A 44,392-nucleotide genomic window follows, 5' to 3' on the forward strand; every position below is an offset into this window, starting at 1 on the left:
ACGCAGCATCAGCGCGAACCGGCCGGGCGCGATCGCGTCCAGCTCCTCCCGCCAGGTCCGGGCGGCCGCCGTGGCCGCACGCGGCTCGCCGTCCGGGCCGACCACCACGATCGCCGGCTCGCCACCGGCCCGGGGGTTCCCGCCCCGCGCCGCCACCCTCGTCGCGGCGGCCAGCGCGGGCGCGACGGAGGCGACGAAGTCGACCTCCCGGTCGGTGAACTCGCCGCGCCGCACCAGGCCCGCCGCGCCCCAGCACGTGCCGTCCACCCGGAACACCACGCGCAGCTCGTGGCTCAGGCCGAGCGGTCGCCACACCTCGTTGAGCCTGCCGCTGCGGGCGACGTCGCGGCGCGGCACGTCCGACAGCCGCGCCACCGGCTCCGGGCGGCGGGCCAGCTCGGCGAACGTGTGCGGCTCGTCGCCGCCGTACTCGCAGGCCGCCAGCAGCGGCTCGTACTCGGCGGGGATGGCGTTCGGGCCGCTGGTCATCGTGCTGATCACGGCGGTGTCCGGGTCGAGCGACGCCCAGCAGGTCAGGTCGGTCGGCACGACCCGCTCGACCACGTCGATCGCGGCCCGGTGCAGCTCGGCGACCCCGAGGCCCGCCGCGGCCAGCGCGGCGATCTCGCGCCGCGCGCCGACTGCCCGGCCTTCCCACATGCTCGGAGTATGCGCCGGTGACGGCCGCGCTTCCATCCCACATTTCCGGGATGGCGGCCGGTCGCGGACCGCTCCTACCGTCGGGCCATGGAGGCACGCCTGCGCACCGCCCGCCAGGGCTTCGAGGGGGAGTGGTCGTCGTGAACGCCGTCGCCCAGGTCGCCGCCGGGGTGGCGGCGGGGATCCACGTGCTGGTGTTCGTGTGGGAGACGCTGCTGTTCCGGCGGCCCGGCGTCCACTGGGGCGTGTTCAAGGTGCCCACCGAGGACGTCGAACCGGTCCGGCTGTGGTCGTTCAACGTCGGCCTGTACAACCTGTTCCTCGGCTCCGGGACGATCGCCGGCCTGATCGCGCTGAACACGGGCGACGAAGCGGTCGGCCGCGCGCTCGTGTTCTACACGTGCGGGTTCATGGTCCTGGCCGGCATCGGCCTCGGCGTGTCGGACCGGCTCGCGCTGAGCCGCCCCAAGGGCGCCGGGGTCGGCGGCACGATCGCGCAGATCACCCCGGCACTCGTCGCGATCGTCGCGCTCGCCCTCAGCTGACCACCCGTCGCCGGCCGATCACCGGTGGACGCAGGAGACCAGCTCGGTGAACGCCGCCCAGGCCTCCTCGGGACCGAACAGCCGCGGCGGCAGCACGTAGCGCACCGCCTCGTACGACAGGTCGCCCCACGGCTCACGCCGGTGCACGCGGCCCAGGACGCGATCGCAGCCGGTGCACGCGAGCCACGGGACCACGACGAGGCCGTCCTCCGCGACCGGCTCGCCGTCGACCACCCGGACCCGGCCGCCGTCGCGGGACCGGCAGCGGCGCAGGGTCGGTTCCACCGACTCGCGCACGCCCCAGACCTCGGCGATGACGGCGATGCCCGCCCGCTCGTCCCCGCTGATCGCCACGTCGCCGTCGACCAGGCCGGTGACGAGCAGGTCGATCCCGGCCTCCTGCTCGCCGATGTCCCGGCACTCGAGCACGTCCCTCGCCCGGTCGGGCGGCAGCAGCGCCGCCAGCCCGCGCCACGCGGCTGCCTCGTCCTCGTCCACGTCACCGAGGCTAACCGGACGATCGACTCACCCGATGTGTCGGTTAGCCTTACCTAAACTTCGGGGAGGTGCGGGTGTCGCGCGACGCGGTGCGAGGGGTCGGCCTGCTGGTGTCGATCGGCGTGCTGGGCCTGATCGTGCTGCTCAGCCTGTGGATCGGCACCAAGAGCATCCCGTTCGCCGACACCTTCGCCCTGCTGCTGGCCGACGACGGCACCGGCGACGCGGCCATCGTGCGCGGCGTCCGCGTGCCGCGGGCCGTGCTCGGCCTGCTGGTCGGCGCGGCGCTCGGCCTGTCCGGCGCGGTGATGCAGGCGTTGACCCGCAACCCGCTGGCCGACCCCGGCCTGCTCGGTGTGAACATGGGCGCGGCGGCGGCGATCGTGTCCGCCATCGCGTTCTTCGGGATCACCAGCCCCACCGGGTACGTGTGGTTCGCGCTGCTCGGCGCGGCGGGCACGGCGACCGTCGTCTACGTCCTGGGCGCGGCGGGCCGCGGCACGGCCACCCCCGACCGGCTGGTGCTCAGCGGCGCGGCGATGACCGCCGTGCTCTACGCCTACGTCTCGGCGATCCTGCTGCTGTTCACGCACACGTTCGACTCGTTCCGGTTCTGGAACGTCGGCTCGCTCGCCGGCCGCGACTTCGAGCTGATCGGCCAGGTCTCGCCGTTCGTGCTGCCCGGCATCCTGATCGCGTTCCTGCTCGCCCGGAACCTCAACGTGCTGGCGCTCGGCGACCACACCGGCAAGGCGCTCGGTGCGAACGTCCACCGCACGCGCGCGTTCAGCGTCCTCGCCGTCACGCTCATGGCGGGCGCCGCGACCGCCGCCGCCGGGCCGATCGCGTTCGTCGGGCTGACCGTGCCGCACGTGGCCCGCATGATCGGCGGCAGCGACCAGCGCTGGGTGCTCGCGTACTCCGCGGTGCTCTCGCCCGTCCTGCTGCTCGGCTCGGACATCGTCGGCCGCGTCGTCATCGCGCCGCAGGAGATGGAGGTCGGCATCATCACCGCGTTCATCGGCGCGCCGGTGTTCATCGCGCTGTGCCGGCGTCGGAAGTTGGCCACGCTGTGAAGACCATCCGCACCCCCGCCGTCTCGCTGCGGATCAGCGAACGCGCCCTGCTCGTCAGCACGGCCATCGTGCTGCTGACCGCGGCCGCCGCCGTCGCCACCATGGTCACCGGCGACTTCCCGCTCACCGTCGGCGAGGTGCTGGCCACGGTCGTCGGGCAGGGCGACGGCTACGCCGACTTCGTCGTCTTCACGCTGCGCCTGCCACGCCTGATCACCGGCCTGCTGGTCGGCGCGGCGCTCGCGCTCAGCGGCGCGATCCTGCAGAGCCTGTCCCGCAACCCGCTGGCCAGCCCCGACATCATCGGCTTCACCCAGGGCGCGGCCACCGGCGCGATCGCGGTCCTCGTGCTCGCGCAGGGCAGCATGGCGGCCACCGCGCTCGGCGCGACCGTCGCGGGCCTGCTCACGTCCACCGCCGTCTACCTGCTGGCGCTCAAGCAGGGCGTGCAGGGCTTCCGGCTGGTGCTCATCGGCATCGGCGTGAGCGCGATGCTGCTCGCGGCCAACTCCTACCTGCTCACGCGGGCCACGCTGGAGAGCGCGCTGGCCGCGCAGGCGTGGCTGGTCGGCGGCCTGAACAACCGGGGCTGGGACCAGGCCCAGGTGGTCGCCGCGGTGCTGGCCGTGCTGCTGCCGTGCGCGCTGGCGCTCGGCCGGCGGCTGGCGCTGCTGGAGATGGGCGACAGCGCCGCGACCGGCCTCGGGGTGAACGCCGAGCGGACCCGCCTGGCGCTGCTCGCGGTGAGCGTCGGCCTGGCCGCCGTCGCCACGGCCGCCGCCGGGCCGATCAGCTTCGTGGCCCTGGCCGCGCCGCAGGTCGCCCGACGGCTCACCGGCGCGTCCGGACCCGGTCTGGCCGCCTCGGCGCTCACCGGGGGTCTGCTGCTGGTCGTCAGCGACTTCGCGGTGCAACGGCTGTTCCCGACGACCCAGCTGCCGGTCGGCATCGCCACCGGCGCGATCGGCGGGCTCTACCTGGTGTGGCTGCTGGCCCACGAGTGGCGGAAGGGGAGCGCGACGTGACCGTGCCCGAGGCGGAGCCGACCGGACGACTGCGCGGTGCGCGACTGACGCTGTCCTACGACGAGCGCGTCGTCGTGTCCGGGTTGGACGTCGAGATCCCGGACGGCTCGTTCACCGTCATCGTGGGCCCCAACGCCTGCGGCAAGTCCACCGTGCTCAAGGCGTTGGCGCGGATGCTCAAGCCGCGCGCCGGCGCGGTGTACCTCGACGGCCAGGCGATCTCGACGTACCGCTCCAAGGAGGTCGCCCGCCGGTTGGGCCTGCTGCCGCAGACCTCCATCGCGCCCGGCGGCATCACCGTCGGCGAACTCGTGGCCCGGGGCCGCTACCCGCACCAGCGGCTGCTGCGGCAGTGGTCCGTCGAGGACGAGGAGGTCACCGCGGGCGCGATGCGGATGACCGGCGTGCACGACCTGGCCGACCGCCTGGTGGACGAGCTGTCGGGCGGGCAGCGGCAACGCGTGTGGCTGGCCATGGTGCTGGCGCAGCAGACGTCGATCCTGCTGCTGGACGAGCCGACCACGTTCCTCGACATCGCCCACCAGGTCGAGGTGCTCGACCTGTGCGCCGACCTGCACGAGGACGGCAACCACACCCTCGTCGCCGTGCTGCACGACCTGAACCAGGCGTGCCGCTACGCCACCCACCTGATCGCGATGAAGCCCGGCGTCGGCGTGGTGGCGCAGGGCAGGCCGGCCGACATCGTGACCGCCGAGCTGGTGGAGGACGTGTTCGGCCTGCCGTGCCGGGTGATCGCCGACCCGGAGACCGACACCCCGCTGATCGTGCCGTTGCGGCGGCAGCGCGTCGCCCAACCGTCCACCGCGTAGCGAGCCCTCGGCTCAGACCCGCCACCTCGCGCGGCCCGGGGGTTCGGGGGTCAGGTCGGAGTCGAAGGCGGCGGCGATGGCGTCCACGTCCCACGAGTCGCGGGTCAGCACGGGCTGCTTCACGGCGTACTGCGAGATCACGTGCAGCTTGTCCGGCAGGAAGCGGATCAGCTGGCTGGTCACGCCGCCGGCCAGGTCGCTGAGCAGGTACGTCACCAAAGGCGCCATCCTGTCCGGCGTCTGGTCCCGCGAGCTGATCTCCTCGGCGCGGGGGTCGAGGTCCATCATCGGGGTCCACGCGAGCGGCGCGACGGCGTTGACGCGGACGTCCCGCGCGGCCAGCGAACCGGCCCACGACAGGGTCAACGACGCCACCGCGCCCTTCGACGCCGAGTAGGCCGCGGCGCCGGCGCGGCCCAGCATCGCGCCCGACACGACGTTCACGATCGAGCCGCCGCGCATCACCTTCGCCGCCGCCGTGCCGCAGTACATCGTGCCGAGCACGTTCACCTCGACCACCGAGCGCAGCACGTCCGGCTCGTCCTCCCACGGCTCGGCGAAGTGCGTGACGCCCGCGTTGTTCACCAGCCCGTCGACCCGCCCGAACGACGACGCGCACAAGTCCACGAGCGCCTGCGCGACCGCCGGATCGGTCACCGACCCGGTGTGCGCCACGGCCTCGCCGCCCGCGTCCACGATCGAGGCGACGACCGACGGAGCACCCTCGACGTCGTTCACCACGACCCGCGCGCCCGCCGTCGCCGCGTGCCGCGCGTACGCCTCGCCCAACCCGCGACCCGCGCCGGTCACGATCACGGCCTTGCCGTCCAGGATCCCCATGCCTACCCCCGATAACCGGCCTTCGCGTCGTCCGCCCGCACCCGGTCGAGTTCGGCGCGGTCCAGCCGCGCCGTCACGACCCGCGGGCCCGTGCCCGCCTCGACCACCCGCCGCCCGTCCGGGTGCCACACCCCGCTGCCGCCGCACGAGCGCCAACCGGGGCCCGCGCCCGCCAGGTTCGCCACCAGCGCGTACATCCGGTGGTCCATCGCACGGGCGGCGGGGTGCACGTCGAGCCGCCGTTCCTGGCCCTCGGTGTACAGCGCCGACACCGCGTAGACGTCCGCGCCCCGCCGCGCCACCTCCAGCGCGTGCTCGGGCGCCGCCGCGTCGTAGCAGACCGCGAGCGCGACCCGCCACCCGCGGACGTCCAGCGGCGGCGCGGGCTCACCCGGCTCGAACAGCTCCCGCTCCGCCCGGCTCGGGTACTGCTTGCCGACCACCTCGACCGAACCGTCCGGGGCCAGCCCCACCGACGCCAGCAACCGGCGACCGTCCGGCCCGAGCCACGCCGCGCCGACCACCGCCGTCGCCCCGTGCGCCCGGCACGCCTCGCGGACCACGTCCAGCCTCGGGTCGTCGGCCGTCACCCAGCACGCCGGATCGGCGAGCCGGTCCAGGTCGTAGCCGGTCAGCGACAGCAGCGGGAACAGCACCAGGCCGGCGCCCTCCGCCTCGGCGACCGTGACGGCCGCACGGCGCGCGTTCTCCGCCACGTCACCGGGCACGGGCGCGTGCTGCGCGACGGCGACCACCAACTCGTCGGATTCCACATCACCGATCATTTCACGCGATCGGGCGACGCGGGACAGGTCCCCGCGAAACGCTCACGAAAACGTGGTAAACATAAAGGTTGACTTCGCCGGAAATGGCGGAATTGGAGATGGTTCGAGTATATCACAGGGGGCAAGCGTGACCACCGGTGAATTGTCGGCCGAACAGCGGCGGATCGCCTTCCTGCACGACCGGCTGGAGCTGGAGCGGGCCGCCGCGCGAGCGGAGCTGGACGCCGCGCTCAAGGACGGCCACGAGCAGCGCTGGCACCGCGAAGTGGCCGTCCGGACGCTGTCCGAGCAGGTCAGCCGCCTGGACGTGGCGGAGGAGAACCTGTGCTTCGGCCGCATCGACACCACCGAGGACCGCGTCTACGTCGGCCGGATCGGCTTGTTCGACACCGAGCGCGACTACGAGCCGTTGTTGACCGACTGGCGCGCGCCGGCCGCCCGCCCGTTCTACACCGCGACCGCGGCGAACCCGGAAGGAGTGACGCTGCGCCGCCATTTCCGCACCAAGGGCAAGCACCTGGAGAGCTTCTACGACGACGAGCTCCAGCTCACCTCGAAAGCGCTGCTCGACGCGCTGAACGCACCCCGCTCCGACACCATGCGCGACATCGTGGCGACCATCCAGGCCGAGCAGGACGAGGTGATCCGCCTCCCGCACCGGGGCGTGCTGGTGATCGAGGGCGGGCCGGGCACGGGCAAGACGGCGGTGGCGCTGCACCGCGTGGCCTACCTGCTCTACGCGCAGCGCGACCGGCTCTCCCGCCACGGCGTGCTGGTGGTCGGCCCGAACCCGGGCTTCCTGCGGTACATCGGCGACGTGCTGCCGTCCCTCGGCGAGACCGACGTCGTGTTCGCCACGCCGGGCGAGCTGTTCCCCGGCGTGCGGACCGAACGGGAGGACACCCCGGAGCTCCAAGCACTCAAGGGCGGCCTCACGGCCGTCGACCTGCTGGTGGCGGCCATCGCCGACCGGCAGGAGACGCCCGTCGAGCCGATCCCGGTCGAACTCGAGGACGTCACCGTTCCGCTCACCGCCGAGATCGCCGCCTGGGCGAGGGAACGGGCGCGCGCCGCCGGGCTCAAGCACAACGAGGCCCAGCCCTTGTTCCACGAGGCCCTCGTGGACGCGCTGGTCGCACCGGCGCTCGACCTCATCGGCGAGGACTGGCCCGAACTCGCGGCCGACGTGCGCCGCGAACTCGCCGGCCACCCGGACGTGCGGCGGGCCGCCACCGCGCTGTGGCCGATCCTCACCCCGCAGCAACTCCTCGCCGACCTCTACGCGGGCCGCTGCTCCGCCCTCGGCCACCCCGAACTGCACCGCGACGACCCGCACGCGTGGACGGTCTCCGACGTGCCGCTGCTGGACGAGGCCGCCGAACTGCTCGGCTCCGACGGCCGGGCCGAACGACGCGCGGCGCGGGAGCGCAGGCGGGCCGTCGAGTACGCGCAGGGCGTGCTGCACGTCATCGACACCGACCAGGCCATGCACGAGGACGAGCTGCGGGCCGTCGACCTGGTCGACGCCGAGTGGCTGGCCGACCGCCACACCGCCGTCGACCACCGCGTCCTCGCCGAGCGCGCCGCCGTCGACCGGGAGTGGACCTACGGCCACATCGTGGTCGACGAGGCGCAGGAACTGTCCGAAATGGACTGGCGGCTGCTGGCCAGGCGCGGGCCGAACCGGTCCATGACCGTCGTCGGCGACCTGGCCCAACGCCAATCCGCCGCGGGCGCCCGCGACTGGCGGACGGTGCTCGAACCCCTCGCCCACGACCGCTGGCAGTACCGCCGGCTCACGGTCAACTACCGCACTCCCGCCGAGATCATGGCCTACGCCGCGGGCACGCTGGCCGAAGTGGACCCGACCGCCGTCCCGCCGACGTCCGTGAGGCACGGCGAAGCGCCGCTCGAAGTCACCGGCGCCGACCCGGAGTCGTTCCGCCCGCCCACCGGCACGTTCGCCGTGATCGCACCGGCCGGCCCCCTCACGCCGCGCGCGGCCAAGGGCCTGGAGTTCGACACCGTCGTCGTGGTCGACCCCGACCGCATGACACCGGCCGAGCGGTACGTCGCCCTGACCCGCGCCACCCGACGCCTGGTCGTCGTGCGCACGTCTGCGGAGGAGCGGTGCGCACCGCTCCCCGGTGGGTCGGCGACGGAGACCGCGGTCGGGTGTCAAGCGGGCCGGGCGTGGTGATCAGGACACTCGTCAGGCACCTGCCGTGCGCGTACTGGATCACCAGCTCGTGTCGATCGGTGGTGGGCCCAACGCGCGGCAATGGCCGGGCCCGCTTCGCGCAACCTGCGGAAGTAGGTCACTTCCGTCCGGCGATATGTCAGGATTGCCCTATTCTCGGCGGTCGAGCGTCCCGGTGGATCGGTGTCGTGCGGCAAAGCGGTAGCCCTCGACAGTTCGGGCAGTTAATTGCGACAGTTGCAGTTGGTGAGGAAGTTTCCGCCAAGCGGCCGGGGTCGTCTGCTGACGTGCCCCCGCGGGGTGGGCGCCGGAGTCCCCGCCCCGCGGGTCGTTCTGGCTCACGGGCCGTGACCGAGGGGGTCATGGCGGCCAAGCGGTCGTTGTGGTCAGCGGTAACCGCAGGCGGCGGGGTCGCCGGAGGCCATGTTGCGGGCGCCCCACTCGTTCAGCGGCTCCAGTGCGGCGTTCAGCGAGTGCCCCAGTGGCGTCAGCGAGTACTCGACCCGGGCGGGTACCTCGTCGAACTCCTCGCGGCGGACCAGGTTGTCCGCCTCCATTTCCCGCAGGTGCTGGTAGAGCATTTTCTCGCTGATTCCCGGAATGAGTCGCCTCAATTGGCCGAACCGCTTGCTCTCGTCGGCGATGGCCCAGATTATGAGTACCTTCCACTTGCCCGCAATAAGGTCCACTGCGGCGTCCAATCCGCAGACGTAACTCTTGGTCTTCATGTTCATCCCCCTGACGACTTGGTAAGTGCTTACCTTCCCGTAAGTACTTGTCCGCACCTGAACACCGGATACTGTAACGAGCGTGCGGAGCATTGTGTAACGGTTGCTGCGGTGATGTCGAGGATGCCGGACGGAGGATCGATGAGCGGGACCAGCGCCAGATGCCGGCAGTCTTCGTCGCCGGGGCACCTCTGTCGTGGGGGTGACCCGGATCGGGCCCGCAGGGCGGACGAGGTCGCGAACCCCGTGGCGCGGACTTCCGCAGTGGCGACCCCTGTGCTGGTAGTGGCACCATCCCGCCGGTCCGCACGGCGGGCCGCGAGAGACCCTCGTCGCCGACACCACCCCGATTTCCGGCTTCGGGACCACACCTATCAGGTCTATCCCGACTGATGTTAGCAAGGTTGTCCGCAGGTCGGGATCGTGCATACGAGCGGCGGCTCGGCGCAGCCGAGGGGCGCCGCTTCGGGTTTCACCTGTTCGGATCAATGGGGCCGAAACAGGTGACTCAGCGTGTCCGGGTGTGTAGTGTCATTCGCGCCGGTCTTCACGTCCTAATCGCCGGTGCGGACTCCGTGGAATTGCGATATCCGACACCGAAGCGTCTCGTCGGAGCCTTGTGGCGTTAGCCGGGACGTGCACTTCCGGCGTGGTAAGCTGAATTTGCACTCCGGTGGAGGTCAATGGTCGTTGACATCAACGGATTTGTGCCGCAACCGTAATGGCCTTATTTGGGGCGTCGTCCACGCGCATATCGGATCGGTGGGGTCGGTCCGGCAGCCGGGCGACCACGAGGCCGCTTGGTGGTCGGACACGACTGCCTGAAGACGAATCGTAGGCTTGGGGGACACGATGCGGTTTCAGATGTTAGGCCCGCTGACGGCGTTAGACGACGATGGCCACCCGATCCCGCTGGGAGGCGCTCGGCAGCGCGCCACCCTCGGCCTGTTGCTGCTGCAGGCCAACCAGGTGCTGGCCACCAGCCAGTTGTTGCGGGCGCTGTGGCCCGGTGATGACGCGCCGACCTCGGCGCGGAAAATCCTGCAGAACGCGGTCTGGGGACTGCGGACCGTCCTCTCCGCCTACGGCGGTGGGGAGGGAGCGCCCAGCCTGGTGACGCAGCCGCCGGGCTACGTGCTCCGGCTCGACGTCGACCAGGTGGACCTGCACCGCTTCACGCGTCAGGCTTCCGAGGGCCAGGCGCTGCTCACGAGCGGTGAACCCGCCAGGGCGACGGAGGTGTTGCGCGAGGCGCTGTCGATGTGGCGCGGTTCGGTGCTGGCGGATCTGGTCGAGTCCGGCGTCAACTGGCCGGAACTCACCGCGGTGCAGCAGTCGCGGCTCGACGCCATGGAGAACCTGTTCGAAGCCGAGCTGGCCTGCGGGCGTCACCACGCGGTGCTGGGGCCGCTGCAGACCATGGTGGAGACCGAGCTGCTGCGCGAGCGCTCGTGCGGCCAGCTCATGCTCGCCCTCTACCGCTGCGGGCGGCACGCCGACGCGCTCACCGTCTTCACCAGGACGCGAGCCGCGCTGGCCGATCTCGGTCTGGAACCCGGCCACGGCTTGCGGGCGTTGCAGCAGGCCATTCTCACGCACGACCCGGCGCTCACCCCGGCTGAGCGGATCGCGGTGGTGTCGACCGAGGCGGAGTCGGTGGCGCCCGCCACCGAACCGGTTCCGCCCGCGCCGCCCGCGCTCGAACCGGGCCGCGTCCAGGTCGCGGACGAGCCCGCCGAGCCGGATCGCCCCGACGGGAGGCCGGCACGGCAGACCGTCAGCGTGCTGCTGGTCCGGGCGCGCCCGGCGGTGGCGGACGATGTCGTCCCCGCCCAGCGCATGGACGTCCACTTCGACATCATCGCCGTCGACGTGCGCCGGGCCGTGCAGGCGAAGGGCGGCCTCATCCTGGCGTCGATCGGCTCGGTCACCGCCGTGCTGTTCGACGCCCCGCACGGCGGCGGGCACGCCGAACGCGCGGTCCGCGCCGTGGACGGGTTGGCCGACATCCTGGGCAGCCGCGTCGCACCGGGGCTCCGGCCCGAGGTCACCGCCGCGATCGTGACGGGCGAGGCCACGGTCAGGTACTCGCGCTCCGGCGAGGCCGTGGTGGTCGCGGGCACGCTCGTCGAGCAGGCGCAGTGCCTGCTGGCCGACGTGCCGACGGGCGAGGTCCGGGTGTGCGGGCGGACGTTGTGGATGACCAGATCGCTGTTCACGTACCGGGTCGCTCGCAACGGCGAGTCGGCCACCCTCGGCGACCCGCCGGCGGGTAACGCCCTGCCGTTCGCGGACCGCGAGCGCGAGATGGACCTGCTGGCCGGGATGTTCGACCGGGTCCGCCACCGTGCCCGTCCGGACATGGCGACCATCCTGGGCGAGGAGGGCATCGGCAAGACGCACTTCCTCATGGAGTTCGTGCGCCGACTGGAGAAGGGTGAAGACGCCACCGTCCTGGTCGGACGGCCGTCGGTGCGGTGCGGGCACGACCCGCTGGCCCTGCCCAGCCAGATCGTCGTGGAGTACTGCGGCATCAACCCGGGGGACTCCTCGGCCACGGTGTCGGCCAAGCTGTCGTACGTGCTCGACCAGGTGGTGGCCGACGACGAGGAGTTCCGGTCGCTGCGCTACTGGTTGCGCCACTGCGTCGATCCGGAGCGCGACGGCGCCGCCGGGTCGAACGTCGGCGAGGTCCTGCGAGCGTGGCGGCTGTTCGTGGAGGACATCGCGCTCACCAAACCGGTGATGATGGCGGTGGACGACCTGCACCTGGCCCACCCCGCCGTGATGGACGCGGTGGAGGCCCTCGTCGAGACCCCTCGCACGGTGCCGCTCCTCGTGGTCGCCACCGCGCAGCCGCGCCTGCTGGACCGCAGGCCGGCCTGGGGCAGTGGGAAGCGGCAAGCCACGACCATCACCCTGGACCCGCTCTTCGGCGACGGCGGAGAGCGGGCGGTCGAACCGCGCAGGGGCGGCAAGGCGTCGCGCCTCGTCACCCCTGCGCCCATGATCGAGCCGGAGTTGGACTACCTGGCCCGCTGACCCGCGGTGGTGGTGGTGATCGTGCCACCACCACCGTTCTCCGCCCTGCCGACAGGGCCGGCACGGCACCGTTCCGCTCGGAGACGGGACCACCGCACCGCCCGGGTACGACGACACCGCGTGTCCGGGCCGCAGCGGCCCGGACACGCGGTGCCGTCAGAGAACCCTTACCGGGCAACCCTCACAGCGGGATGGTCTCCAGGGCGACGGGGCGGTCGACCGCCATGATCCACTTGCCGTCGGGCTCGCGGATCAGGACGTCGGTGCAGATGCCGTTGATGCGCACCGGCTTGCCGTCGTCGTCGGTGACCTCCAGCCGGAAGTCCACCACGATCAACGACGTGTGCCCGCCCGCTACGTAGGCGTACTTCACCGTGGAGTCCAGCTTGGGGTTGCGCGCCAGGAGCTCTGTGATCGCGGCGGTCCGGTCGGCGCCCGTGCGCGGGGCGCCGGTCAGGTTCGAGATGGCGTCGTCGCGGTAGAGGCTGTCGAAGATGGCGCCCTTGCCGGAGTTGAAGGCGGCCAGGAAGACCGCGTTCTGCACCTCCGGGTCGTCGGTCAGTTCCAGGTTGTCCAGATCCAGTTGCGCCGTCATGAGCGGCTGCTCGCTTTCTCTCGGTCGGTGACTCTTGCCCGGTCCCGCCGGACGGGGCCGGATCAGAGGAAGTAGTTCCGGGGGTCCAACCCGAGCAGGACGCGGCCCTGCACCTCCAGGCTGGTGGTCGCGTTCAGCAGGCCGTGCTGGGCCATGCCCCGCACGTCGCGCTGGAACCGCTGGAGGGGGACGTTGCGCGCGATCACCGTGGCACCGCTGGCGCTGTAGAGCAGGTCCACGGCCTCCTTGGCCAGCTCGATGGCGAACGCGCTCTGGCCGCGGATGTCCGCGCGTTCCTCCCACGTGGGCTGCACGCCTTCGTCGGCGCGGCGCTGGACCAGGCCGACCATGCGGTCGAGCATCGCCTCGGCGGCGGTGATCTTGTTCGCCGCGGTGGCGACCTGGACGTGGGTCAGCGGGTGGTCGCTTTGGTCGGTCCAGCTCGAGTAGGAGATGCCGCGACCGTTCAGCCGGTCGACGAACAGCTCGTACGCGCCGCGCGCCATGCCGACGAACGCGGCGAGCGACTCGGCCAGCACCAACGGGTAGAGGCAGTAGTCGCGGCCGGTGGCGCCGGTGTTCGACCGGTCGTCCAGCGTCCCCAGCACGGCCTTCTCGGCGTCCGCGACCCGGTGCGCCGGGACGAAGACGTCCGTGGCGGTGCTGCTCACGCTGCCAGTGCCGCGTGCTGCCGACACGTCCCAGTCGTCGGCGAGGGTCATGTCCGACAGCGGCACCAGCGCCACGGACTCGCCCACCGGGCCGTCCGGGCCCTCCACGATGGCGGCCATCATGTTCCAGTCGGCGGCCTTGGCGCCGGTGTTGAACCGCCACGTGCCGCTGAGCCGGTAGCCGCCGTCGACCGGGGTCAGCGTGCCGCCCGGCGTGAACCCACCGGAGACGCGGACCGCGCCCGAGCCGTAGACCTCTTCCTGCGCCTTGTCCGGGAACAGCGACACCATCCACGCGGTGCTCACCCACACCATCGACACCCAGCCGGTGGAGGGGCACCCGCGCGCGATCTCGGCCAGCACCGCGGCCTTCTCGGCCAGCGGCAGGTCCAAGCCCCCGAACCGACTCGGCACGGCCATGGCGAAGACACCGGCCCGCCCCAGCAGGTCGATGTTCTCCTGGGGGATCCAGCCGTTCGCGTCCGCCTCCGCGCCGTTGGCGCGCAGTGTGGAAACGAGGTCCCGCACCGCTTCCAGAACCGCCGGACGGGCGGTGTCGGTCGTGGTCACCATGCCTCCTTCGCGCTTTCGCACGGGTATGACGGCGAGGTCGCCCGGCTTGGTCGCCGGCGCCGAACGCGTCCCACCCCCGGGCCGTTCACCGGCGGGTTGTCGACGCTTGCCGCCAAAGCTACCGAGGCACGTTGCGAAGGTGTCCAACACGCAATCACTGCGCGGTAACCCCGCAGGTCGCGCGACTCCCCGCGGAGGCGCTGACCAGCCGATGAGCAGCCGGTTACCGATCTCCGACCCGCCCGCGACCGTCGATGACCAAACGGTGGAGAATACTTTTCCCGCCATCTCGAACGAGTACCGCAGCGCTGCTTCACTGATGGTCATGACGACCAACAAACCCATCCTGGTGCTCGGTGGAACAGGCAAGACCGGAAAGCGGGTTGTCGCACGGCTCCGTGCCCGCGGGTTCACCGCGCGCGCCGCGAGCCGCAGCGGCGAGACGACCTTCGACTGGCACGACGAGAGCACCTGGGACGCGGCCCTCGACGGGGTCGGGGCCGTCTACATGGTCGACCTGGTCGACGAGGCGGTGGAGTGGAACCCGGCGGTCTCGGTGCGGTCGTTCTGCGAGAAGGCCGTCGCCACCGGCGTCGAGCGCGTGACCCTGCTCCAGGCCCGGACCGATGAGGAGGCGGGTGGCAAGTCGCTGACCGGCAGCGAGGACATCGTCCGCGCGTCCGGTCTCGAGTGGACCATCCTGCGGCCGACGTGGTTCACGCAGAACTTCGACGAGGGCGTGTTGCTCGACAGCATCATGGCCGGTCACCTGCGAGTGCCCGCGGGTGACGGCCTGGAGCCGTTCATCGACTGCGACGACATCGCCGAGGTCGCCGTGGCGTCGCTGACCCAGGAGGGTCACGCGGGCCAGGTCTACGAGCTGACCGGTCCCGAGGCGATCACCTTCGGCCAAGCGGTCGCGGAGATCGCCCGCGCCACCGGCCGCGAGATCCGCTACGAGGCCGTCACGCACGAGCAGTACGTCGACGACCTGGTCGCCGTCGGCGCACCGCGCGAGTACGCCCAGCTGCTGGCCGACCTGATCGGCCAGATCCGCGAGGGCAAGAACGCCCACCTGTCCGACGGTGTGCAGCGCGCTCTCGGTCGCGAACCGATCAGCTTCGCCGAGTACGCCAAGAACGCCGTCGCCAACGGCGCCTGGCAGGTGTGAGCCCGGCGGGCCGCACGTTCCCCACCGCGCCCGGCCTGCTCGTCGAACTCCTGCGCCAAGCGGGCCGGCCGGCAGACCGAGTACGCACAGGAAGGCAAGGCATGTCCGCGCACACCTCCCCGGTGCCGTCCCGCACGGTCGGCGGCGCCGTGGCGCCCGACGTCCTGCGTCGCGTCATGTCCCGGTTCGCCACCGGCGTGGTCGTGCTCACCGTCGGCGGTGAGCACCTCCGCGGCATGACGGCGAACGCGTTCGGCTCGGTGTCGCTGACACCCCCGCTCGTGCTGTGCTGCGTCGCGCAGTCCGCGGTGATGCACGGCGCGCTCACCGCCACCGGCGCGTTCGGGGTGTCGGTGATGGGCGCGGACCAGGAGCAGGTCGCCCGCCACTTCGCGGACAAGCGCCGACCGGACGGCCACGCGCAGTTCGATCCGCTCACCTGGCGTCCCGGACCCCGCACCGGGGCACCGCTGATCGGCGGCGCGCTGGCGTGGCTCGAGTGCGAGGTCAGCGCCGTCCACCCGGCGGGCGACCACTCGGTGATCGTCGGGACCGTGCTGGACGCCGAGACCGCCGCGGAGGGCTCCGGGCTGCTGTTCTTCGAGGGCGCGTTCCGGCGGGTGGCCCCCTTGGAGGCGTTCGGCGCCGGCTGACGACGGCACGGCCGTCGCACGGTCGGCGCCCCCGCCCAGCCGCCCGCACGTCGCAGTCCACTGAGGATCGGACCGCGCGCCGCCGGGCCAACGCGCGGTGGTGGCGTCCTCCGCCGGCCGGATATCGCTACAGTGGTCGCACAACCGGTTACCCGGAGTTGCGTTCCACCCCCGTCCCCGGTTACCCATGAGGAGCACAGATGAACGAGCCCGGCGCGGAGCCGGTCACCGACAGCCCGTACGCGGCGGTCGCCGAGCACGTCGCGCGGTACCTCGCCAGCGACGGGCGCGACGGTCACCTGGAAGCGGGTGTCCCGAACCTCGTCCTGACCACCACGGGACGCAAGAGCGGCAAGCTCCGCAGGACCGCCATGTTCTACACGAAGGACGGTGAGCGCTACGTCATCGTCGCCTCCCACATGAGCGGCGGCCCGAAGCACCCCGACTGGTACCTCAACCTGGTCGCCAACCCGGAGGTGCTCGTCCAGGTCGGTTCGGACAAGTTCACCGCGCGTGCGCGCACGGCGGACGCGGGGGAGAAGCCGCGGCTGTGGGCCCTGATGACGAAGCTGTGGCCCGCGTACGACACCTACCAGGCCACCGCGTCCAGGGATATCCCCGTGGTGGTCCTGGAGCGCGTTTAGCGACCGAGGGGGAACGTCCCGCAGGGGGGCGGACGGCAGCTGCCGTCCGCCCCCTGCGGCGTTCCCGGGAGGGAGCGGCTCTGAGTCGAAAGTGGACGGTCCATTACCGACGATGAGCGGCCGGTGGTCGGCACCTGGTTACGGTCTCGGGGTCCGGTGTGAGGACAGGGGGTCCGGGCATCGCGGCGTGATGTCCACCGTGGACTGACCGGTCCCACTTCGAGTACCTCAGGAGGAACGCGTGACCACCGCGCACTACGACACCATAGTCATCGGAGCCGGCTTCGCCGGCATAACCGCAGCGCGTGAACTCGGCTCGCAGGGCAAGCGCACACTGGTGCTGGAGGCCAAGGACCGGGTGGGTGGTCGCGCCTACACCGAGACGCTGGCCGGTCACCTCGTCGAGCTCGGCGGCGCGTGGGTCCACTGGACCCAGCCCCACGTGTGGACCGAGATCACCCGTTACGGCCTCGGCATCGTGCCCGACGAGAAGGCCGTGTTCGCCAACTTCCCCGGCGCCGACGGCCGGATGAAGACCTACCCGGGTGAGGAGGTCCTGGCGCGGCAGCAGGAGCTGCTGGAGCGGCTCTTCGCGGGCTGGGAGGAGTACTTCGAGCGTCCCCACGACCCGTGGTTCCGGGCGGAGAAGCTGGCCGAGGTCGACAAGCTCTCGCTCCGCGACCGCATCCTGGAGCTGGAGCTGTCGCCCGAGGACGAGAACCTGCTGTGGGGCTGGGCGTCGGGCGAGTCCGGTGGCCGCAGCTCCCGCGGCGCGCTGACCATGCCCGGCCACTGGTGGGCCATGGGCGGGCTCCAGCTGATCGGCTTCGACGCCATCTTCAACCTCCGGTTGGAGGTGGGCATGCAGAAGCTCGCGGAGCTGATGGCCTCCGACGTCGCCGGGAGCGAGTTACGGCTGAACACCGCGGTCAAGGCCGTGCACGCCGACGGCGCCGCGGTGACCGTGACGGCGGCGTCCGGCGAGGTCTTCACCGCGTCGACCGCCGTGGTGACGGTCCCGGTCAACGTGTGGAAGAACATCGAGTTCAGCCCGGCGCTGCCCGAGCCCCACCTGCGGGCCAGCACCGAGACCATCGGCGTGCCGAACGCGGTCAAGCTCGCACTGCACCTCCGCGGCGACTTCGAGGGCGCGTTCTACGCGCAGGGCGAAGAGGGCGCGGCGTTCATCGGGCTCTTCCCGCACCGCGTGCTGCCCGACGGCACCCACCTCGTCGTGGGCTTCTGCGTCGAGGAAGGGGTGGACGTCAACGACCGCAAGCAGGTCGAAGACGCCGTGCGCCACTTGGAGCCGCGGGCCGAGGTCATCGACTACAAGCTCCACGACTGGGGTCGCGACGAGTTCAGCGGGGGTGGCTGGGCCTACCGCCAGCCGGGCCAGCTCACCACCATGCACGAGATCCAGCGGCCGCAGGGCCGGGTGGCGTTCGCGTCGGGTGACATGGCCAACGGCTGGAGCGGCTGCGTCGACGGCGCGATCGAGTCCGGCATCGTGGCCGCCCGCCACGTCGCCGGCCTGCTCGGCCGGGACTGAGCAGCGGCTCCGGGACGACCGGTCCCGGAGTTGTGCTCCGCTGACCGGAAAGCGACGGTCCCGTCGGCGGCGGCTCGATCCCGGTCGCCTGGCGCTACGTACGCGAGGCGCGACAGTGCGCACTCCGCTCAAGCGCCACGCCCTCGACTGCCACGCGACCGGAAGGCGGTCGACCGGGCGCCCACACCGGGCCACCGCGATCACCGCAGCCGTCCTCGTCCTGCACCACGTCGGGACCCGCCGTCATCCACGATGAAAACCGCACACTGACCAATTGGTAAGTACTGACTTTTTTATCAGTAGTTGATCAATCGTCTGCCGCGTGTGATTCTTGCCCGAAGCACGCGCATCATTCGCTCAGCGGAGCTGAACAGGAGATTCCGCACATGTTCACTGGCAAGAGGGCCGTGATCACCGGTGGCACCCACGGGATGGGGCTGGCCATCGTGAAGGCGCTGCTCGCGGGTGGTGCCGAGGTGCTGACGACCGGCTACAACGAGCGCAACGTCGAGGCGGCGCAGCGCGAACTGGGGTCGAAGGCGCACGTGGTGCGCTCCGACACCACGGACCTGGCCGACATCGAGGTCCTGGCCAAGCTGGTCGAGGAGAAGTTGGGCACGGTCGACTACCTGCACATCAACGCCGGGTTCGCCGAGATCGAACCGTTCGACTCGGTCACCGAGGCCGGCTTCGACAAGACCTTCGCCATCAACACCAAGGGCGCCTTCTTCACCGTGCAGCGACTGCTGCCCTTGATCTCCGACGGCGGCGCTGTGGTCTTCACGACCGCGGTCGCGGACGGCACGGGTACCCCCGGCATGTCGACGTTCTCCGGCGCGAAGGCGGCGGTGCGGGCGTTCGCGCAGGTGCTCGCGGCCGAACTGCTGCCGAGGCGGATCCGGGTCAACGTGGTCAGCCCCGGGTTCATCAGGACCCCGACCATGGGTGTGGCCACCGCGAGCCCGGAGTACCGCGAGGAGTTCGAGACGGCGGGCGCGGCGCTGACCCCGCTCGGTCGCATCGGCACGCCGGAGGAGGTGGCGCAGGCATCGCTGTTCCTGGCGTTCGGCGCGACCTTCACCACCGGGATCGAGCTGCCGGTCGACGGCGGCATCGCCCAGGGTCTGGTCCCGCTCGGCGCCGAGTAAGCCCGGATCACAATACAAATTGCCGTGGAATGCCGGGCCTCACCAGTGGTCCGGTATCACGCGGCTGGACTCGCCGTGCGCGGGAAACAGGAACGACGATGGCGACGACAGTCACCTCATTCACCGAAATCCAGGGCAAATTCTTCGAGTACATCGCGGACATCAAGTACTGCACGATGATCACGGTGGACAAGAAGAACCGGCCCAGGGCCAGGGTTCTGCTGCCCATCTGGGAGGTGGTGGACGACCAGCCGGTGGGGTGGCTGGCCGCCTACAAGACGCCGGTGAAGGCGGCGCACCTGGCGCGCAACCCGCACGCCACCTTCTCGTACTGGTCCCCGCGCCAGAACGTGGTCCACATCGACACCGCGTCGACGTGGGTCGACGACCCGGAGGTCAAACGCGAGATCTGGGACCTGTACCGCAAGGGCTCGCCCGCCACCGTCGGGTACGACCCGATCAGGTACTGGCGAGGTGGCCCCGAAGACCCCGAGTACCACCTGCTCCGCATGGAGCCGTACCGGGTGCAGGTCGTCCGCGGGACGGACTTGTTCGCACGTATCTGGCAGTCGGACACCGCGTGACCGTCCCGCCGACGGCTCTGGTTCGAAGGTCGGCAGGCGACCCGACCAGCGGACGTCGCATCGAGAGCAGCAACACCGTGAACCACCGGAAGGACAAGTGATGTCAGGGGACAACCGCTCGGCCGCGGGCACCGCGGCGACGAACGAACCGGCGGGTGCCGTCGGCGCGGAGGAGGCCGTCGAGGCCCCGAAGAACCCGTTGCGCTGGAAGGCGCTCGTGGTGCTGTGCGCGGCCTTCTTCATGGTCCAGCTCGACGCGCAGATCGTCCTGTTGGCGCTGCCGTCGATGCAGGCCGAGATCGGCCTCACCGCCGCGGGCGCGCAGTGGGTCATGAGCTCCTACCTGCTGACCTTCGGTGGCTTGCTGCTGCTGGGCGGTCGCGCCGCCGACGTCTTCGGCCGGCGCCGCATGTTCGCCGTCGGCATGGCGCTCTTCCTGGTCGCCTCCCTGATCGCCGGTCTGGCCTGGGACCCCACCATCCTGATCGCGGCGCGGGTCGGCCAGGGCATCTCGGCCGCCATCATCTCGCCGACGGCGCTGTCCCTGGTGATGGTCACCTTCACCGACAAGACCGAACTGGGCAAGGCGCTGGCGATCTGGGCCGCCAACGGCGCCGCGGGCGCCATGGCCGCGCTGTTGATCGGTGGTCCGATCAACGACCTCCTCGGCTGGGAGTGGATCTTCTTCATCAACGTGCCGGTGGCGCTGCTGGTGCTGGCGTTGACCCCCAAGCTGCTGCCCGAGAGCAGGGTTGCGGACCAGGGCAAGGGCTTCGACCCGCTCGGCGCGCTCACGATCACCCTGGCGATGGTCGCCTTCATCTACGCCGTCGTGGAGACGCCGGTCGCGGGCTGGCTGAGCGGGCAGACCCTCGGCCTGCTGGCCGCGACCGTCGTGCTGTTCGGGTTGTTCGTCGTCATCGAGAAGCGGGTCTCCGCGCCGATGGTGCCGCTGAGCCTGTTCCGCAACCGCAACCTGGTCGGCGGCAACGTGGTCATGCTGCTCGTCGGCATGGTGACCTTCGGCGCGGTGCTGATCATCTCGCTGTACGCGCAGCAGGTGCTGGGCTACACCGCGCTCGCCTTCGGCGTCAGCACCGTCATCTACACGGTGATGTCGACGATCGGCTCCCAGATCGGCGCCCGGGTCGTCGCCAAGATCGGGTTCCGCACCCTGGCGGTGATCGCGATGGCCCTCATGGCGATCGGCACCCTGCTGCTGACCCAGGTCGACGTGGACGGCACCTACTTCGCCGACCTGTTCTGGGGCCTGCTGCTCTTCGGCCTCGGTCTGGGCATGGGCTTCGTCGGCGTCACGATCGCCGCGCTGGCCGACGTCCCGGGGGAGCACTCCGGTGTGGCCTCCGGCATCAACACCGCGGGCTTCCAGATGGGTGGCGCGCTCGGTGTCGCCGTGGCGACCTCGGTGGCGGTGACCTTCACCCGCGGTGGTGACCAGAAGGTGGCCCTGAACGAAGGCTTCCAGGCGGGCTTCTGGGCGATGACCTTCCTCGCCGTGGCCAGCCTCCTGGTCGGCCTGGTGCTGTTCAAGGCGCCGAAGCCCACCGCGACCGCCGAGAACTAGCGGCTCCCTCCCGTGCGCGGGTGTCCGGCTTCCCCCGGCTGCCCGCGCATTGGTCGCACGGGAGCGCCGACGGCGGCTCGCACGGTCGCCGCCGGCACGGATCGTCCGTGTCCCCTGATGGAGCCGTGCCGGCTCGTGGGCACTCGCTGGAGGCCGTTCCCGCGCAACCAAGGAGGCCGCCGACAATCCAGTCGGCGGCCTCCTCCGTGCGTGCGGGTCAGCCCGGCAGCAGCGCCATCCCGTCGGCTTTGCCCAGGATCGCGCACAACCCTCGCAGGGCTTGGCCGAACCGCTCGATCGCCTCGTCGGTGATACCCAGTGAGGGCTCCACCCGCAGGGTGTGCGCCGCGCTGGCGGTGGGGAAGACCCGGATGGCGTGCTCGCGCAGCAGGTACCCGGCCGCCACGTAGCCGATCAGGCCCGCACGGGCGTTGTCCCGCAGCACCTCCGAGGTCGACTCGGACAGGTCGTGGAACTCGATGCCCAGCATGAGGCCCTTGCCCCGGACCTGCGAGACGACGTCGGGGAACTCCGCGGCCACGGCGTCCAGCTCCGCGCGCAGCCGCGCCCCCCGCGCGACGGCCCGCTCGTACGCCGCGCCGCCGTCCGCCTCCAGCATCTCCACGACCTTGATGCCGATGTGGCAGGACAGCGCGTCCTTGGCGAACGTCGAGCTGTGCACCAGCTCGAAGTCGCTGCGGTAGCGGCTCTGCCGCACCAGCAGCGCCGCGGTCTTGGCGATGCCGCCGCCGAGGCCCTTGGCCAGCACGAAGTAGTCGCCGAGCAGACCGACGCCGGAGGCGGAGAACAGCCGCCCGGTGCGCCCCATGCCGCTCTGCACCTCGTCGACGACCACGGGGAAGCCCACGGCGTCGGCCGCGGCGCGGATCTCCGCCGCCGACTCCGGCGACAGCACGTGGATGCCGCCCTCACCCTGCACCGGCTCGACGAAGAACGCGCCGATCGCCGGGTACTCGCGCTCGACCAGTGTCACCTGCCCGTCGACCACGACCGGGGACGGCAGGACCGTGCGCTCCTCGGCCAGCACCTCGGCGAGCGCGCCCGGCTCGCCGACCGGGACGAACCTGGCCTGCGCGGCGAGCGCGCGGAACGGCGCCCGGTAACCCGCGTGGTGGGTGAGCTGCACGCTGCCCGCCAGCTTGCCGTGGAAGGAGCCCTCCAGCGTCAGGAAGACCGGGCCTCGGCCCAGGATCTCGCCGTGGCGGCGGCCGAGCTCGGCCACCAGGGCGTCGAAGTCCGAGCCCTCGGCCAGGCCGAGTCGGGCACGCGCCTCGGCGGACACGGTGGCCGTGCCGTCGGCGACTGCGGCGCGGGCGGTCGCGATGTCGGCCTCCACTGCCGCGTGCAGCTCGCCGACGCGGATCACCCGGTCCAGCTCGGCGTGCTTCATCGCCGTCTCGATGCCTTCGGCGCCGCTGTTGGCGAACACCGCCGAGTAGGGCTCGTCGATGCCGAACTCGCGGTGCAGCACCCGGTTCAGCGCGGCGGCCAGCTCGTTGGCGTAGGGGTGGTAGGAGAGCTGCGCGTGCAGGGGCACTCGCTTCGCCAGCAGATCACGCGCCAGCGCCACCAGTTCGGGGTGGTTGTGGCCGAACACCAGCGTGCCGTAGCCGCCGACCAGGTCCAGTACGGCGACCTCATCACCATTGTGGTCGCGGTAGTAGAGGGTGTCGCCCTCACCGCGCACGTACTCCCGGTCGAGGCCGAGGCCGGCGAGCAGCCTCCGCATGTGGGCCTCGGCGAGTTCCGGTTCCATCGTGGGAGCAGCCATGTGCCCTCTCCGTCGTGCTCGCTCGGGTCATCGCCGTCCGGGGCGGGGCGGGCGGACGATTACCCGCCGATGACCGCGTTGCGTGTGGTCGTCCTGTCTGCCCGGCCGGCGCCGGGGCCGGTGGACGCGTGCGGGCGGGGGAGGGCCCGAGCCCGCCCCCGCCGTCGCGCCCCGCGGTGTCGCTCGTGTCGCTCAGGCCTCGCCGAACGGGTTGTCCACGACGTAGCGCCAGCGCCCGTCCTCGCCCAGGCGCAGCACGTCCAGGCCGATACCGGTGTGGTGCTCGGCCTCGAAGCCCTGGCCCGCCGGGATGTCCAGCTCCCAGTCGACCACCAGCAGCGCGGTGTCGTCGGTGACGAAGGACTCGCGCAGCTCGGCCTTCATCGACGGCTTGCGGGCCAGGTAAGCGCGGAGGCCGTCCTCGTGTTCCTTGCCGCTGACCGGGTTGCCCGGCTCCCACACCGAGACCGCGTCCTCGGTGTAGAGGCCCAGCACGGCCTCGACCGCGCCGGAGTTCATCGCGCGCACGTAGGTCGCGGTCATCTCGCGGGGGTCCGTCACTGGGCCGATCTCGTCCACGATGCTCGTCATCTGCCGGTCTACTCCCTCGTCGGTGAGCTGTGCCGGGACCGCACTCCCGGTCGCGCCCAACGTAGCCAGGACTTCCCACTGCGAATCCACGCTCGGGTAACCGCCGCGCGCCGCGGTGGGCGAGCGGAACGGGTATGTCCTTTGTGGATGGTTCTCGGTCGACGCGCGGTCTGCGACCGGTAACCGGACGGTCATCACTCTTCCGAGTGCTGCCCAGCACCTCCCTCCGGCCCGCGGTCACCGTTGGTCCACGGGACGGGCAGGGACGGTGCACGTGCAGGTACGTGGAGCGATTGCCGAGCGGTGAGTGCGCGTTGGACCTTTGCGCCGGCAACGCCGTTATGGTCGATTTCGGGACGATCGCAGGAGCGGGTCCGTTGGTATTCGCCAACCTTCCACATTTCGCATGAAGAGGTGGCCGAGCGCGATGACGACACAGCACGACAGGGTTGCGGACGAGGCGATCGCCGTCGTCGGACTGTCCTGCCGGCTCCCGTCGGCGGCGGACCCGTCGGCTTTCTGGCGGTTGTTGACCAACGGTGGCAGTGCCATCACCGACGCTCCCGAGGGGCGGTGGGACGACCACCGCGGCGAAGGCGGCGGCGACATCCGCCGAGGTGGGTTCCTGGCCGAGCCGGACGCGTTCGACGCCCGGTTCTTCGGCATCTCGCCGCGCGAGGCGACGGCCATGGACCCCCGGCAGCGGTTGGTGCTCGAGCTGGCCTGGGAGGCGTTGGAGGACGCGGGCATACGACCGGCAACCCTGAGCGGCAGCCGCACCTCGGTGTTCGTCGGCACGCTGCGCGACGACTACGCGGGGCTGCTCGGAGACCAGGCGATCACGCGACACTCCCTGCCCGGCCTCAACCGGGGTGTCATCGCCAACCGCGTCTCCTACTTCCTGGGGCTGCGCGGTCCAAGCCTCACCGTGGACTCGGCCCAGTCGTCGTCGCTCGTCGCCGTGCACCTGGCAGTCCGCAGCATCCTGTCCGGCGAGTCCGACGCGGCGCTGGTGGCCGGCGTCCACCTCAACCTGTCCACCGAGGGCGCCATCGCCACCGAGCGGTTCCGCGGGCTGTCCCCGGACGGCACCGCCTACGTCTTCGACGCGCGCGCCAACGGTTTCGTGCGAGGCGAGGGCGGCGGTGTCGTCGTGCTCAAGCCGCTGGCGAAGGCCCTCGCGGACGGCGACCGCGTGCACGGCGTCATCCTGGGCACCGCGGTGAACAACGACGGCGCGACGCCCGGCCTCACCGTGCCCGGCCGCAGCGCCCAGGAACAGGTCCTGCGCGAGGCGTGGCAGCGCGCCGGGGTGACCGCGGACGACGTCCAGTACGTCGAGGCGCACGGCGCCGGCACCCCCGTCGGCGACCCGATCGAGGCCGCCGCCCTGGGTGCGGCGCTCGGCGCGGACCGCACCTCGCCGCTGCGCATCGGCTCGGCCAAGACCAACGTCGGCCACCTGGAGGGCGCGGCGGGCATCGTCGGCCTGCTCAAGGTGCTGCTGGCGCTGCGCCACCGGGAGCTGCCGCCGAGCCTCAACTTCGAGCACCCCAACCCGGACATCGACTTCGCCGCGCTCAACCTGGCCGTGCAGCGCGAACTCACGCCGTGGCCACACCCGGAGCGCACCCTCGTCGCCGGCGTCAGCTCGTTCGGCGTGGGCGGCACCAACGGGCACGTCGTGGTCGCCGAGGCGCCGGTCACCGCCGCGAACGACGACAAGGGCACCCGCTCCGTGCTGCCGTGGGTGCTCTCGGCCCGGTCGCCGGAGGCTCTGCGGGCACAGGCCGAACGGCTGCGCGCAGCCGCCGTCGACCTCCATCCCCTCGACGTGGCGCACTCGCTGGCGGCCACCCGCACCGCGTTCGACCACCGCGCCGTCGTGCTCGGCAGGGACCGCGAAGCGCTGCTCGCGTCCCTGGACCAGGTCGCCGCCGGCCTGCCGTCCGCCGACGTGGTCGTCGACGAGGCACAGGACGGCCCGCTCGCCGTGGTGTTCACCGGACAGGGTGCGCAGCGCGTGGGCATGGGCCTGGAGCTGTACGCCGAACTCCCGGCGTTCGCCGCCGCCTTCGACGAGATCTGCTCCCACGTCGACCCGCTGCTGGGTCGCGAGCTGCGCGAGGTGATCGCCTCCGGCGAGGGCCTCGACCGGACCGAGTACACGCAGCCCGCCCTTTTCGCCGTGGAGGTCGCGCTCTTCCGGTTGGTCGAGTCGTGGGGCGTGCGGCCGGCCGTCGTGGCCGGCCACTCGGTCGGCGAGTTGGCCGCCGCGCACGTCGCCGGGGTGCTGTCCCTGTCGGACGCGGCCAAGCTCGTCGTCAGCCGCGGCGCCCTGATGCAGGCGCTGCCCGAGGGCGGCGCGATGGTCGCCGTGGAGGCCTCCGAGGCCGAGGTGCTGCCGTACGTGGTGGACGGCCTCTCCATCGCCGGGATCAACGGACCCCGCGCGGTCGTGCTCTCCGGCGACGAGGAGATCGCGCTCGCCGTCGCCGCCCGATTCGCCGGGCAGGGGCGCAAGACCAAGCACCTGAAGATCAGCCTCGCGTCGCACTCCGAGCGCGTGGAGCCGATACTGGACGAGTTCCTCGCCGTCGCGTCCACGCTCACCTACCACGAGCCCGCCCTCGACCTCGTCTCCACGGTCACCGGCGACGCCGGGGCCGACTGGACCGCACCGGGGTACTGGGTCGACAACCTGCGCCGTCCGGTGCGCTTCCTCGACGCGGCCCGGACGCTGGAGACGCGGGGCGTGCGCACCGTGCTGGAGCTGGGCCCGGACGGCGTGCTGTCCGGCATGGTCGCCGACTCGGTGCTCGACCCGACCGCGGTTCGCGCCGTGTCCGCGCTGCGCAAGGGCCGCCCCGAGGTGAAGTCGCTGCTGACCGCCCTCGCCGCCGTGCACGTGCGCGGCGGCGCCGTCGACTGGGTGGCGGCGCACGTCGGCCTCGGGGCGGAGCGGGTGGACCTGCCGACCTACGCGTTCCAACGGGAGCGGTATTGGCCGGACACCACCCGTGCGCCCGCCGTGACCGCGTCGCCGGCCGGCACCGCGACGACGGCCCCCGTGCCGGCGCCGCGCACCCCGGTCGACCGCGACCTCGCCGCGTTGGTCCTCGCGCACGTCGCCGCCGTCCTCGGGCACGACGACCACCGGCAGGTGGACCCGCGGAGCACGTTCGGCGACCTCGGCTTCGACTCGCTGACGGGCGTCGAGTTGCGGGACGCGCTGGCCGCGGCCACCGGACGGCGACTGCCCGGCGGCGTGCTGTTCGACCACCCGACCCCGGCCGCGCTGATCGAGTTCCTGACCGGTGACGGTGAGCACGACGACGAGGTCGCCGCCACCGACGCGGACGAGCCGATCGCCATCGTCGGCATCGCGTGCCGCTACCCCGGCGGCATCGCGGGGCCCGAGGACCTGTGGCGGCTCGTCGAGTCCGGCGGCGACGCGATCTCCGCGTTCCCGACCGACCGCGCCTGGGACGAGGACCTGTTCGACGCCGACGCGAGCCGCGGCGGCAAGAGCTACGTCCGCAGCGGCGGGTTCCTGCACGACGCGGCCTCCTTCGACGCCGGGTTCTTCGGGATCTCCCCGCGCGAGGCGCTCGGCATGGACCCGCAGCAGCGCCTGCTGCTGGAGGCGACCTGGGAGGGCTTGGAGCGCGCGGGCGTGGATCCGGCCGCGCTGCGCGGCTCCCGCACCGGCGTGTTCGTCGGCGCGACCACGATGGACTACGGCCCGCGCATGCACGAGGCCGCCGAAGGCGTGGACGGCTACCTCCTCACCGGCACCTCGCCGAGCGTGATGTCGGGCCGCATCGCCTACCAGTTGGGCCTGGTGGGCCCGGCGCTCACGGTGGACACGGCCTGTTCGTCGTCGCTCGTGGCGCTGCACCTGGCGGTGCGGTCGCTGCGCTCGGGCGAGTCGACGCTGGCCATCGCGGGCGGCGTGGCGGTGATGTCCAACCCGGGCATGTTCGTCGAGTTCTCCCGGCAGCGGGGCCTGGCCCCGGACGGCCGGTGCAAGTCCTTCGCCGCCTCCGCCGACGGCACCGCCTGGTCGGAGGGGGTGGGCGTGCTCGTCGTCGAGCGGCTGTCCGACGCCCACCGCAACGGGCACCCGGTGCTGGGCATCATCCGCGGCACGGCGATCAACCAGGACGGCGCGTCCAACGGCCTGACCGCGCCCAACGGCCGGTCGCAGCGCCGCGTCATCCGCCAGGCGCTGGCCGACGCGGGGCTGCGTCCGTCCGATGTGGATGCCGTCGAGGCGCACGGCACGGGCACCGCGCTGGGCGACCCGATCGAGGCCGAGGCGTTGCTGGCGGCCTACGGGCAGGAGCGGGAGACGCCGCTGTACCTGGGTTCGTTGAAGTCGAACATCGGTCACGCGCAGGCGGCGGCGGGTGTGGGTGGGGTGATCAAGATGGTGGAGGCGATGCGGCACGGTGTGCTTCCCCGCACGCTGCACGTGGACGAGCCGACGCCGCACGTCGACTGGTCGTCGGGCTCGGTGGAGCTGCTCACCGAGGCCCGTGAGTGGCCCGAGGTCGACCGGCCCCGGCGGGCCGCCGTGTCGTCCTTCGGCATCAGCGGCACCAACGCGCACGTCATCGTCGAGCAGGCGCCCGCCGAGGACGAGCCGGTCGCCCAGCCGGTGACCGCGCCGGTGCCGTGGGTGGTCTCCGGCCTGGACCGCGCCGCGCTGCGCGCCCAGGCCGGGCGACTCCGGTCCTTCCTCGCCGAGCGCCCGGAACTGTCCTCGGCCGCCGTCGGCCGAGCCCTGGCCGCCCGGACCGCGCTGCCCGAGCGCGCCGTGGTGCTCGGCCAGGACCGGGACGACCTGCTGGCCGGGCTGGACGCGGTGCGCGACGGCGCCGACGCGCCCGGCGTGGTGATCGGCACGGCGGGTCGGGGCAAGACGGCGTTCCTGTTCACCGGCCAGGGCGCGCAGCGTCTCGGCATGGGCCGCGAGCTGCACGAGACGTCGTCCGTGTTCGCCGCCGCCCTGGACGAGGTGTTCGCCGCCTTCGACCCCCACCTGGACCGGCCGCTGCGCGAGCTGGTCTTCGGCGAGGGCGACGAGCTGCACGAGACCCGCTACACGCAGCCCGCGCTGTTCGCCGTCGAGGTGGCGCTGTACCGGCTGGCCGAGCACCACGGCCTCGTCCCCGATCTGGTGGCGGGCCACTCGATCGGCGAGCTGACCGCCGCGCACGTGGCGGGCGTGCTGTCCCTGGACGACGCGGCCAAGCTGGTCGCCGCCCGCGGCCGGCTGATGCACCAGGCGCGCGCCGGCGGCGTGATGATCGCGGTCGAGGCGACCGCGGAAGAGGCCGCGGAGTCCGTGGCCGGGCACGAGGACCGGGCCGCCGTCGCCGCCGTCAACGGGCCGTCCGCCGTGGTGCTCGCCGGTGACGCCGAGGTGGTCGAGGCCATCGTCGCGACGTGGCGGGAACGCGGCCGGCGCACCCGCGCGCTGCGCGTCAGCCACGCGTTCCACTCGCCCCACATGGACGACGTGCTCGACGAGTTCCGCGCCGTCGCCGAGACCGTCGAGTACCGCGAGCCGGTCGTCCCGATCGTCGCCGGGAGCACCGGCGACCTCACCGACGTGGGCTCGGCGGACTACTGGGTCCGGCACCTCCGCGGCACGGTGCGGTTCCTCGACGTCGTCCGGTTCCTGGAGGCCGAGGGGGCGGCGGTGTTCGTCGAGATCGGTCCCGACCCGGTGCTGACGGCGATGGCGCGGGAATCGGCCGTGGGCGAGGTGGTCGCCGTGTCGCTGCTGCGGTCCGGCCGGTCCGAGCAGGAGACGTTCCGGGCGGGCCTGGCCACCGCGTTCGCCAACGGCGCGCCGGTCGCACCCGGGACGTTCTTCGGCCCTGCGCCGCACGTCGAGCTGCCGACCTACGCGTTCCAGCGCAGCCGCTACTGGCTCGCCACCACCCCGCGCCGCGCCGACTCCGGCCACCCGTTGCTCACCGGGTCCGTGGACCTCGCCGACCGTGACGAGGTCGTGCTCACCGGCCGCATCTCCGCCCGCGAGCACCCCTGGCTGGTCGACCACCGGATCAGCGGGTCGGTGCTCCTGCCCGGTACCGCGTTCCTGGAGCTGGCGCTGGCCGCCGGTGAGCGGGTCGGCGCGGGCCGGGTCGAGGAGCTGGTCCTGGAGGCGCCGCTGCAGCTCGACGAGCCGGTGACCGTACAAGTGGCGCTGGGGGAGGACACCGCCGCGGGCCGGCCGTTCACCGTGCACTCGCGCGTCGACGGCGCCTCCGACTGGGTCCGGCACGCCTCGGGCCACCTCGCCGCGGGCGAGCAGGTGGCGGGGGAAGACCTGCTCGACTGGCCGCCCGCCGGCGCGCAGGAGCAGCCGCTGGACGACGTCTACGACCGGCTCGCCGAACTGGGCTACGAGTACGGCCCGGCATTCCAGGGACTGACCGCGTGGTGGCGCGACGGCACGGACCTGCTGGCCGAAGTGCGGCTGCCCGTCGAGGGACCCCGGTTGAGCCTGCACCCGGCGCTGCTGGACGCCGTGCTGCACCCGCTGGTGTTGGTCGCCGCCGGGCGCGGCGCGGCCGGCGAGATCCGGCTGCCCTACTCGTGGGGCAACGTCACCCTGCACACCGCCGGGGCGACCGCCCTGCGGGCCAGGCTGTCCCCGACCGGGCCGGACACCGTCGCCATCACCCTCACCGACTCCGCCGGCGCGGCCGTCGCGACGGTCGGCGAGCTCGCGCTGCGGCCGGTGGCCCGGGACAAGGTGGGCGGGGTCGACCCGGTGTACGCGCTGACCTGGCCGCGCGTCGAGCGGCCCGCGCCGGGCGACGTCGCCGACCTCGACGTGGTGGTGCTGCCCGCAGGGGGTCCGGACGCCGCCGCCGCGCACGACGCCACCCACCGCGTCGCGGCGGCCGTGCGGGAGTGGATGGCGCGGCAGGACGCGCGCGACCGCCTGGTGCTCGTCACGCGCGGCGCGGTGGCCGTGCGGCCGGACGAGGGCGTCGCCGATCTGGCCAACGCCCCGGTGTGGGGCTTCGGCCGCGTGGTGCAGGCGGAGCACCCCGGCCGGGTCGTGCTGCTGGACGTCCCCGTCGACGAGGATCCAGACCGCTGGCTGCCGCTGGTGGCGGGTTCGGCCGAGCCGCAGCTGGCCGTGCGCGACGGCGGACTGCACGCCCCGCGCCTGACCCGTGCCTCGACCACCGCCGCGCCCGCCCTCGACCCCGGCGGCACGGTGCTGATCACCGGCGGCACCGGCGGCCTCGGCGCGCTGTTCGCGCGCCACCTCGTCACCACGCACGGCGCCCGCCGCCTCGTGCTCACCAGCCGACGGGGTCCCGCGACGCCCGGTGTCGACCGACTCGTCGCCGACCTGACCGCCCGCGGCGCGAGCGTGGAGGTGGTGGCGGCCGACGCGGCGGACCCGGTGGCGATGGGCGGGTTGCTGGCCGGCATCCCCGCCGCCCACCCGCTCACCGCGGTCGTGCACACGGCGGGCGTACTGGCCGACGGCACCGTGGAGCAGCTCACCGCCGAGCGGATCGACCGGGTGCTCACGCCCAAGGTCGACGCGGCCCACCTCCTGCACGAGCTGACGAAGGACCGGCCGCTCGCCGCGTTCGTGCTGTTCTCCTCCATTTCCGGCGTCGTCGGCATGGCGGGCCAGGCCAACTACGCCGCCGCCAACACCTACCTCGACGCCCTCGCCGGGCACCGTCGCTCCCTCGGCCTGGCCGCCACCTCGTTGGCCTGGGGCCTGTGGGCCGGCACGGGCGGCACGGGCGGCATGGGCGGCACGCTCACCGAGTCCGACGTGGCCCGGTGGACGCGGCTGGGTGTCGTGCCGCTGACCCCGGAGCAGGGCACCGCCCTGTTCGACGCGGCACTGGCCACCGGCGAGGCCTTGCTGGTGCCGGCTCGACTGGACCTGGCCGCGCTGCGCGAGGACCCGCCCGCCGTGGCGCGCGCCCTGGTGCCCGCCCGCTCGAGGAAGGCCGCGAAGGCGGAGTCGAACTGGACCCGGCGGATCGCGGCGCTGCCCGAGGCCGAGCGAGCCGGCGCGGTGCTGGACCTGGTCCGCTCACTCAGCGCGGCGGCCGTGGGCCACGCGGACGCGGCCGGCATCGACCCGGCCAAGGCGTTCCGCGAGCAGGGCTTCGACTCGCTGGCCGGCGTGGAGCTGCGCAACAAGCTCATCGCCGCGACCGGGTTGCGGCTGTCCACCACGGTGGTGTTCGACCACCCGTCCCCCTCCGCGCTCGCCGCGCACGTGCAGCAGCACGTGGCGGGTGCGAGCGCGGTCGCGGTGCGGGCCACCAGGCAGGTCCGGACCGACGAGCCGATCGCCATCGTGGGCATGGCTTGCCGGTACCCGGGCGGCGTGCGGTCGCCGGGGGACCTGTGGCGGCTCGTCGCCGACGGCGTGGACGCCGTCAGCGGGTTCCCGACCAACCGCGGCTGGGACGTCGACGCGCTCTACGACCCCGACCCGGAGCGGACCGGCACCTCCTACACGCGGCACGGTGGGTTCCTGCACGACGCGGACAAGTTCGACGCCGACTTCTTCGCCATGTCGCCGCGCGAGGCCACGGCCACCGACCCGCAGCAGCGGCTGCTGCTGGAGACCGCCTGGGAGACCTTCGAGTCCGCCGCCATCGACCCGGAAACGCTGCGCGGTTCCCGCACCGGTGTGTACGCGGGCGTGATGTACGACGACTACGCCTCGCGGCTGCCCGCCGTGCCCGCCGAGTTCGAGGGCCTCGTGTTGGCGGGCAACCTGTCCAGCGTCGTCTCCGGCCGGCTGTCCTACGCCTACGGCCTGGAGGGGCCCTCGGTCACTGTGGACACGGCGTGCTCGTCGTCGTTGGTGGCGATGCACCTGGCGGCCAAGGCGCTGCGCGACGGCGAGGCCGACTTGGCGTTGGCGGGCGGCGTGACCGTGATGGCCGGGCCCAGCACGTTCGTCGGGTTCTCGCGGTTGGGTGGTTTGTCGGTTGACGGTAGGTGTCGTTCGTTCTCGGCTGGTGCGTCTGGTACGGGTTGGTCGGAGGGTGTGGGTCTGCTGTTGTTGGAGCGGTTGTCGGATGCGCGTCGCAACGGGCACCAGGTGTTGGCGGTGGTGCGTGGCAGTGCGGTGAATCAGGATGGTGCGTCGAATGGTTTGACTGCTCCGAATGGTCCGGCGCAGGAGCGGGTGATTCGTGCCGCGTTGGAGGGTGCGGGTCTGGGTCCGTCCGATGTGGACGTGGTGGAGGCGCACGGGACGGGTACGCGGTTGGGTGATCCGATCGAGGCGCAGGCGCTGCTGGCCACCTACGGCGAGGACCGGAAGACCCCGCTGTACCTGGGATCGTTGAAGTCCAACATCGGTCACGCCCAGGCGGCGGCGGGTGTCGGCGGCGTGATCAAGATGGTCGAGGCGATGCGGCACGGCGTGCTGCCCCGCACCCTGCACGTCGACGAGCCGACGCCGCACGTCGACTGGTCGTCGGGCTCGGTCGAGTTGCTCACCGAGGCCAGGCCGTGGCCGGAGACCGGTCGCCCGCGCCGGGCGGGCGTGTCCTCGTTCGGCATCAGCGGCACCAACGCGCACGTTGTCATCGAGCAGCCGCCAACCGAGCCCGTGCCCGAGCGGGAGCCGGTCGACGGGCCGGTGGCGTGGGTGCTGTCCGCCAAGGACGAGGCTGGCCTGCGGGCGCAGGCCGCGGCGTTGCGCGAGTTCGCCGCGGCGGCTGCGGCCCCGGAGCCGGTGGACGTCGGCTTCTCGCTGGCCACCGGCCGGGCGGTGCTGGAGCACCGGGCCGCGGTCGTCGGCGACCGGGACGGCCTGCTGCGCGCGCTGGACGTGCTCGCCCGGGGCGAAGTGTCCCCGGCGGTGCTGCGCGGCGACGGACCGCGGCCCGGGAAGATCGCGTTCCTGTTCACCGGCCAGGGCAGCCAGCGGCTCGGCATGGGCCGCGAGCTGTACGAGACCTCGCCGGTGTTCGCCGCCGCGCTCGACGCCGTGTGCGAGCACCTGGACCCGGTCCTGGCCCGCCCGCTCAAGGACGTGCTGTTCGCGCCGGTGGACTCGGCGGACTCGGCGCTGCTGGACCAGACGTCGTTCGCCCAGGCCGCGCTGTTCGCCGTCGAGGTGGCGCTGTTCCGGTTGCTGGAGCACTGGGGCGTGCGCCCGGACTACCTGCTCGGCCACTCCATCGGCGAGGTGATCGCCGCCCACGTGGCGGGCGTGCTCGACCTGGCCGACGCCGCGAAGCTGGTCGCCGCCCGGGGCCGCCTCATGCAGGCCGCCCGCGACGGCGGGGCGATGGTCGCCCTCCAAGCGGGCGAGGAGGAGGTGCTCGCCTCGCTGGCCGGGCGTGACGGCACCGCGGTCGTCGCCGCGGTCAACGGCCCCTCGGCCACGGTGATCTCCGGCGACGAGGACGCCGTGGAGGAGGTCTCGGCGGGCTGGCGGGCCGCGGGCCGCAGGGTCAAGCGCCTGCCGGTGAGCCACGCGTTCCACTCCCCGCACATGGACGACGTGCTCGACGAGTTCCGCGCCGCGATCGCGGACCTGACTTTCCACGAGCCGCGCATCCCGGTCGTGTCCAACCTGACCGGGGCGCTCGCGACCACCGGGCAGCTCACGTCGCCCGACCACTGGGTCCGGCACGTGCGCGCCGCGGTGCGGTTCTCCGACGGCGTGCGGTTCCTGGAGGCCGAGGGCGTCACCGACTACCTGGAGGTCGGACCGGACGGCGTGCTGTCCGCACTGGTCCGCGAGACCGTCACCGGCCCGGTGGGCGCACTGGTCCCGGTGCTGCGCTCGGGCCGCCCGGAGGGCCTGACCGCGCTGACCGCGATCACCGCGCTGCACGTGCGCGGTCGTGCGGCCGACCCGGCGCGGCTGTTCCCCGGCGGCCGGCGGGTCGACCTGCCCACCTACCCGTTCCGGGGCGAGCGCTACTGGTTGGAAGCCCCGGCCGCGGCGGGCGACGCCACCGACCTCGGCCTGACCGGCGCGGAACACCCCTTGCTGGGCGCGGTGGTCGGACTGGCCGGCCGGGACGAGGTGGTGTTCACCGCGCGGCTGTCCCGCCGCACCCACCCGTGGCTGGCGGACCACGTCGTGCGCGGCTCGGTCCTGGTGCCCGGCACCGGGTTCGTCGAGATGCTGTTGCGAGCGGGCGAGCAGGTCGGGTGCCACGAGGTGGAGGACCTGACCCTGGCCGCGCCGCTGCCGCTGCCCGGGCGCGGCGGCGTGTGGGTGCAACTGGTGGTCGGCGCGCCCGACGCCGCCGGCCGCCGGGAGGCGCGGGTCCACTCACGGGTGGACGACGACGAGTTGTGGACCGCGCACGCGACCGCCGTGCTCGCCCCGGCCTCCGAACCGGTGGTAGAGGGCTTGGCGCAGTGGCCGCCCGCCGCGGACGAGGTGAACCTCGACGGCGTCTACGACCGCCTCCGCGAGCACGGCTACGACTACGGGCCGGCTTTCCGAGGCCTGCGCCGGGTGTGGCGGGGCGAGGGCGAACTGTTCGCCGAGGTCGGGCCCGCCCGGGACCGCCACGGTGACGCGTTCGTCCTGCACCCCGCCTCGCTGGACGCCGCGTTGCACACCCTGCTGCCCGGTGTCGCGGCCGAGGCCACCCCGGCGTGGCTGCCCTTCGCCTGGAGCGGCGTGCGGGTGGCCGCCTCGGGCACGTCGGCGCTGCGGGTGCGACTGTCGATCACCGCGTCCGCCGAGGACTCGCAGACCGTGTCGCTGGTGGTGGCCGACGGTGTCGGCGCGCCGGTCGCGGCGGTCGACTCGCTGGTGCTGCGCCCGGTGTCGGGCGTGGCGCGGGCCGCCGACGGCCTGTTCGTGTCCCGATGGGTTCCCGTGCCGGACGCGACCGCGGGCGCGGGGATGACCGTCGAGCGGGTGCCGTCCGGCACCCCGGGCGAGGTCGTGCACGGCCTGCTGGCCACCCTGCGGCGGTGGTTGGCCGAGCAGTCCGGGCAACTGGCGGTGGTGCTGCGGTCCGACGACCTGTCCCACGCGGCGGCGCGTGGCCTGGTGCGGACCGCCCAGACCGAGCACCCCGGCCGCTTCGTGCTGGTCGAGATCGACGACGACCCGCGCTCGGCGGCGCTGCTGGACACGGCGCTGCGCACCGGTGAGCCTCAGGTGGCCGTCCGTGCCGGCGATGTGGTCGTGCCGCGGGTGGTGCGGGCGGCCGGCGACCCGGGACGAGCTCCGGACTGGCGCCGGGGAACGGTGTTGATCACCGGTGGCACCGGTGCGCTGGGCGCGGTACTGGCCCGGCACCTCGTGGTCGAGCACGGGGCCACCGACCTGGTGCTGCTCAGCAGGCGCGGTCCGGCGGCACCCGGCGCGGAGCGGCTGGCAGCCGAGCTGACCTCGCTCGGCGCGGCGGTCGACGTGGTGGCGTGCGACGTCACCGACCGGGACTCCCTCGCGGCGGCCATCGGAAGCCGGCGGTTGGGCGCCGTCGTGCACACCGCCGGGCTCACCGACGACGGCGTGCTCACCGCCCTGGAGGCGGTGCAGGTCGACCGGGTGCTGCGGCCGAAGGTGGACGCGGCCTGGCACCTGCACGAGCTGACCCGCGACCACGACCTGTCCGCGTTCGTCGTGTACTCGTCGGTCGCCGGCCTGCTGGGCACGGCGGGGCAGGCCAACTACGCCGCCGCCAACACCTGGCTCGACGGCTTGGCCGAGCACCGACGCGCGCTGGGCCTGCCCGGCACGTCGCTGGCGTGGGGCCTGTGGGCGGAGGCCAGCGAGCTGAGCGGCCATCTGTCCGAAGTGGACCGACGTCGCCTCGCCCGGTCGGGCCTGAAGCCGCTGGGCAATGCCGAGGCGATGGCGCTGTTCGACGCCGCGCTCGCGTCGTCCGAGCCGGTGCTGGCGGTGACCAGGCTGGACACCGCGGCCCTGCGCGCCTTGGGTGACGAGCAGCCCGTGCTGCTTCGTGGCCTGGTACGGGCGCCGCGGCAGCGGACCGCCGCCTCGACCGCGACCGGCGGCGAACCCGCGCTGCCGCAGCGCCTGGCCGGCCTGGACCGGGTCGAGCGGCTGCGGGTGCTGACGGACCTCGTGCGGTCCAGGGTCGCCGCGGTGCTCGGCCACGCCGACGCGAGCGCGGTCGACCCGGACCGCGCGTTCCAGGAGTTGGGCTTCGACTCGCTGACGGCGGTCGAGCTGCGCAACCAGGTCGCCTCGGCGTCCGGGCTGCGGCTGCCCACCACGCTCGTGTTCGACTACCCGTCACCCGCCGCGCTGGCCGACCACCTGCACAGCCGGCTCGGGGTCGACGACGAGCCCGACGTGCTGGCCGACCTCGACCGGCTGCGCATCGCGCTGCGCTCGGCCGGCGACGACGCGGAGCGCTCCGGCGCCATCGCCGACCGGTTGCGCGAGCTGCTCGACCTCGTCGCGGGCCACCCGCGCGACGAGGAGACGGACGACCTGGACGTGGCCAGCGACGAGGACCTCTTCGCGCTGGTCGACGACTTCGACTGAGTATTCCGCCCGGACACGACCGGCCCGGACACGACTGGGGAGCGAGAACACGTGGCTGACGAGGCGAAGCTTCGCGAGTACCTCAAGCGGGCGATCGCGGATGCCCGGGACGCGCGCAGGAAGCTGCGTGAGTTGGAGGACAAGGACAGCGAGCCGATCGCCATCGTGGGCATGGCTTGCCGGTACCCGGGCGGCGTGCGGTCGCCGGAGGACCTGTGGCGGCTCGTCGCCGACGGCGTGGACGCCGTCAGCGGGTTCCCGACCAACCGCGGCTGGGACGTCGACGCGCTCTACGACCCCGACCCGGAGCGGACCGGCACCTCCTACACGCGGCACGGTGGGTTCCTGCACGACGCGGACCAGTTCGACGCCGACTTCTTCGGCATGTCGCCGCGCGAGGCCTTGGCGACCGACCCGCAGCAGCGGCTGCTGTTGGAGACCGCGTGGGAGGCCTTGGAGACGGCGGGACTGTGGCCGGGGTCCCTGCGCGGCTCGCGCACCGGCGTGTTCACCGGCGTGATGTACAACGACTACGGCTCGCGACCCCGGCTGTCCTCGTCGGACTTCGAGGGCTACTTGTTCAGCGGCAGCGCGGGCAGCATCGCGGCGGGCCGGCTGGCCTACACGTTCGGCCTGGAGGGGCCGGCGGTCGCGGTGGACACGGCGTGCTCGTCGTCGTTGGTGGCGATGCACCTGGCGGCGACGGCACTGCGCCGCGGTGAGTGCGACCTCGCGCTCGCGGGCGGTGTGACGGTGATGTCCACGCCGACCGCCTTCGTCGAGTTCTCGCGGTTGGGTGGTTTGTCGGCTGACGGTAGGTGTCGTTCGTTCTCCGCTGGTGCGTCTGGTACGGGTTGGTCGGAGGGTGTGGGTCTGCTGTTGTTGGAGCGGTTGTCGGATGCGCGTCGTCATGGGCACGCGGTGTTGGCGGTGCTGCGGGGCAGCGCGGTGAACCAGGACGGGGCGTCGAATGGTTTGACTGCTCCGAATGGTCCGGCGCAGGAGCGGGTGATTCGTGCCGCGTTGGAGGGTGCGGGTCTGGGTCCGTCCGATGTGGACGCGGTGGAGGCTCATGGGACAGGTACGCGCCTCGGTGACCCGATCGAGGCGCAGGCGTTGTTGGCGGCTTATGGGCAGGGGCGGGAGAGGCCGCTGTACCTGGGTTCGTTGAAGTCGAACATCGGTCACGCGCAGGCGGCGGCGGGTGTGGGTGGTGTGATCAAGATGGTGGAGGCGATGCGGCGTGGTGTGCTGCCCCGCACGCTGCACGTCGATGAGCCGACGCCTCACGTTGACTGGGAGTCGGGCGCGGTGGAGCTGCTCACCGAGGCCCGGCCGTGGCCCGAGACCGGTCGCCCCCGCCGGGCGGGCGTGTCCTCGTTCGGCTTCGGCGGCACCAACGCGCACGTGATCGTCGAGCAGCCACCGGACCCCGGACCGGTCGAGGCGGAGTCGGTGTCCATCGTGCTGCCTGTGGTGCCGTTCGTGGTGTCCGGCCGGACCGAGGCCGCCGCCCGCGCCCAGGCCGCGGTGCAGGCCACCGCGGAGGGCTCCGACCTCGACGTGGCGTACTCGCTGGCCACCACCCGGCAGCCGGCTGCCTGGCGGGCCGCCGGCGTGGACCGTGCGGTCGGCGAGCCGGCGGTCGTCGCCGGGGGCGGCACGGCGTTGCTGTTCACCGGCCAGGGTTCGCAGCGGGTGGGCATGGGTCTGGAGCTGGCCCGGACCTTCCCCGTGTTCGCCGCGGCCCTGGACGACGTGCTGGCCCGCTTCGACCCGTCGCTGCGCGAGGTGATCGCGTCCGGCGAGGGCTTGGACAGAACCGGTGCCGCCCAGCCCGCGCTGTTCGCCGTCGAGGTGGCGCTGTTCCGGTTGCTGGAGCACTGGGGCGTGCGGCCGGACGTCCTGGTCGGGCACTCCATCGGCGAGTTGGCCGCCGCGCACGTGGCGGGCGTGCTGTCCCTCGACGACGCGGCCACGCTGGTCGCCGCCCGGGGCCGGCTGATGCAGGCACTGCCGGAGCGCGGCGCGATGGTCGCCGTCCAGGCCGAGGAGGGCGAAGTCCGGCCGCTGCTGGGTGACCGGGTCTCCATCGCCGCGATCAACGGCCCCGCCTCCGTCGTGCTGTCCGGTGACGAGGACGCCGTCCTCGCGGCCGCCGCGACACTCGGGGAGCAGGGCCGCCGCACCAAGCGGCTGCGGGTCAGCCACGCGTTCCACTCCGCCGAGATGGACCCGATGCTGCCGGAGTTCCGCTCGGTCGCCGAGGGCTTGACCTACCACCGGCCGGAGGTGCCGGTGGTCTCCACCGTGACCGGCGCGATCGCAGACCGGCTGACCGAGCCCGGCTACTGGGTCGAGCAGGTCCGTCGCGAGGTCCGCTTCGCGGATGCCGTGGACGCCGTACGCGCGTTGGGCGTGACCACGCTGGTCGAGTTGGGGCCGGACGGCGTGCTGTCCGCCATGGTCGGCGACGGCGTGCCGATGCTGCGCGCGGGCCGTCCCGAGGCCGAGACCGCCATCGCGGCGCTCGCCGAGGTGCACGCCCGCGGCACGGCCGTGGACTGGGAGGCGTTCTTCGCGGGCACCGGAGCCACCCGCGTGCCGCTGCCCACCTACCCGTTCCAACGCGAAAGCTACTGGCTGCGCCCGGGTTCCGGCGGCGGGGACGTGGCGGCGGCGGGACTCGACGCGGCCGACCACCCGCTGCTGGGCGCGGTCGTCGAGGTCGCCGACGGTGGCTCCGTCGTGCTCACCGGCCGGCTCGGCGCCGACGGCTGGCTGGGCGACCACAGGGTCGCGGGCGCGGTCGTCGTGCCCGGCACGGCGCTGCTCGAACTGGCGCTGCGCGCCGCCGCCGAGGTGGAGCTGGATCGCGTCGAGGAACTGACCGTCACGGCGCCCTTGGTGCTGCCCGAGGGCGGGGGCGTGCAGGTGCAACTGCTCGTGGGCGAGGCCGACGATCGAGGCAGACGACCCCTGGAGGTGCACGCGCGATCGACCGGCCGGGCCTGGCAGCGGCACGCGACGGGCGCGCTGGCTCCGGCCGACGTCCCGGTGTCGGCCGACCTGCTGGCGTGGCCGCCCGAGGGCGCGACCGAGGTGGACCTGACCGACCTCTACGACCGCGTGGCCGAGGACGGCTACGCCTACGGCCCCGTGTTCCGCGGCCTGCGCCGGTTGTGGCGGCACGACGGCGACCTGTTCGCCGAGCTGGCACTGCCCGACTCGGCCCACGCGGAGGCCGCCGGGTTCGCCGTGCACCCGGCGCTGCTCGACGCCGCCGCGCACCCGCTGCTGCCCGGCGTGACCGACCCCGACCGGCCCGCGCTGCTGCCGTTCTCGTGGTCCGGCGTGACCGTGGTGGCGCCCGGCGCGACCGCCCTGCGCGCCCGCATCACCCAGACCGGCGTCGAGTCGGCCTCGATGGTGCTCGCGGACGGCCTCGGCTCGCCGGTGGCGGCGGTGGAGTCGTTGGCGCTGCGGCCGTTCAAGCTCGGACCGACCACCCTCGACACGCTGTTCGAGCCACGCTGGACCCCGATCGCCGCCGGCACGCCGTCCGCCGCGGCGTTCGACGTCGTCCCGATCGCCCTGCCCGGCACCGACGACGTGGTGGCCGCCACCCACGCCGCCACCCGGCAGGCCCTGGAGCTGGTGCGCGGTTGGCTCGCCGAGGACCGCGACGGGCAACTGGTCGTGGTGACCCGCGCGGACGTGCCCGCGCACGCCGCGGTGCGCGGTCTGGTGCGCACCGCGCAGACCGAGCAACCCGGCCGGGTGGTGCTCGTGGAGACCGACGGCACGGACGCGTCCACCGCCGTCCTGGACGCCGCGCTCGCGACCGGCGAGCCGCAGATCTCGTTGCGCGACGGCGATGTCCGGGTGCCCCGCCTGTCCAGGCCGGAACCGGTGGACGCGCCGGCCGGGACGCCGTTCGCCGACGGCACGGTGCTCGTCACCGGCGCCACCGGCGCGCTGGGCGCCGTCATCGCCCGGCACCTGGTGGTCGCGCACGGCGCCACCGACCTGCTGCTGGTCAGCCGACGTGGCGCGACGGCCCCCGGCGCGGCGGAGCTGGAGGCCGAGCTGACCGAGTTGGGCGCGGCGGTCACCTTCGCCGCCTGCGACGTGGCCGACCGCGCGGCGCTCGCCGAGCTGGTGGCGCGGCGCCCGGTCAAGGCCGTCGTGCACACCGCGGGGGTGCTGGCCGACGGCGTGCTCGGGGCGCTGACCGACGAGCAGGTCACCGCCGTGCTGCGGCCCAAGGTGGAAGCGGCCTGGAACCTGCACGAGGTCACCCGCGACCTCGACCTGTCCGCGTTCGTGCTGTACTCGTCGCTGGCAGGCCAGCTCGGCAACGCCGGGCAGGCCAACTACTCGGCGGCCAACACCTTCCTCGACGGGCTCGCCGAGCACCGGCGCGCGCTGGGGCTGCCCGCCGTGTCGCTGGCGTGGGGCCTGTGGGAGCGGGCCAGCGACATCACCGGCCACCTGGCCGACGTGGACGTCAAGCGGATGGCGAAGGCCGGTCTCCTGGCGCTGTCCACACAGGACGCCCTGATCTCGTTCGACGCCGCGCTCGCCCTCGACGTGCCGGTGGTCGCGATCACCGGCGTCGACCCGGCGACGCTGGCGGCGCTGGGGGAGGACGCCCCGGTCGTCCTGCGGGGGCTCGTGCCTCCGGCCCGTCGGCCCCGGCGCGTCGACGGCTCCCTCACCGAGCGGCTGGCCGACCTGACCGGCGCCGAGCGGGACCGGGCGCTGGTGGGCCTGGTCCGCGCCGCGGTGGCCGCGGTGCTCGGGCACGCCCACGCGGACGCGGTCCCGGCCGACCGGCCGTTCCAGGAACTGGGCTTCGACTCGCTGACCGCGGTCGAGCTGCGCAACCAGCTCGGCGCCGCCACCGGCCTGAGGCTGCCGACCACGCTGGTGTTCGACCACCCGTCGCCCGCCGCGCTGGCCGCGCACCTGTCCGGCGAGCTGTTCGGCGGCGCCCGCGAAGCGGTCGCCGCGACGGCGATGAACGGGGACGACAGCCCGATCGCCATCGTCGGCATGGCGTGCCGCTACCCGGGCGGCGTGCGCTCGCCGGGCGAGCTGTGGGACCTCGTCGCCAGTGGCGTGGACGCGATCTCGCCGTTCCCGACCAACCGGGGCTGGCCCGACCTGTACGACCCGGACCCGGAGCGGGTGGGCCGGTCCTACTCGCGCGAAGGCGGCTTCCTGCACGACGCCGACCTGTTCGACGCGGAGTTCTTCGGCATGTCGCCGCGCGAGGCGCTGGCCACCGACCCCCAGCAACGGCTGCTGCTGGAGACGGCCTGGGAGACCCTGGAGAACGCCGGGGTGGACCCGGCCGGGCTGCGCGGTTCGCGCACCGGCGTGTTCACCGGCGTGATGTACCACGACTACGGCTCGGGCCTGGTCGAGATCCCTCGGGACCTGGAGGGCTACCTGGCCGGCGGCACGCTCGGCAGTGTCGCGTCGGGTCGGGTGTCCTACACGTTCGGGTTCGAGGGTCCGGCGGTCACGGTGGACACGGCGTGCTCGTCGTCGTTGGTGGCGTTGCACCTGGCGGCGCAGTCGTTGCGCCAGGGCGAGTCCGACCTGGTGCTGGCGGGCGGCGTGACGGTGATGTCCACGCAGACCGCCTTCGTCGAGTTCTCACGCCAGCGCGGCCTCGCTCCGGACGGTCGGTGCAAGTCCTTCTCCTCGGGCGCGGACGGGACGGGCTGGTCGGAGGGTGTGGGGCTGGTGTTGTTGGAGCGGTTGTCGGACGCGCGTCGCAACGGGCACCCGGTGTTGGCGGTGCTGCGGGGCAGCGCGGTGAACCAGGACGGGGCGTCCAACGGCCTGACCGCGCCGAACGGCCCGTCCCAGGAGCGCGTCATCCGGCAAGCGCTGGCCAATGCCGGCCTGCGTCCGTCCGATGTGGACGTGGTGGAGGCGCACGGGACGGGTACGCGGTTGGGTGATCCGATCGAGGCGCAGGCGCTGCTGGCCACCTACGGCGAGGACCGGAAGACCCCGCTGTACCTGGGTTCGTTGAAGTCGAACATCGGTCACGCCCAGGCGGCGGCGGGTGTCGGCGGTGTGATCAAGATGGTGGAGGCGATGCGGCGTGGTGTGCTGCCCCGCACCCTGCACGTCGACGAGCCGACGCCGCACGTCGACTGGTCGTCGGGCTCGGTCGAGTTGCTCACCGAGGCCCGTGAGTGGCCCGAGGTCGACCGGCCGCGCCGGGCGGGCGTGTCTTCGTTCGGCATCAGCGGCACCAACGCGCACGTCGTCATCGAGCAGCCGCCGGCTGAGCCGGAGCTGGTCGCCGAGGTCGAGCTGCCGATCGCCCCGTGGGTGCTGTCCGGCCGGACCCCCGAGGCGGTGCGCGAGTCGGCCCGCCGGCTGGCCGCGGTGGACGCGGCCGACCTCGACGTCGCCTTCACCCTCGCCACCGCGCGCTCCGCGCTGCCGCACCGGGCTTCGGTGGTGCGCCGCGACGACCTGGCCGCGGTCGAGCCGGTGCTCGCCGCCGACGGTCGTACCGGGTTCGTGTTCGCGGGTCAGGGGTCGCAGCGGGTGGGGATGGGGTTGGGGTTGGCGGAGTCGTTTCCGGTGTTCGGTGCGGTGTTGGAGGAGGTGTGTGGTGTGGTGGACGGGTTGGTGGGTGGGTCGTTGCGGGGTGTGATCGCTTCGGGTGTGGGGTTGGATGGGACGGGGTGGGCGCAGCCGGCGATTTTCGCGGTTGAGGTGGCGTTGTTCCGGTTGTTGGGGCAGTGGGGTGTGCGGCCGGATTTCGTGGTTGGGCATTCGATCGGGGAGATCGCGGCGGCGCATGTGGCGGGGGTGTTGGATCTTGGGGATGCGGTGCGGTTGGTGGTGGCGCGTGGTCGGTTGATGGCGGGGTTGCCGGCGGGTGGTGCGATGGTGGCGGTGGGTGCGGGGGAGGGGGAGGTGGTGCCGCTGTTGGTGCCGGGTGTGGATGTGGCGGCGGTCAACGGTCCGGACTCGGTGGTGCTTTCGGGTGTGGAGGACGCGGTTCTTGCGGTTGCCGCGGTGTTGGCCGGGCGGGGTCGGGT

General features: G+C 72.9%; 23 protein-coding genes and 1 pseudogene (1 of these 24 running past the window's edge). 15 read left to right on the forward strand and 9 right to left on the reverse strand.

What is annotated here, in order from left to right; genetic code table 11:
• Nucleotides 1-660, reverse strand: partial view of a helix-turn-helix transcriptional regulator gene (locus AB0I91_RS28235; RefSeq protein ID WP_498773340.1) — the 5' portion only. It extends 375 nt beyond the left edge of the window; the window shows 660 of its 1,035 coding nt (coding positions 1-660); the start codon lies at nt 658-660; its stop codon lies beyond the left edge, outside the window.
• 140 nt (nt 661-800) lie between these two features.
• Here AB0I91_RS28235 and AB0I91_RS28240 point away from each other — a divergent pair, with 140 nt between their 5' ends.
• Nucleotides 801-1,205, forward strand: a complete 405-nt coding sequence (locus tag AB0I91_RS28240; protein WP_499613140.1) for a DUF1304 domain-containing protein — start codon at nt 801-803, stop codon at nt 1,203-1,205.
• Between the two features lie 18 nt (nt 1,206-1,223).
• Here AB0I91_RS28240 and AB0I91_RS28245 read toward each other — a convergent pair whose 3' ends face one another.
• Nucleotides 1,224-1,703: a hypothetical protein gene (locus AB0I91_RS28245; RefSeq protein WP_499639630.1), complete on the reverse strand. Its 480-nt coding sequence runs from the start codon at nt 1,701-1,703 to the stop codon at nt 1,224-1,226.
• Between the two features lie 74 nt (nt 1,704-1,777).
• Between AB0I91_RS28245 and AB0I91_RS28250 the strand changes: the two genes are divergently transcribed.
• The 3 genes from AB0I91_RS28250 to AB0I91_RS28260 are packed head-to-tail and all read left to right on the forward strand — an operon-like array spanning nt 1,778 to nt 4,634.
• A complete protein-coding gene (locus AB0I91_RS28250) occupies nt 1,778-2,779 on the forward strand; it encodes a FecCD family ABC transporter permease (protein ID WP_499613199.1) in 1,002 nt (333 codons plus the stop codon).
• A complete protein-coding gene (locus AB0I91_RS28255) occupies nt 2,776-3,804 on the forward strand; it encodes a FecCD family ABC transporter permease (protein ID WP_498773346.1) in 1,029 nt (342 codons plus the stop codon). Before AB0I91_RS28250 ends, AB0I91_RS28255 begins: the two co-directional genes overlap by 4 nt.
• Complete coding sequence (locus AB0I91_RS28260; RefSeq protein WP_498773348.1) at nt 3,801-4,634, forward strand: ABC transporter ATP-binding protein; 834 nt, start codon at nt 3,801-3,803, stop codon at nt 4,632-4,634. The genes AB0I91_RS28255 and AB0I91_RS28260 overlap by 4 nt, the downstream gene beginning before the upstream one ends.
• Before the next feature lie 12 nt (nt 4,635-4,646).
• Here AB0I91_RS28260 and AB0I91_RS28265 read toward each other — a convergent pair whose 3' ends face one another.
• Nucleotides 4,647-5,474, reverse strand: coding sequence for an SDR family NAD(P)-dependent oxidoreductase (locus tag AB0I91_RS28265; RefSeq protein WP_499639632.1), 828 nt, complete (start codon nt 5,472-5,474; stop codon nt 4,647-4,649).
• A gap of 2 nt (nt 5,475-5,476) precedes the next feature.
• On the reverse strand, nt 5,477-6,247 hold the full coding sequence (locus tag AB0I91_RS28270) for a carbon-nitrogen hydrolase family protein (RefSeq protein ID WP_499639634.1): 771 nt from the start codon (nt 6,245-6,247) through the stop codon (nt 5,477-5,479).
• 139 nt (nt 6,248-6,386) lie between these two features.
• Here AB0I91_RS28270 and AB0I91_RS28275 point away from each other — a divergent pair, with 139 nt between their 5' ends.
• A complete protein-coding gene (locus AB0I91_RS28275; RefSeq protein WP_499639636.1) occupies nt 6,387-8,459 on the forward strand; it encodes a UvrD-helicase domain-containing protein in 2,073 nt (690 codons plus the stop codon).
• Between the two features lie 386 nt (nt 8,460-8,845).
• Here the strand turns inward: AB0I91_RS28275 and AB0I91_RS28280 are convergent, their stop codons facing one another.
• Nucleotides 8,846-9,280 carry a winged helix-turn-helix transcriptional regulator gene (locus AB0I91_RS28280; RefSeq protein WP_498773356.1) on the reverse strand — a complete coding sequence of 145 codons (435 nt, stop codon included), beginning with the start codon at nt 9,278-9,280 and terminating at the stop codon, nt 8,846-8,848.
• A gap of 855 nt (nt 9,281-10,135) precedes the next feature.
• Between AB0I91_RS28280 and AB0I91_RS28285 the strand changes: the two genes are divergently transcribed.
• On the forward strand, nt 10,136-12,229 hold the full coding sequence (locus AB0I91_RS28285) for an ATP-binding protein (protein ID WP_499639638.1): 2,094 nt from the start codon (nt 10,136-10,138) through the stop codon (nt 12,227-12,229).
• A 181-nt stretch (nt 12,230-12,410) separates the two neighbouring features.
• Here AB0I91_RS28285 and AB0I91_RS28290 read toward each other — a convergent pair whose 3' ends face one another.
• Entirely contained in the window at nt 12,411-12,824 is a 414-nt protein-coding gene (locus AB0I91_RS28290; protein WP_499613119.1) for a YybH family protein, read from the reverse strand.
• A 62-nt stretch (nt 12,825-12,886) separates the two neighbouring features.
• Entirely contained in the window at nt 12,887-14,065 is a 1,179-nt protein-coding gene (locus AB0I91_RS28295) for an acyl-CoA dehydrogenase family protein (protein ID WP_498773361.1), read from the reverse strand.
• A 328-nt stretch (nt 14,066-14,393) separates the two neighbouring features.
• On the opposite strand from AB0I91_RS28295, the gene AB0I91_RS28300 reads away from it, so the two are divergent.
• The 7 genes from AB0I91_RS28300 (at nt 14,394) to AB0I91_RS28330 (ending at nt 21,405) form a co-directional block, all read left to right on the forward strand.
• Nucleotides 14,394-15,239 carry an NAD(P)H-binding protein gene (locus tag AB0I91_RS28300; RefSeq protein ID WP_498773363.1) on the forward strand — a complete coding sequence of 282 codons (846 nt, stop codon included), beginning with the start codon at nt 14,394-14,396 and terminating at the stop codon, nt 15,237-15,239.
• A gap of 101 nt (nt 15,240-15,340) precedes the next feature.
• Nucleotides 15,341-15,892 carry a flavin reductase family protein gene (locus AB0I91_RS28305; protein ID WP_498773365.1) on the forward strand — a complete coding sequence of 184 codons (552 nt, stop codon included), beginning with the start codon at nt 15,341-15,343 and terminating at the stop codon, nt 15,890-15,892.
• A 200-nt stretch (nt 15,893-16,092) separates the two neighbouring features.
• Nucleotides 16,093-16,536, forward strand: a complete 444-nt coding sequence (locus AB0I91_RS28310; RefSeq protein ID WP_498773367.1) for a nitroreductase family deazaflavin-dependent oxidoreductase — start codon at nt 16,093-16,095, stop codon at nt 16,534-16,536.
• Between the two features lie 241 nt (nt 16,537-16,777).
• Nucleotides 16,778-18,088, forward strand: coding sequence for a flavin monoamine oxidase family protein (locus AB0I91_RS28315; RefSeq protein WP_498773369.1), 1,311 nt, complete (start codon nt 16,778-16,780; stop codon nt 18,086-18,088).
• A gap of 386 nt (nt 18,089-18,474) precedes the next feature.
• Complete coding sequence (locus AB0I91_RS28320; RefSeq protein WP_498773371.1) at nt 18,475-19,236, forward strand: SDR family oxidoreductase; 762 nt, start codon at nt 18,475-18,477, stop codon at nt 19,234-19,236.
• Nucleotides 19,237-19,334: 98 nt separating this feature from the next.
• A complete protein-coding gene (locus AB0I91_RS28325) occupies nt 19,335-19,820 on the forward strand; it encodes a pyridoxamine 5'-phosphate oxidase family protein (protein WP_499639640.1) in 486 nt (161 codons plus the stop codon).
• A gap of 100 nt (nt 19,821-19,920) precedes the next feature.
• Nucleotides 19,921-21,405 (forward strand): MFS transporter, encoded by a 1,485-nt coding sequence (locus tag AB0I91_RS28330; RefSeq protein ID WP_498773375.1) that lies wholly within the window; start codon nt 19,921-19,923, stop codon nt 21,403-21,405.
• Nucleotides 21,406-21,622: 217 nt separating this feature from the next.
• Here AB0I91_RS28330 and AB0I91_RS28335 read toward each other — a convergent pair whose 3' ends face one another.
• Both AB0I91_RS28335 and AB0I91_RS28340 read right to left on the reverse strand, forming a co-directional pair.
• A complete protein-coding gene (locus AB0I91_RS28335) occupies nt 21,623-23,197 on the reverse strand; it encodes an aspartate aminotransferase family protein (protein ID WP_499613109.1) in 1,575 nt (524 codons plus the stop codon).
• Nucleotides 23,198-23,389: 192 nt separating this feature from the next.
• On the reverse strand, nt 23,390-23,788 hold the full coding sequence (locus tag AB0I91_RS28340; RefSeq protein WP_498773379.1) for a YybH family protein: 399 nt from the start codon (nt 23,786-23,788) through the stop codon (nt 23,390-23,392).
• A gap of 427 nt (nt 23,789-24,215) precedes the next feature.
• Between AB0I91_RS28340 and AB0I91_RS28345 the strand changes: the two genes are divergently transcribed.
• Together AB0I91_RS28345 and AB0I91_RS28350 are read left to right on the forward strand one after the other, a co-directional pair.
• Nucleotides 24,216-37,313 (forward strand): SDR family NAD(P)-dependent oxidoreductase, encoded by a 13,098-nt coding sequence (locus AB0I91_RS28345; protein ID WP_499639642.1) that lies wholly within the window; start codon nt 24,216-24,218, stop codon nt 37,311-37,313.
• 84 nt (nt 37,314-37,397) lie between these two features.
• Nucleotides 37,398-44,392: pseudogene (locus tag AB0I91_RS28350) on the forward strand (SDR family NAD(P)-dependent oxidoreductase); the annotation flags it as partial.

The sequence above is a fragment of the Actinosynnema sp. NPDC049800 genome (genome assembly GCF_040656635.1).
Classification (GTDB): Bacteria; Actinomycetota; Actinomycetes; order Mycobacteriales; family Pseudonocardiaceae; genus Actinosynnema.

Coding starts and splice junctions, on each gene's coding strand:
- AB0I91_RS28265 (WP_499639632.1), bottom strand. CDS start 5,474: ATGGGGATCCTGGACGGCAAGGCCGTGATCGTGACCGGCGCGGGTCGC.
- AB0I91_RS28280 (WP_498773356.1), bottom strand. CDS start 9,280: ATGCTCCGCACGCTCGTTACAGTATCCGGTGTTCAGGTGCGGACAAGT.
- AB0I91_RS28290 (WP_499613119.1), bottom strand. CDS start 12,824: ATGACGGCGCAACTGGATCTGGACAACCTGGAACTGACCGACGACCCG.
- AB0I91_RS28300 (WP_498773363.1), top strand. CDS start 14,394: ATGACGACCAACAAACCCATCCTGGTGCTCGGTGGAACAGGCAAGACC.
- AB0I91_RS28305 (WP_498773365.1), top strand. CDS start 15,341: ATGTCCGCGCACACCTCCCCGGTGCCGTCCCGCACGGTCGGCGGCGCC.
- AB0I91_RS28310 (WP_498773367.1), top strand. CDS start 16,093: ATGAACGAGCCCGGCGCGGAGCCGGTCACCGACAGCCCGTACGCGGCG.
- AB0I91_RS28320 (WP_498773371.1), top strand. CDS start 18,475: ATGTTCACTGGCAAGAGGGCCGTGATCACCGGTGGCACCCACGGGATG.
- AB0I91_RS28325 (WP_499639640.1), top strand. CDS start 19,335: ATGGCGACGACAGTCACCTCATTCACCGAAATCCAGGGCAAATTCTTC.
- AB0I91_RS28330 (WP_498773375.1), top strand. CDS start 19,921: ATGTCAGGGGACAACCGCTCGGCCGCGGGCACCGCGGCGACGAACGAA.
- AB0I91_RS28335 (WP_499613109.1), bottom strand. CDS start 23,197: ATGGCTGCTCCCACGATGGAACCGGAACTCGCCGAGGCCCACATGCGG.
- AB0I91_RS28340 (WP_498773379.1), bottom strand. CDS start 23,788: ATGACGAGCATCGTGGACGAGATCGGCCCAGTGACGGACCCCCGCGAG.
- AB0I91_RS28345 (WP_499639642.1), top strand. CDS start 24,216: ATGACGACACAGCACGACAGGGTTGCGGACGAGGCGATCGCCGTCGTC.